At 58.4% G+C, this 43,653-nt stretch carries 39 protein-coding genes (1 of these 39 only partly in view); 20 read left to right on the forward strand and 19 right to left on the reverse strand.

Translation table 11 applies throughout. The features are described 5' to 3' along the window. The 14 genes from J3353_RS00870 to J3353_RS00935 all read right to left on the reverse strand — a co-directional run. On the reverse strand, positions 1-732 hold the 5' portion of the coding sequence (locus tag J3353_RS00870) for an RluA family pseudouridine synthase (protein ID WP_097771932.1). Its footprint begins 213 nt before the window's first position; 732 of the gene's 945 nt are visible here — the first part of the coding sequence; its start codon is at positions 730-732; its stop codon lies off the left edge, out of view. Between the two features lie 3 nt (positions 733-735). After that, a complete protein-coding gene (gene lspA, locus J3353_RS00875; protein ID WP_097771174.1) occupies positions 736-1,221 on the reverse strand; it encodes a signal peptidase II in 486 nt (161 codons plus the stop codon). A 101-nt stretch (positions 1,222-1,322) separates the two neighbouring features. Continuing rightward, entirely contained in the window at positions 1,323-4,115 is a 2,793-nt protein-coding gene (ileS, locus tag J3353_RS00880; RefSeq protein ID WP_117476153.1) for an isoleucine--tRNA ligase, read from the reverse strand. Between the two features lie 39 nt (positions 4,116-4,154). Next, positions 4,155-4,952: a DivIVA domain-containing protein gene (locus J3353_RS00885; protein ID WP_117504161.1), complete on the reverse strand. Its 798-nt coding sequence runs from the start codon at positions 4,950-4,952 to the stop codon at positions 4,155-4,157. Positions 4,953-4,973: 21 nt separating this feature from the next. After that, on the reverse strand, positions 4,974-5,795 hold the full coding sequence (locus tag J3353_RS00890) for an RNA-binding protein (RefSeq protein ID WP_154276089.1): 822 nt from the start codon (positions 5,793-5,795) through the stop codon (positions 4,974-4,976). After that, a complete protein-coding gene (locus tag J3353_RS00895; RefSeq protein WP_035394461.1) occupies positions 5,779-6,243 on the reverse strand; it encodes a cell division protein SepF in 465 nt (154 codons plus the stop codon). Before J3353_RS00895 ends, J3353_RS00890 begins: the two co-directional genes overlap by 17 nt. Before the next feature lie 107 nt (positions 6,244-6,350). Next, positions 6,351-7,658 carry an HlyD family efflux transporter periplasmic adaptor subunit gene (locus tag J3353_RS00900; RefSeq protein ID WP_242700792.1) on the reverse strand — a complete coding sequence of 436 codons (1,308 nt, stop codon included), beginning with the start codon at positions 7,656-7,658 and terminating at the stop codon, positions 6,351-6,353. A gap of 5 nt (positions 7,659-7,663) precedes the next feature. Next, complete coding sequence (gene miaA, locus J3353_RS00905) at positions 7,664-8,584, reverse strand: tRNA (adenosine(37)-N6)-dimethylallyltransferase MiaA (RefSeq protein WP_207683905.1); 921 nt, start codon at positions 8,582-8,584, stop codon at positions 7,664-7,666. Between the two features lie 13 nt (positions 8,585-8,597). Continuing rightward, positions 8,598-10,748, reverse strand: coding sequence for a DNA mismatch repair endonuclease MutL (gene mutL, locus J3353_RS00910; protein ID WP_207683884.1), 2,151 nt, complete (start codon positions 10,746-10,748; stop codon positions 8,598-8,600). Between the two features lie 29 nt (positions 10,749-10,777). After that, positions 10,778-13,393: a DNA mismatch repair protein MutS gene (gene mutS, locus J3353_RS00915; protein ID WP_207683885.1), complete on the reverse strand. Its 2,616-nt coding sequence runs from the start codon at positions 13,391-13,393 to the stop codon at positions 10,778-10,780. Positions 13,394-13,513: 120 nt separating this feature from the next. Continuing rightward, entirely contained in the window at positions 13,514-13,921 is a 408-nt protein-coding gene (locus tag J3353_RS00920; RefSeq protein ID WP_207683886.1) for a YlbF family regulator, read from the reverse strand. 69 nt (positions 13,922-13,990) lie between these two features. Beyond that, positions 13,991-15,373, reverse strand: a complete 1,383-nt coding sequence (gene miaB, locus J3353_RS00925) for a tRNA (N6-isopentenyl adenosine(37)-C2)-methylthiotransferase MiaB (RefSeq protein ID WP_005934386.1) — start codon at positions 15,371-15,373, stop codon at positions 13,991-13,993. A 100-nt stretch (positions 15,374-15,473) separates the two neighbouring features. After that, positions 15,474-15,860 carry a Fur family transcriptional regulator gene (locus J3353_RS00930; RefSeq protein ID WP_097771183.1) on the reverse strand — a complete coding sequence of 129 codons (387 nt, stop codon included), beginning with the start codon at positions 15,858-15,860 and terminating at the stop codon, positions 15,474-15,476. A 23-nt stretch (positions 15,861-15,883) separates the two neighbouring features. After that, positions 15,884-17,158, reverse strand: coding sequence for a replication-associated recombination protein A (locus J3353_RS00935; RefSeq protein WP_005934388.1), 1,275 nt, complete (start codon positions 17,156-17,158; stop codon positions 15,884-15,886). A 188-nt stretch (positions 17,159-17,346) separates the two neighbouring features. On the opposite strand from J3353_RS00935, the gene nth reads away from it, so the two are divergent. From nth to J3353_RS00985, 10 genes are all read left to right on the forward strand, one after another. Next, a complete protein-coding gene (gene nth, locus J3353_RS00940) occupies positions 17,347-18,048 on the forward strand; it encodes an endonuclease III (protein ID WP_207683887.1) in 702 nt (233 codons plus the stop codon). Continuing rightward, entirely contained in the window at positions 18,045-18,377 is a 333-nt protein-coding gene (locus J3353_RS00945) for a GlsB/YeaQ/YmgE family stress response membrane protein (RefSeq protein WP_005934393.1), read from the forward strand. The genes nth and J3353_RS00945 overlap by 4 nt, the downstream gene beginning before the upstream one ends. Positions 18,378-18,514: 137 nt before the next feature. Next, a complete protein-coding gene (locus J3353_RS00950) occupies positions 18,515-18,832 on the forward strand; it encodes a PadR family transcriptional regulator (RefSeq protein ID WP_117534147.1) in 318 nt (105 codons plus the stop codon). Then, positions 18,829-19,335 (forward strand): DUF2812 domain-containing protein, encoded by a 507-nt coding sequence (locus J3353_RS00955; protein WP_207683888.1) that lies wholly within the window; start codon positions 18,829-18,831, stop codon positions 19,333-19,335. Before J3353_RS00950 ends, J3353_RS00955 begins: the two co-directional genes overlap by 4 nt. A gap of 152 nt (positions 19,336-19,487) precedes the next feature. Then, positions 19,488-19,988: a MarR family winged helix-turn-helix transcriptional regulator gene (locus J3353_RS00960; protein WP_156065779.1), complete on the forward strand. Its 501-nt coding sequence runs from the start codon at positions 19,488-19,490 to the stop codon at positions 19,986-19,988. Continuing rightward, positions 19,981-22,230 carry an ABC transporter ATP-binding protein gene (locus J3353_RS00965; RefSeq protein ID WP_207683889.1) on the forward strand — a complete coding sequence of 750 codons (2,250 nt, stop codon included), beginning with the start codon at positions 19,981-19,983 and terminating at the stop codon, positions 22,228-22,230. The genes J3353_RS00960 and J3353_RS00965 overlap by 8 nt, the downstream gene beginning before the upstream one ends. Before the next feature lies 1 nt (position 22,231). Continuing rightward, on the forward strand, positions 22,232-24,043 hold the full coding sequence (locus J3353_RS00970) for an ABC transporter ATP-binding protein (protein ID WP_207683890.1): 1,812 nt from the start codon (positions 22,232-22,234) through the stop codon (positions 24,041-24,043). 127 nt (positions 24,044-24,170) lie between these two features. Continuing rightward, positions 24,171-24,932, forward strand: coding sequence for an AzlC family ABC transporter permease (locus tag J3353_RS00975; RefSeq protein ID WP_154276079.1), 762 nt, complete (start codon positions 24,171-24,173; stop codon positions 24,930-24,932). Then, positions 24,929-25,240 carry an AzlD domain-containing protein gene (locus J3353_RS00980; RefSeq protein WP_005934408.1) on the forward strand — a complete coding sequence of 104 codons (312 nt, stop codon included), beginning with the start codon at positions 24,929-24,931 and terminating at the stop codon, positions 25,238-25,240. The genes J3353_RS00975 and J3353_RS00980 overlap by 4 nt, the downstream gene beginning before the upstream one ends. A gap of 2 nt (positions 25,241-25,242) precedes the next feature. Then, a complete protein-coding gene (locus tag J3353_RS00985; RefSeq protein WP_207683891.1) occupies positions 25,243-26,073 on the forward strand; it encodes a sugar nucleotide-binding protein in 831 nt (276 codons plus the stop codon). A 170-nt stretch (positions 26,074-26,243) separates the two neighbouring features. On the opposite strand, the gene spoIVA is transcribed toward J3353_RS00985, so the two are convergent. Continuing rightward, positions 26,244-27,740: a stage IV sporulation protein A gene (spoIVA, locus tag J3353_RS00990; RefSeq protein WP_207683892.1), complete on the reverse strand. Its 1,497-nt coding sequence runs from the start codon at positions 27,738-27,740 to the stop codon at positions 26,244-26,246. Between the two features lie 184 nt (positions 27,741-27,924). On the opposite strand from spoIVA, the gene J3353_RS00995 reads away from it, so the two are divergent. Beyond that, on the forward strand, positions 27,925-28,938 hold the full coding sequence (locus tag J3353_RS00995; protein WP_207683893.1) for a hypothetical protein: 1,014 nt from the start codon (positions 27,925-27,927) through the stop codon (positions 28,936-28,938). Between the two features lie 50 nt (positions 28,939-28,988). Here J3353_RS00995 and J3353_RS01000 read toward each other — a convergent pair whose 3' ends face one another. Next, on the reverse strand, positions 28,989-29,840 hold the full coding sequence (locus J3353_RS01000) for a MurR/RpiR family transcriptional regulator (RefSeq protein WP_005934417.1): 852 nt from the start codon (positions 29,838-29,840) through the stop codon (positions 28,989-28,991). A gap of 506 nt (positions 29,841-30,346) precedes the next feature. On the opposite strand from J3353_RS01000, the gene J3353_RS01005 reads away from it, so the two are divergent. The 8 genes from J3353_RS01005 to J3353_RS01040 all read left to right on the forward strand — a co-directional run bounded on the left by J3353_RS01005 (position 30,347) and on the right by J3353_RS01040 (position 37,818). Further along, entirely contained in the window at positions 30,347-31,699 is a 1,353-nt protein-coding gene (locus J3353_RS01005) for an ABC transporter substrate-binding protein (RefSeq protein ID WP_097771197.1), read from the forward strand. Between the two features lie 134 nt (positions 31,700-31,833). Further along, positions 31,834-32,760: a carbohydrate ABC transporter permease gene (locus J3353_RS01010; protein ID WP_035394544.1), complete on the forward strand. Its 927-nt coding sequence runs from the start codon at positions 31,834-31,836 to the stop codon at positions 32,758-32,760. Positions 32,761-32,774: 14 nt separating this feature from the next. Then, on the forward strand, positions 32,775-33,752 hold the full coding sequence (locus J3353_RS01015; RefSeq protein WP_005934426.1) for a carbohydrate ABC transporter permease: 978 nt from the start codon (positions 32,775-32,777) through the stop codon (positions 33,750-33,752). Positions 33,753-34,044: 292 nt separating this feature from the next. Beyond that, entirely contained in the window at positions 34,045-34,974 is a 930-nt protein-coding gene (locus J3353_RS01020) for a dihydrodipicolinate synthase family protein (protein WP_207683894.1), read from the forward strand. A 71-nt stretch (positions 34,975-35,045) separates the two neighbouring features. Further along, positions 35,046-35,507, forward strand: a complete 462-nt coding sequence (locus J3353_RS01025) for a YhcH/YjgK/YiaL family protein (protein WP_117534139.1) — start codon at positions 35,046-35,048, stop codon at positions 35,505-35,507. Continuing rightward, positions 35,500-36,204, forward strand: a complete 705-nt coding sequence (locus tag J3353_RS01030; protein ID WP_005934431.1) for an N-acetylmannosamine-6-phosphate 2-epimerase — start codon at positions 35,500-35,502, stop codon at positions 36,202-36,204. The genes J3353_RS01025 and J3353_RS01030 overlap by 8 nt, the downstream gene beginning before the upstream one ends. A 15-nt stretch (positions 36,205-36,219) precedes the next feature. Beyond that, positions 36,220-37,149 (forward strand): ROK family protein, encoded by a 930-nt coding sequence (locus tag J3353_RS01035; RefSeq protein ID WP_156075740.1) that lies wholly within the window; start codon positions 36,220-36,222, stop codon positions 37,147-37,149. 30 nt (positions 37,150-37,179) lie between these two features. Then, positions 37,180-37,818, forward strand: a complete 639-nt coding sequence (locus J3353_RS01040; RefSeq protein ID WP_097771905.1) for a GDSL-type esterase/lipase family protein — start codon at positions 37,180-37,182, stop codon at positions 37,816-37,818. Between the two features lie 106 nt (positions 37,819-37,924). On the opposite strand, the gene eis is transcribed toward J3353_RS01040, so the two are convergent. From eis to J3353_RS01055, 3 genes are all read right to left on the reverse strand, one after another. Continuing rightward, complete coding sequence (eis, locus tag J3353_RS01045) at positions 37,925-39,133, reverse strand: enhanced intracellular survival protein Eis (protein WP_207683895.1); 1,209 nt, start codon at positions 39,131-39,133, stop codon at positions 37,925-37,927. A 16-nt stretch (positions 39,134-39,149) separates the two neighbouring features. Further along, entirely contained in the window at positions 39,150-40,484 is a 1,335-nt protein-coding gene (gene aspS / locus J3353_RS01050; protein ID WP_207683896.1) for an aspartate--tRNA(Asn) ligase, read from the reverse strand. An 80-nt stretch (positions 40,485-40,564) separates the two neighbouring features. Beyond that, the gene (locus J3353_RS01055; RefSeq protein WP_097771204.1) at positions 40,565-41,185 is read right to left on the reverse strand and encodes a sugar transferase; all 621 of its coding nucleotides are present in this window, start codon (positions 41,183-41,185) and stop codon (positions 40,565-40,567) included. A 240-nt stretch (positions 41,186-41,425) separates the two neighbouring features. On the opposite strand from J3353_RS01055, the gene J3353_RS01060 reads away from it, so the two are divergent. After that, positions 41,426-43,441 (forward strand): TIM-barrel domain-containing protein, encoded by a 2,016-nt coding sequence (locus J3353_RS01060; protein WP_207683897.1) that lies wholly within the window; start codon positions 41,426-41,428, stop codon positions 43,439-43,441. Positions 43,442-43,653: the final 212 nt, after the last annotated feature.

Below are 43,653 nucleotides of genomic sequence, written 5' to 3' on the forward strand. Positions count from 1 at the left end.
GTGAACGCGGATCTGGTGGGTACGGCCCGTTTTCAGGCGGCACTCCAGCATCGTGAACTCGCCCAGCCGTTCCAGCACCTTGTAGCCGGTATAGGCGTACTTTGTGTGGGGCTCACTGGCCGGATAGACCGCCATCTTCTTGCGGTCGGTCTTGCTGCGGCCCAGGTTGCTCTCCACAAAGCCTTCATCCTGGGCAAAGCCGCCATAGACGATGGTATTGTAGGCCCGCTCCACGCTGTGCACTGCCATCTGCTGGGAAAGGCCGATGTGGGTTGCATCATCCTTTGCCACCACCAGCAGGCCGCTGGTGTCCTTATCGATGCGGTGGACGATGCCGGGCCGGATCTCGCCGCCAATGCCGGAAAGGCTGCCCTTGCAGTGCCAGAGCAGAGCGTTGACCAGGGTGCCGTCCGGGTTGCCGGGAGCCGGGTGGACGACCATCCCTTTGGGCTTGTTGACCACCAGAAGGTGTGCATCCTCATAGATGATGTCCAGCGGGATCTCCTGCGGTACAGCCTCGATGGGCTTTGCGTCGGGGATCTCCAACAGGATGATATCCCCTGCCTTGAGCTTCAGGCTTTTGGCCGGGGCCTTGCCGTTGCAGAGCACATGGCCCTCAGCCACTAGGCCCTGCAGGGCACTGCGGGAAAGGCCGGTGTCCTCGCCGCTCAGAAAGCGGTCGATGCGCTGGCCTGCGCCCTCGGCTTCTACGATGTATTCACGCTGCTCCATGGCTTACTGCTCCTTCGGGCCCTTTTTCGTATCCTCGTGCAGCTCCTCCAGGAAAATGACCAGCACCCAGAGCGCCACACCAACGCAGACACAGATATCTGCAAAATTGAACACCGCAAACCGCATGAACAGCAGGTTGATGTAATCCACCACCTCGCCGTTCAGCACACGGTCGATCAGGTTGCCGATGCCGCCACCTAGCACCAGGATGAGTGCGGCCTGCTGCAGCCGGTTGTTCCGGCTGCGGAAGAACAGCCAATAAGCAACCAACAGCAGCGCTGCGCTGGTTGCAACGATCAAAAACAGCTGCTTGCCGCTGAGCAGGCTGAATGCCATGCCCTGATTGAGCACGAACCGCAGCTCCACCACATGGGGGATCAGCGGCATTGCGCCCACCGGCTGCAAAGCGCTGACAGCCCAGAACTTGATGGCCTGATCGAGGCCGACCAGCGCCGCAACGCACAGCAGATTGAAGATCACAAATGCCATAAAAATACTCCCAACGGCGGCACGCTGCCGCCTGTGTTCTGATACCAAAAAGCGGCGCTCCCTGCTCGAAAGGAGCGCCGCAGCGTTTATTTCAGGAAGGCTTATGCTTCCACCACGCTTGCGCAGCGTGCGCAGAGGGTGGGATGTGCAGCGTGGGTGCCGATGTCTGCGGAATACTTCCAGCAGCGTTCGCACTTTTCGCCGGTGGCATGTGCAGCAGCAACGCCCAGACCCTCAACAGCGGAGGCGGAGCCACCCTCGCCCTTGACCAGCTCCACATGGGAGACGATCATCAGGTCAGCCAGCTCATCCATGGGAATGCTGTTCAGCAGGTCATAGACGGCATCATTGCAGTACAGGGTAACGGAAGCTTCCAGAGAAGCACCGATGGTCTTTTCTGCACGGGCCTGCTCCAGCACCTTCTTGACCTCGTCACGGACAGCAATGAGCTGTGCCCACTTGGCCTTGAAGGCATCGTCTGCAGCGTACTGGCCTGCCTTGGGCATTGCCTCGAACACAACGTACTTGTTCATACCTTCGGTCTTGGGCAGGAAGTCCCAGATCTCCTGGCTGGTGAAGCAGAGGATGGGGGCAATGATCTTGTCCAGAGCGACCAAGATCTTGTACATGGTGGTCTGGGCAGCCTTGCGGCCCACACCGTTGGTGCAGTACAGGCGGTCCTTGGTCACATCCAGATAGAAGTTGGACATGGCAACAACGCAGAAGTTATAGACGGCGTGATAGACCTTGTTGAAGTCATACACATCGTAGCCGGCCTTGGCGTTCACGATCAGGTCATCCAGAGCAGCCAGTGCCCAGCGATCGATCTCCTGCAGCTGGTCATCTGCCACACAATCGGTGTTGGGGTCAAAGCCATCCAGATTGCCCAGAATGAAGCGGGCGGTGTTGCGGATCTTGCGGTATGCCTCGCTCAGCTGCTTGAAGATATTCTTACCGGCGCGCACATCCACAGTGTAGTCGGAAGAAGCGACCCACAGGCGGATGATATCCGCACCGTAGTCCTTGATGATCTCGCTGGGCTCCACGCCGTTGCCGGCGCTCTTGTGCATCTGCTTGCCCTGCTCGTCCACGACCCAGCCGTGGCACAGAACGGACTTATAAGGTGCGCAGCCCTTGGCAGCCACGCTGGTCAGCAGGCTGGACTGGAACCAGCCGCGGAACTGGTCGCCGCCCTCCATATACATGTCGGCCGGGAAGCTCAGCTCCGGGCGCTCCTCCAGCACGGCAGCGTGGGTGGAACCGGAATCGAACCAGACATCCATGATGTCGGTATCCTTGGTCCACTCGGAAGCGCCGCACTTCTCGCAGACTTCACCTGCGGGGATGATCTGCTCTGCCTCGTACTTGTACCAGGCATCGGAGCCCTCCTTGCGGAACAGCTCGCTGACAGCCTTGATGGTGGCATCGGTGATGTGGTAAGCGCCGCACTTCTTGCAGTAGAAAGCCGGGATGGGCACACCCCAGGTACGCTGACGGCTGATGCACCAGTCGTTGCGGTCACGGACCATGCCCTTCATGCGGTCGTGGCCCCAGTCAGGCATCCACTTCACGGTGTCGATGGCCTTGTAGACATCGTCACGGAACTTGGCAACAGAGCAGAACCACTGCTCGGTGGCACGGAAGATGATGGGGTTGTGGCAGCGCCAGCAGTGGGGGTACTGATGCTTGATGTGCACCTGACCCATGATGACACCGGCTTCGGTCAGGTCGGCCAGAATGGTCTTGTTGGCAGCCCAGACACGCTGACCTGCGTACTTACCGGCCAGCTCCGTCAGGCAGCCGCCGTCGTCCACAGGAACAGTGATGGGCACGTTGTACTTCTGAGAAACATTGAAGTCATCCACGCCGTGGCCGCCTGCGGTGTGGACGCAGCCGGAACCGCTTTCCAGCGTAACATGGTCACCCAGGATGACGATACCCTCCTTGGGCAGGTAGACGTGATGATAGCGCATCAGCTCGAACTCAGCGCCGGAAACAGGTTCGCCCACGATCTCGTAGTTCTCAATATGGCAGGCATCCATCACGCTCTTGACCAGCTCGGTGGCCATGATATGGTACTCCTCGCCGATCTTGACAAAGGAATACTCAAAGGCACCGTTCAGGCAGATGGCCTCGTTGGCGGGCAGGGTCCAGGTGGTGGTGGTCCAGATCACGAAGTAAGTCTTATCCATCGGAATGCCGTGCTTTGCCAGCACACCGTTGGGGTCCTGAGATACGTGGAAGCGGACGAAGATGGAATCGCAGTCGTCCTCGCCGTACTCGATCTCTGCCTCAGCCAGAGCGGTGCGGCAGTCGGGACACCAGTACACAGGCTTCAGGCCCTTGTAGATGTAGCCCTTCTTGGCCATCTCGCCAAAGATCTCGATCTGGCGGGCCTCGAACTCAGGCTTCAGGGTCAGGTAGGGGTGCTCAAAGTCACCGATAACGCCCAGACGCTTGAACTGGTCGCTCATAATGTCGATATGCTCGGTGGCAAACTTTTCGCAGATCTGGCGCAGCTCCAGCTTGGAGATGTCCTTCTTCTTCTCGCCCAGAGAGGACAGAGCCTTCAGTTCAATGGGCAGGCCGTGGGTATCAAAGCCAGGCACATAGGGAGCCTGGAAGCCCTCCATGTTCTTGTCGCGGATGATGATATCCTTGATGATCTTGTTCAGCGCGGTGCCCATGTGGATGTTGCCGTTTGCATACGGAGGGCCGTCGTGCAGGACAAACTTAGGCTTGCCGTCGTTGTGCTTGATCAGGTTGTTGTACAGGTCGTTCTTCTCCCAATCCTCCAGCATGGCGGGCTCCTTCTTGGGCAGACCGGCACGCATCTCAAACAGAGTCTTGGGCAGGTTCAGGGTACTATCGTACTGGGACTTATTCTTAGCCAATGGTTACACACTCCTCTAATTTACTAAAACGCTTTGGGATCACTCGCTGAACTTCACGCCCTTAAAAGCGGCGTAGTCCGGCGCTGCAGCCTCATCCTCGGCGGCAGGGGCCGGGGGCGGGTCGAGCTTGAGCTGGCTCTCGTCCTGTGCCCAGAACTCCTCGCTGGTCTTTTCATCCGCAGGGGTCTCGTCCTCAGCATCCACATCCGCTGCAGCGGGCTGTGCCTCGGCGATCTCCTCGGTCACAGCGGCGGCAGTGGTATCGGCGGCTGCAGCCTCATCCTCGGCAGGAGCATCCTCAGCGGGCTCCTCCTTCTGGAACTCAGGCAGGCGGCTCAGAGACTCAACATGGCTGCGGTACAGGTTCAGCACATCGGACTTGAAGCGGGTCACTTCCAGCCGGACGCGGTCATACTCGCGCTCCTGGGCAAGCTTTTTCTCGTTTGCCTCGTTGATGATCTCATCCGCGCGGTCACTGGCTTTTTGCAGCAGCTCGTTGGCATCACGGATAATATCATCACCGCGCAGATTTGCGCGATGCAGGATCTCTTCCGACTTCTGGTTTGCTTCCCGGATGACATTCTCACCCATCCGCTGGGCATTGATCAGCGCGCTCTTGAGCATATCGCCGTCAGCCTCGTAGCTCTCCATTTCCTTGTGCAGACGCTGATTCTCGGCGGTCAGCTCAGCAATCTGGCGGCGCAGCTCCTCAGCCTGATCTTCATCCTGCTTCAGCTGCTCCTCTACTTTATCCAGGAAACGGTCCACCTCTTCGGTCCGGTAGCCGCGGATGTTCTTTTCAAACTGTGCAGCACGCACATCCTGCGGGGTCAGCATAGTGGTTTCCTCCCTTTTCATTCAATATTGAAAAAACTCGATGATCGATCGGTCTTTTTTGCTTTTTCCGGGCAGGGCCGTCAGGCCAAAGCGTCCCTTTCCGCGCACCGTGAACACATCACCCTCATACACCGGGGCGTGGGCACTCTCTGCAGGCAGGTGGTTGATCTCCACCCGGCCCGCCGCGATCCACTCACACGCCTGCCCGCGGCTGCAATGGAGCATGGCCGCAAGCACAGCGTCCAGCCGCAAAGAGGACACGGTGGCTGTCTGCGTTTTGCGCTCTGCCTGCGGGAATTCAGGCACCTCATCCAGCGAAAGCAGCGTGGTGGTGACCTCTGTCCGGCCCACCTGCAGCAGTTCCCGGCAGATGAGCTCCCCCGCCGTTTCCAGCGCAAAGACATAGGCAGTGCCCGGTGTATCGGCCGGGAGCACGATGTCTCCCAGCGCTTCCCGACGCAGCTCCAGCCCCATCAGACTGCCCAGATAATCCTTGTGGCCCGGCAGTGCCGCCCCGGAAAGGGTACGGCAGGTCAGCTTCACGCAGCACAGCGGGCTTGCAGGGTAGCAGCCCTCCGGCTCCAGGCAGAGCAGCTTCCGCTCTGCCCCGGGCCAGCCGCCCTCAAAATGATGGTCGCTCTCCGGCACATCGGCACGATTCAGCGCCGCGCGGGCCAGATCCTGTTCCCTGTCGCTCAAAAAGCCGGAGTAGCGGGCAATGCCGCGTCCCTCGGCCGCGCGGGCCAGATCTTCTACATGCCGCATCAGAAAGCGCTCTTCATCGGTGCGGGCGGGCACAAAGCCCCGCACTGCCCTGGGAGCAGGATCAATAGAACGCGCCATTGTTCTCCAGCTCGTCCAGCAGATCGCCCATAATGTCCACATTGTACGGGGTAATGATGAAGGTGCTGTTGGCAACGCGCTTGATCTGGCCGTTGTTGGCGTAAGCCACGCCGGACAGGAAATCCACCAGACGGCGGGAAACTTCCTTGTTGGTAGACTCCAGATTCAGCACGACCGTGCGCTTGTTGTTCAGGTGGTCTGCAATGGTGCTGGCATCCTCAAAGCGCTCGGGCTTTACCAGAACGACCTTGAGCTGGGTGGTGGCGTGGATGTTGACCACCTTGTTCTTCTTCTGGGCACCCTCCACCGGCTCTTCCTCTGCATCGTCCATGCCAACGCCGAGACCGCTGTTGTTGTTCACCATCTGGGGGCCGTCGTCGATGTACTGATCGTCGTAATCGTCCTCACCGCCAAAAAGGCCCTTTTTGAGACTATCCACGAAAGACATAGTATCTGCTCCTTTCATTCAGGCAGCCGCAGCTGCCTGGCGCCTTTTGCAAAAGAGATGCAAATAGCTTTTACTATTATCGGATTTTTTGCCGCAGATGTCAATAACTACAAAAGTTTTCCATCATACAAATTTTGTCCGGAGACAATAATCTCGTCATAAAGCCGAACCTGACTGACAGAACCAGCCGTTCCGCTGGGCAAAACGATGAGGTCATCACCGTCTGTGATCTGCGGGTGGGCATCGTCCACAGGGTCGATGCGGCAGAAGCGGGCCAGGTTGCCGTACTTCACATACACGCCGGGGATGTAGTTCTCACCCTGACCCTCTGCCTCGGAGCCGTCCTCCTTGAGGTAGTGCACCGCGGCAGCAGGCACCCGCAGGCCGGTGTTGCGTCCCACGATGATCTGGGCATCGGCACAGTTCAGCCGGAGCACATCGCCGTTGATGATCTCGCAGGAGAGGACGAAACGTGCAATATCGTTTTCCGCATCAATGTTCACCTCGCTGACCTTTGCCTTGAGGGGCGTTTCCGCCTGACCGGGAAAGCGGATCTCAACGCTCTTGGTCAAGGGCTTGCCGTCCCTGCCCAGCAGCTTTTCCGCCTGTTTGGCCGAGCACACCCCGGCATAGTACCAGGTAAAGCCCGAAACGATCTTGCCTGCGCAGCCGTCCAGCGCGATCTCCGGGGAGGATTCGACGTAAGCTTTCAGGTTGGCTGCATCCAGCGCAAGGATATCGGCAGAACCTGCGTTCAGCCGCCCGGAACTGGAGCTGCGGATGAAATAGCCCGTCTGCGGGGCCGTGATCTGGGACGGATTGCCCAGCTGGGACTGCACCGTGGCGGCCTGCTGGGTCAGCGCGGTGATCTGGTCGGAGAAGCTGGCCACCTCGCCGGTGATAACCCAGAGCTTGTTCTGGGCCAGAATGTAGTTTTCCTTCTCCGCATCGGTATCCTCGTAGTCCCCTGCATCCAGCGAATCCATCAGGTCGTACAGAGCAGCAGAACGGTTCTTGCGCAGGGATTCCAGCTGCACCGAAGTGGTGTTCTGGGAGCGCTGCAGCAGGTCGATCTGATCATTGATCTGGGTCAGCTGCTGGCGCAGAGAAGCCTGCGCTGCATCGCTGTAGATCTCAGCCACCGCTGTGCCTGCCGAAACACGCTCGCCGTCTGCCACCAGATACCCCAGCGTGCCGCCGCCCGCAACGTAGCTTTCCTCAAACAGGAGCACGCCCTCGGCATCCACAGTGTCCTCCACCGTAGCCAGCAGGGCGGTCTCGTAGGTATTGGGCGGAAACAGCACCTGCATTGCCTGATAGCCCACATACAATGCCGCCAGCAGCAAAAACACGATGACGACAGCGGCCAGCGTTTTCAGTGCGCCGGAGATGCCCTCGCGGTTTTCTTCCTGCATATCGCTCATCCTTTCGCTAAAAATTCATTTGTGAGATGTACGGCCTGTTCCCGGACATCCGGGGCCGAGGCATCCAGCCAGCAGATACCCTCCATGTGGCGGAACCAGGTCAGCTGGCGCTTGGCATAGTTGCGGGAAGCCTGTTTCAGCTTCTCCACACAAGGGGCAAGCGCGCTCTCCCCCGCAAAGTAGGGGAAGAATTCTTTGTATCCGATGGCCTGGGCCGCCGTCTTATAAGTGTCCCGGTGTTCCCACACACGTTTTGCCTCGTTCAACAGATCCTGCTCCATCATCTGATCCACCCGCAGGTCGATGCGGCGGTAGAGCTGGGCTCGCTCCGGGAAATCCAGCCCAAGGATCAGAGAACGGTAGGGCTTTTCGGGCGGGAGTGAGTCTGCTTTCTGCTCACTGAGCTTTTTGCCGGTGGCGCGGTAATGTTCCAGCGCCCGCAGCACCCGGACATGGTTGTTCGGATGGATGGCCGCCGCCGCTTCGGGGTCCACTGCCTGCAGCTCCGCATACATGGCCTCCGGACCCTTTTGGGTCAGTTCTGCGGCCAGCTGTTCCCGCAAACCGTCCGGCGTTTTCTCAGCGGCAAAGCGGACACCATACAAAAAACTCTGGACATAGAGCCCGGTACCGCCCACGAGGATGGTCAGATGCTCTCTGCTGGAGATCTCATGCTCCAGCGCTCCGGCCAGCGCGGTGAAATCTGCCACGCTGAACGGTTCATCAGGCTGCAGGATATCCACTCCATGGTGCGGAATGCCGCAGGTCTCCTCGGGGGTCACCTTGGCAGTGCCCACATCAAGCCCTTTGTAGATCTGCATCGAATCGGCGCTGATGATCTCCCCGCAGAACTGCTCGGCCAGCGCAACGCCCAGCGCGGTCTTGCCGGAAGCCGTGGGGCCGACCACGGCCAGCACCGGGTGCTTTTTGTTACACGATCCGTCCAAACTGCTTTTCCAGCTCCTTCCGGGTCAATTTAAGGACACAAGGCCGACCATGGGGGCAGAAGGGCGGCACCTCGCCCGAGAGGATCTTTTCGGCCAGTGCCATCAGCTCCTGCGGGGAGGTCTTATCCCCCGCCTTGATGGCCGCGCGGCAGGAGATGGAATGGAGCACCCACTCGGTCTTTTCGCTCAGGGCATCGCGGCTGCCCTTGGAGAGCTTATCCGCCAGCTCCACCAGCAGATCCTCGGCACTGCCCTGTTCCACATCCGCGGGCACAGAGCGCAGAAATACGCTGTTGCCGCCAAAGTCATCGATCTCCAGTCCTGCGCTTTCCAGCAGCTCAAGGTTGGAGAGGAGTGCAGTCTTTTCCTCCGCCGACAGCTCCACCACCAGCGGCTCCAGCAGCAGCTGGGCCGGAACATCTCCATAGTTTGCCGCCAGCTTCTCGAAAAGCTGGCGCTCGTGGGCGGCGTGCTTATCAATGATGCAGATTTCCTCCCCGCGCTCAGCGAGGATGTAGGTCTTGAAGATCTCACCCACATAGCGCAGAGGGGCAGGGCCTTCCTGCACGTCAAAGCCCAGCTGTTCCGGCGTATCCTCGGCAGCAGAGGTCTGCTGCGGAGCTGGGGCGGCAGGCATTTCCTCCTTGGGGGCAGGATCCCATGCCGCCATGTGGTCCTGATGTTCGGGCAGATCTGCACTGTCCGGTTCAATGTCCAATGCACCTTCTCCCAGCGCTGCGGCAAAGGCGGGTGCTTCAGGCTCACTCTCCGTGGGAGCTGGTGCCGGGCTGTGCAGGGTGGCATCCTGCCGGATGGGCAGGCCCGATGCAACCGTTGTCCAGCTGTGCTCTGTCGGCTTATCCTCGGCAGTGCCCGGCACAGGCAGGATATCCGGGTGGCTTGCAGGTGCCGGACGGGACAGCGGTACTGCTGCCGGTGCCGGAGTGAAGCTCCGGAAGCTCCGCTGGGGCTGAGGGGTATGCTCATGGAGCGTTCCCGGCTCAGCCTGGCCCGGAATGATGGCAGAAAGTCCTGTAAAGTTGTTCTTCTTTACATCATTTTCTATCGTGTTATCGCTTATTTCATATTTGTTGGATTCTTCATCTTTTTTATCCTCTTCAAAGGCGAAGCGCCGCTCTCCGGTGCCCGGTTGGGCCAGTGCCAGCTTGACAGCGTGATAAACGAGATCAAAGATATCGTTTTCCCGGGCAAAGCGCACCTCAGTCTTGGCCGGGTGGACATTGACGTCCACAAGGTCAGCAGGCATTTCCAGAAGCAAGATTCCTCCAGGGAACTTGCCCTGCATCGTGGTGCCTTTGAACGCTGTTTCCATGGCCGCCATCATGGTGCGGTTGCGAACATAGCGCCCATTGATGTAGAAATACTGCATACTGCGGCTGGCGCGGCAGCTCCTGGGCTGGGTGATGAGGCCCCACACCCGGTAGACCCCTTCCTGATTGTCCAGCTCCATGAGGTCACGGCTGAATTCCCGGCCCAGCACCGCGTAGGCGGCACTGCGCAGCTTGCCGTCACCGGGGGTGACATACTGCAGCTTGCCTTCCCGGACAAACTTGAAGCTGACCTCGGGGTGGCTCAGGGCCACATGGGCCACGATATCCGCCACAAAGGTACCCTCGCTGGAATCCTTTTTGAGGAACTTCATCCGGGCCGGGGTGTTGTAGAACAGATCCTGCACTCGGATGGTAGTGCCCACGCCGCGTGCACCGGGCTCCAGCGGATAATCCTCGCCGCCCTCGATGCGGTAGACAGAGGCGCACTCGTCGTTCTCAGTACGGGTCAGTACTTCTACCCGCGCCACGCTGGCAATGGAAGCCAGCGCTTCTCCACGGAAGCCCAGGGTGTGGATATGGTTCAGATCATCCTCCGTCCGGATCTTACTGGTGGCGTGGCGGATGAATGCCGTGGGGATATACTCTGCTTCAATGCCCGAGCCGTTGTCGCTGATCTCGATCAGCTTCACGCCGCCTGATTCAATGGTCACGGTGATCTGGCTTGCCCCGGCATCAATGGCGTTTTCCAGCAGCTCCTTTACCACGGAAGCAGGCCGCTCCACCACCTCACCGGCTGCAATGAGCTCCGCCGTGTGCTTGTCCAGAACATGGATGACTGCCATATTCGTTCCCTCCCCTGTTTTTTAGGAAATCAGCCGTTCAGGCTGCCCTTCAAGGTCTTTTTCAGCTCGTACAGGAAATTCAGCGCTTCAATGGGGGTCAGCGTTTCCACATCCAGCGCATCCAGTTTTTCCAGCACCTCGCTGGGCACTGCGGGAGAGTTATACTCCTGCAGCGCGTCAAAGTCCATCTGCTCCACCTTGTTCTTGGGGGCAGTGGCTTCCAGTGCGCGCAGCACCTCGTGGGCGCGGCGGGTCACAGTGCCGGGCAGACCGGCCAGCTTTGCCACCTCGATGCCATAGCTGTCATCGGCAGGGCCGCGAACGATGCGGCGCAGGAAGGTGATGTCCTCACCCCGCTTTTTCACCGCAATGTTGTAATTTTTCACGCCGCTGATGGTGCCCTCAAGGTCCGTCAGCTCGTGGTAATGGGTGGCAAAGAGGGTTTTGCAGCCCAGTCCCTTGGCAGGGTCGCTGATGTGCTCCACCACGGCGCGGGCAATGCTCATGCCGTCAAAGGTGGACGTGCCGCGCCCGATCTCATCCAGCACCACCAGACTGCGGGAGGTAGCGTTCTTCAGGATCTCTGCCACCTCGGTCATCTCCACCATAAAGGTAGACTGACCTGCCGAAAGGTCATCCGACGCGCCGATACGGGTAAAGATGGCATCCACTACACCCACATGACACTCTCTGGCCGGAACAAAGGAACCGATCTGTGCCATCAGGGCAATCAGCGCATTCTGGCGCATATAGGTCGATTTGCCTGCCATGTTAGGGCCGGTGATGATGAGGCAGCGATCCTCACCGCAATTCAGGGTGGTATCGTTGGGTACGAACAGACTGCCCTTGAGCATCTGCTCCACCACAGGGTGGCGGCCCTCCACGATGGTCAGCTGGTCGCTCTCATCCACAGTGGGGCGGCAGTAGTTGTTTTCTGCTGCCACCTGAGCCAGAGCAGCCAGTACGTCCAGCTCTGCCACGGCGTTGGCTGTACGCTGGATGCGGTCGAGCTGGGCACCAATGCTTTCCAGCAGCTCATTGAACAGCCGGTGTTCCAGAGCGATCAGCCGCTCGTGGGCACCCAGGATCTTATTTTCCAGCTCCTTGAGCTCCTGTGTGATGTAGCGTTCGCCGGTGGTCAGAGTCTGCTTGCGGATGTAGCTCTCCGGCACCTGTGCCTTATAAGAGTTGCTGACCTCGATGAAATAGCCAAACACGTGGTTATAGCCGATCTTCAGCTTGGGGATGCCGGTCTCCTGCCGCAGGCGGGTCTCGAGCTGAGCCAGCACGCCCTTGGTGTTATCGCGGATGGAACGCAGCTCGTCCACCTCGGGGTGGTAGCCCTTGGCAATGACACCACCATCCTTCAAGGTAGAAGGTGCGTCAGGGTCCACAGCGGCATAGATCTTGTCCTTGATATCGCTCAGCGGGTCGATCCTGGAGACGATTTCGCTGAGTTCGGCGCAGCCGCAGCTTTCGGCCTGCTGGCGCAGGCTGGGCAGGCGCTCACAGGTCTGTGCCATGGCATAGATCTCTTTGGGCGTGGCTGAACCGTAGACCGTGCGGGTCATCATACGCTCCAGATCGGCGATGTAATGCAGTTCTTCGATCAGATCGCCGCGCTGTACGGTCTGGTTGACCAGGCTTTCCACAGCATCCAGACGGCGGTTGATGGCATCGCTGGAAAGCAGCGGCTGCTCGATCCAGGTGCGGAGCAGCCGCTTGCCCATGGCAGTGCTGGTCTTGTCCAGCACCCAGAGCAGGGTCCCCCGCTTCTCGCGGCCCCGCAGGGTCTCGGTGAGTTCAAGGTTGGCCCGCGTCACAGGCGAAAGCTGCATATACTGGGCTTCATTGTAGCTGATGACGGTCTTCAGGCGCTCCACACCTTTGATCTGGGTGGTGTGCAGGTATTCCAGAAGCGCGGCCATGGCAAACCGCACCAGACCTTTTTTATCAATAGAGGTCGTCTCATCCCAATTGCGGCCAAACTGATTTTCCAACGAGATGGCCACCAGACCCGGAGCGTAGCGCTCCTCTTCCACCAGCTCCACAGAGCAGGTCATGTTCTTTTTGATATAGCCGGTCAGCTCACGGCAGTCCAGCATTCCGGGATTCATCAGCACCTCGCTGGGATGGTAGCGGCAGAGCTCCGCGATCACGGCAGGCACGATCTTCTCTCGTTTCAGCTCGGTGATGTGGGCCGTACCGGTGGAAACATCGGCAAAACAGATGCCCGCCGCATTCCCTTTCAGAAAAATGCTTGCAATGTAGTTGTTTTTGTCATCCTGCAGCATACTGCTCTCAATGACAGTGCCCGGCGTGACCACCCGGATGATATCGCGCTTGACCAGTCCCTTTGCCTTGGACGGGTCCTCCATCTGCTCACAGATCGCCACCTTGTATCCCTTGGCGATCAGGCGGGCCACATAGCCCTCGTAGCTGTGGAAGGGCACGCCGCACATGGGGGCACGCTCTTCCATACCGCACTGCTTGCCCGTCAGGGTCAGGTCCAGCTCCCGGGAGGCGGTCAGCGCATCGTCAAAGAACATCTCGTAAAAGTCGCCAATGCGGTAAAACAGGATCTCGTCCTTATACTGCTTCTTGATGTCCATATACTGCTGCATCATGGGCGACAGTTCTGCCATAATCGTTCACCTTTCCTGCGGGCTATGCCGCTTTGCTTCTTTCCGTCGGTTTGCAGTAAGTAACTGCGAATGGAAGGAAAACGCGGCCTGCGATTTGCAGCCGCGTTCTCATTTTACCTGTTAGTGGCAGCCTCCGCAGGTGGAGCAGCTGCCGGTGCAGGATTCGCTGGGCTCCTGCACGGTCATGGGGTCGCCGCCGTTCATTGCGGTGTTGATGATGGCATCAATGTAGTTGACCAGGTTCTCGCAGTCGCGCTTTGCCTCGTTGTAAGCAGTCATACCCTCGTCAGCCATGATCTTGCCATACAGGTCGTTGACCTTGGTGTTCAGCTCGGCGATGCGCTCATCACTGCGCTCGTTCTTGCTGATCTCGTTGTTCAGATCCATGCGGGCCAGATTGAATTCCCCGATGAGATTCTGCAGCTCCTCATCCTTGTCGTTTGCCTTGCGGGCCTGATCCAGAGCCAGGTAACGGGGGTCAGTCTGCAGTGCCATGGCGGCGCGCTTGAACAGATCGATGCAATCCATAATCAAAAATCTCCTTTGATGTGTTTGTTTTTATAGTTACATTATCATTGGGGCCGGTGTGCCCCGGGATCACGTTTCCAGTTCGCCCAGCAGGACGGTGGCGCGGGCACCGGTCAGGTGCACCTGTGCGTAGCTGCCCATCAGGGCGGGGTCTGCGGCAAACTCCACGGTCAGGTTGTTGTCCAACCGGCCGGAGAGGGTTCCGTCGCTGCGGCCATAGCCTTCCACCAGCACCCGGACAGTCTGGCCCACCTGCTGCCGGACCAGATCCATTGCGATCTCGTCCTGCACCTTGAGCAGACGGGTCATCCGGTCGGTTTTCTCCGCGCGGGGGGTGGGGTCGGGCATTTCCGCTGCCTTGGTGCCGGTGCGCTTGGAGTAGATGAAGGTGAACAACTGCATGTAGCCGACTTTCTTCACAAGTTCCAGCGTGTCCTGGAAATCCTCCTCCGTTTCCCCGGGGAAGCCCACGATGATATCGCTGGAGAAGGTAATGCCGGGCACCTTTTTGCGGGCGTACTCGATCAGCTCCATGTACTGCCCGATGGTGTAATGGCGGTTCATCTTTTTCAGCAATTCATCCGAGCCGCACTGCACCGGCAGGTGCAGGTGCTTGCACAGGTGGGGCTGGGCCGCAATGGTGTCGATCAGCTTGTGGCTGGCATCCTTCGGGTGGCTGGTCATAAAGCGGATCTGGTAATCGCCGGGCACAGCGCAGAGCAGATTGAGCAGGTCAGCAAAATCCACCTGTTCTTCCAGGCCCTTGCCGTAGCTGTTCACGTTCTGGCCCAGCAGAGTGATCTCCTTGTATCCCGCTTCCACCAGCCCCCGGAACTCCGCCAGGATATCGCCGGGCTTGCGGCTCTTCTCACGGCCCCGCACATAAGGTACGATGCAGTAGGTGCAGAAATTGTCGCAGCCATACATGATGGGCAGCCAGGCGCGGAACTCACTTTCGCGCCGGATGGGGATGTTCTCCACGATGACCGGGCGCTGGGCAGGCTCCATCAGCACGCGCTTATGCTTCTGCAGCTTCTGAGCAATGAGCTGGGGCAGCGTATCGATGCCATCCACGCCAAAGACCAGATCGACATAGGGATAGCTCTTGCGCAGCTTTTCCACCACATGTTTCTGGTTGGCCATGCAGCCGCACAGGCCGATCATCAGGCCGCGCTTTTTCTCCTTCAGGCCCTTCAATGCACCCACATTGCCGAACACGCGCTGCTCGGCGTGCTCCCGCACAGCGCAGGTGTTGAAGAGGATGAGGTCTGCATCCTCGGGCTTATCGCACAGGCCGTAGCCGATATCCACCAGCACGCCCTTGATGCGCTCGCCATCGTTGACATTCTGCTGACAGCCATAGCTGTGTACAAAGGCCAGCGGCGGGGTGTCGTAAGCCGCACGCACCAGCTCCGCAGCCGTCTCGTTGTGTTCAAAGTTAATGTATTCCAATAAAAACCATCCTTATTTTTCAAAAGCTCTTTTTAGTATACCCTCTTTCTGCCATAAGGGCAAGTGGGAAACCGCAAATTTCAGAATCCTTCGGGGTAATTCAGCCTTCTGCCTGCTTTTTGGCACATGCTTCACACAGGCCGAACAGCACCACAGCGCAGTCCTGCACCACAACATCCTTCTGGCGGCGCACCAGCCTCATCACCTGTTTCTCGTCCACATCGGCATCCACTACGCCGCCGCAGGCTGTACAGTAGAGGTGGCTGTGCCAGCACAGGGTGTGATCAAAACGATCCGCCCTGCCCGGAATGGACACCCGGCGCACCATGCCTGCCTCCACCAGACTGTTCAGGTTGCGGTAGACAGTGCCCAGGCTCAGGCCCGGGCACTCCGGGGCCGCCTTATCAAAGATCTCTTCGGCGGTGGGGTGGTCGCAAAGCTGCTCCACGGTGTGCAGCACCAGCTCCCGCTGTTTGGAATAACGCATCTTCCTCTCTCCTTCTCTTCCCTTTATACGTTCTCTTCGCCCTTGATCCGCGCCCAATATGCGCGGGAGGCCTGCTCGTTCTTGTTTTCCCCAAAGGTGTAGTATTTTGTATTCTTGAGCACATCCGGCAGATACTGCTGCTCGACCCAGTGGTTGGGGTAATCGTGGGCATACTTGTAATTCTGGCCCTTTACCAGCGCATCCTCGCCGTCATAGTGCTTGTTCTGCAGCTGGCGGGGAATGGGCCCGGTACGCCCGGCCTGCACATCCGCAATGGCGGCGTTGATGGCATCATGGGCGCTGTTGGATTTGGGGCTGGTCGCCACCAGCACAACTGCATCCGCCAGGGCCAGCCGCGCTTCAGGCAGGCCCACCGCGTTGGCGATATCCACCGCCGCCTTGACGATGGGGATGATCTGCGGGTAGGCAAGGCCCACATCCTCGCAGGCGCACACCATGAGCCGACGGCAGGCAGAGGGCAGATCCCCGGCTTCCAGCAGCCGGGCCAGATAGTGGAGCGCTGCATCCGGGTCGGAGCCGCGCATGGATTTCTGGTAAGCCGACACGATATCATAGTGGTCATCGCCGTCCCGGTCGTACCGCATGGCAGTGCGGCGGGTGACCTGCTGGATCATATCCAGCGTGATGTGTTTTCCCTCCGGTTCGGGAGCCGCCGCCGTCACTGCAAAATCAAGGCAACCCAGTGCCTTGCGCAGATCGCCGCCCGCGCTCTCAGCAAGATAGGCACAGGCATCGTCCTCCATCCGGATGGGCGTACCCTCGCTCTCCGAAAGCTTTTTCAGGGCGTTCCGCAGCCCCTGCTCCACATCCGCAGCTGTCAGCGATTTGAACTCGAACACAGTGCAGCGGGAAAGCAGTGCATTATAGATGTAAAAATAGGGGTTCTCGGTGGTGGAGGCGATTAAGGTCACAGTTCCGTCCTCAATGCACTCCAGCAGGCTTTGCTGCTGCTTCTTGTTCAGATACTGGATCTCATCGAGGTACAGCAGGATCCCCCCCGCCCCGGCCAGTGTGCCGATATCCTTGAGCACTGCCTTGATATCCCCCGTGCCGCAGGAAGTGCCGTTGAGCTTGTGGAGCGTCATGCCGCTGTTCTCGGCAATGATCCGGGCCACGGTGGTCTTGCCTGTGCCGGATGGGCCGTAAAAGATCATATTGGGGATACGCCCGCTCTCGATGGTGCGGCGGAACACCCGCCCCGGGGCCAGCAGATGCTGCTGGCCGCAGACTTCGGCCAGCGTTTTGGGGCGCATACGCTGCGCCAGCGGTTCATTCATCGGGCGTTCCCTCCTGTACTGCCCTGCTGTTCTGCATGGGCCTTATATAGAAATAGTATACCTCATTTTTACACGAACAGCAAGAGCAATAATGAAAATCATTCTCAGATGGATGCTGCAAATCCCATTTACAAAAAGGTCGAAACATGCTATTATCATAGTACATTTACGAGAAACGAGGGGTACAGATGAAGATAGCCGCTGCGGCAGAAGATCTCTCTGCCAAAAAGGAGCTGGCGCTCCAGGTCATCGACCGGCTGAAAACAGAATATCCGGATGCAGCCTGCACGCTGGATTACGACCACGCCTGGCAGCTGCTGGTCAGCGTCAGGCTGGCGGCTCAGTGCACTGATGCCCGGGTGAACATTGTGGTACAGGACTTGTTTGCAAAATACCCCAATGTAGCAGCGTTGGCTGCGGCAGAGCCCGAGGAAATCGAGGCCATCGTCAAGCCCTGTGGGCTGGGCCGCAGCAAGGCCCGGGATATCTCGGCCTGTATGCGGGTACTGCGGGATAAATACAACTGCAAAGTGCCCACCACCTTTGAAGCGCTGCTGGCATTGCCCGGCGTGGGCCGCAAGAGCGCCAACCTGATCATGGGTGATGTGTTCTGCAAGCCCGCCATCGTCACAGATACCCACTGCATCCGGCTGTGCAATAAAATCGGGCTGGTGGATGGCATCAAGGAGCCGCAGAAGGTGGAGATGGCCCTGTGGAAGATCATCCCGCCGGAGGAAGGCAGCGACCTGTGCCACCGCTTTGTGATGCATGGCCGGGCTGTCTGCAATGCCCGCAAACCCGAATGTGAAAAGTGCTGTTTGAACGATATCTGCCGGTACGCGGCAGAAAACGCCGTTCTTACAAAAGAAACCAAGGAGGCTTCTGTATGATTACATTGTCTATCCTGATCGTCCTTGCCCTGATCTGCGCTCTGGTGGGCGTGCTGATGGGCCTGTTCTCTCTGATCGGCCTGCTGGCTTCCCTGCTCGTGGGCGTGCTGGTAGGCGCTCTGGCCGGTCACATCGCCAACCGCTTTATGGGCACCCAGACCTCCACCGGCCGCAACATTGTGTTGGGCATTCTGGGCAGCTTTGTGGGCGAGTTCCTGTTCGGCCTCATCGGCATCCATGCCACCGGCAGCATCAGCTCCTTTGTTATCTCGGTGCTGGGTGCCTGCGTCTGCATCTGGGTGGATAACCGACTGTTCCACGATCGTTGACCGGTTTTCTCTGGTTGTTTGTCTTTGCTCTCCCCTCCGGGAGAGCTTTTTTATTTTCAGCCCCTTGACAGTTATATCGAGAAGCGATATAATTCATCCATGATATATCGTATAGCGATACAAAGTGAGGTGATATAATGGAAAATCCGGCACTGACGGAAACCACCTACTACATCCTGCTTTCCCTCTATCATCCGCGGCATGGCTACGGCATCATGCAGGAGACCCAGCAGCTCTCCGGCGGAAGGGTACGGCTGGCTGCCGGAACCCTGTACGGTGCCCTGAATGCCCTGTGCGAAAAGGGCTGGATCTCTCCCCTGCCCATGGAAAGCGGGAGCCGCAAAAAAGAATACCAATTGACCTCCGCCGGGCTGAAGGTGCTCAAACAGGAGCTGGTCCGGCTGGAGGAGCTTGCTGCCAATGGCCGCGCCATTTTACAGGAGGAACAGGTATGAGTGAAACAAAAACGCTGCATCGGAATTTCTGGGTCTGGGAATTTGAAAAAGAAGAACGCTGGCTCAACGAAATGGCGCAGGAGGGCTGGGCCCTGCAGAATGCCGGGTTCTGCACCTACACCTTTGAAAAGACGGAACCCGGCCAGTACATCATCCGGCTTGCCATGCTGGACAGTTCCCCGGATTTTGAAAGTTTCATGGGAGAGTTGGAAGCACAGAGCGTTGGGCATTGCTTCAGTTGGGGATATTTCCGCCGCAGCGCCCAGCTAGGTCCCTTTGATATGTTTTCGGATGTGGATTCCCGTATCTCCCACCTGAACAAAATTGGACAGATGGTGAGGCTGCTCTGTCTGGCAAACCTTCTCATAGGCGTTACCAACACCTTCAGCGGTGCATCACTGGCATGGCTAAACCTGCTTTGCGCCACGTTTTTGGCCTACGGGCTGGGACGTATCAGCAGCAAACGAGAGAGTCTGGTGGAAGAACGTCAGCTCCACGAGTGATTTTTTCTCCTTGATGTGCAGGATCTTCAGAGTTTTCAAAAAGTTCATTTTTACCCGCTTGCATTCCGATGCAGGCGGGTATATTATTGTCATTAGCAAATAGTTATCATGTGTTAAGTATTTGCATCCGTCAAGTGATAAGGAGGATTCGTATGCCGCAGAAGAGCGCACCGGAACTGTTCGCCGTGGTCCATTATCTGCATCGGCTGAGCACAGAAGGCAAACGCGGTGCCAAAATGGCACTGGAAAGCTGCCCCAAGTGTCATTTCATCATGCTGGAAGGCGTGCTGATGACCATTGAAGAGCATGGCCAGAATGGCACCATCTATGTTTCCGATCTGGCTGCCGCCGTCAAACAGCCCCTGCCCGCTGTTTCCCGCGCGCTGCGCCAGCTGGAGCAGGATGGACTCATTGAGCGGATCACAGACCCCAATGACCGCCGCAAAACGCTGGTGCGCCCCACGGAAAAGGGGTTGGATGCCAGCCGCCAGGTCGAAACTGCCATCAGCCGTTACTTTGAGCGGGTCATCTGCCGCATCCCGGAAGAGCAGCGGGAGCAGCTGTTCTCCCTGACCGGTGTACTGCTGGAGGCTGTGGAAGCGGAAAATGCGGAGCAACAAGCAAAATTGAAGGGAGAAAACGAAAATGGGTAAAATTTTCAAGCAGCTGGCCCGCCACTGGGCCGCCTGCCTTGCCGTGGTGGCTCTGCTGTTCGTGCAAGCCTACTGCGACCTTTCCCTGCCGGATTACACGAGCAGGATCGTGGACACCGGCATCCAGCAGGGCGGCATTGAAAGCCCCCTGCCGGAGACTGTGCGCCAAAGCACACTGGATACCCTCTCGCTTTTGATGAGCGAAGAGGATGCGGATGCACTGCAGAATGCCTACGGATATTATCTTCAGGACGATGGTGTTCTGAAGCTCCGCAGTGACCTGACCGATGCTGAGCGTACCGCTCTGGAGGAGGCCGTTACCACACCGGATATCGTGCTGTATATGGCGGCGGCGCAGAATGCCAACGCCCCTGCCGGGGATGAAGCAGAAGCCATGACCGCTGCTCCTACGGCAGAAGATCTGGATGCCGTTTGTGCCCAGTTCGCAGCCATGGCCCAGATGCCCGGCTTTTCACGGGAAATGATCCAGCAGCAGCTGGCCAGCGCCATGGAACAGGTGGACGAGACCACCCTTTCCAGCATGGCAAGTCAGGCTACTCTGCTGGTCAGCCTGGAATATGAGGCACAGGGCGTTTCCCATGATGTACAGATGGCCTACCTCTTCCGTGTGGGCGGCCAGATGCTGGCCCTGACCCTGCTGATGGTGGTCGTTGCCATTCTGGTGGGCCTGATTGCCTCCCGCGTCTCGGCTTCCATCGGCCGGGAGCTGCGCAGAGAGACCTTCTCCTCGGTCATCCACTTTTCCAACGCGGAGATCGAGAATTTCTCCACCGCTTCCCTGATCACCCGCACCACCAACGATATCCAGCAGGTGCAGTTCACCTGTGTCATCCTGCTGCGCATGGTGGCCTACGCTCCCATTCTGGGCATCGGCGGCGTGATGCACGTCACCCAGGGCAACACCGGCCTTGCCTGGATCATCGTGCTGGACGTGGCCGCTCTGCTTCTGCTCATCACGGTTCTGATGAGCGTCGCCATGCCCAAGTTCAAGATCATGCAGACCCTGGTGGACAAGCTGAACCTCGTCAGCCGCGAGATCCTGACCGGCGTGATGCCGGTGCGTGCATTCAGCCGCGAATCCTTCGAGGAAAAGCGTTTTGATGCTGCCAGCCGGGAGCTGATGGGCACCCAGCTGTTCACCAACCGCGCCATGGTGGCCATGATGCCCTTTATGACCCTGATCATGAACGGCACCAGCCTGCTCATCGTCTGGTTCGGCGGCAAGGCCATGGATGCCGGAAATATGCAGGTGGGCGAGATGATCGCATTCATCACCTACACCATGCAGATCGTCATGTCTTTCCTGATGCTGGCCATGGTGGCCGTGATGCTTCCCCGTGCCGGTGTGGCTGCTGACCGTATCGACGAGGTCTGCCGCACCAAGGCTTCCATCCATGATCCCGACGCTGCCACCGCAAAGCCCGCCCTTGAAAAGAAGGACTGGGATGGCGTGGTCCGGTTCGAGGATGTCAGCTTCCGCTTCCCCGGTGCCGACAGCGACGCGCTGGAGCACATCAGCTTTACTGCAAACCCCGGCGAGACCACAGCCATCATCGGCTCCACCGGCTGCGGCAAATCCAGCCTGCTCAACCTCATCCCCCGCTTTTATGATGTCACTGGCGGCCGCGTGACCATCGACGGCATCGATGTGCGGGAGATGCCGCAGGAGCAGCTCCACAGCCTTTTGGGCTATGTTCCCCAGAAGGGCGTTCTGTTCAGCGGCACCATCGAGAGCAACCTGAAATTCGGCGGTGCGCAGATCACCGATGCGGGCATGAAGAAGGCGGCTTCCATCGCACAGGCCACCGAGTTCATCGACGCAAAACCCGAGGGCTATGCAAGCCCCATTGCACAGGGCGGCTCCAACGTATCCGGCGGCCAGAAGCAGCGGCTCTCCATCGCCCGCGCCATTGCCAAGGAGCCGAAGATCTATCTGTTCGACGACAGCTTCTCTGCCCTTGACTACAAGACGGATGTCACCCTGCGCCGTGCGCTGAAGGAAGAGACCGACAATGCCACTGTGATCATCGTGGCACAGCGCATTTCCACCGTCCTCCACGCCAATCAGATCCTGGTGCTGGATGATGGCAGGCTGGTGGGCAAGGGCACTCATGCTCAGCTCATGGCCACCTGCCCTGAATATCAGGAGATTGCCAGGAGCCAGCTGAGCCAGAAGGAGCTCAACCTGCAAGACCTGAACACCGGAAAGGAGGATGAGTGATATGCCGAGACCCGGAAAACAGACCACCGAGCGCGCCAAGGATTTCAAGGGCACTCTGCGGCAGCTCCTCAGCGCATTGCGCCAGTATAAGCTCTCCCTCATCGTTGTGATGGTCTTTGCCATCCTTTCCACCATCTTCAATATCGCAGGCCCCAAAATTCTGGCCAAGGCCACCACGGCCCTTGCCACCGGCTGGATCGCCAAGCTGCGGGGGACCGGCAGCATCGACTTTGCCTACATCGGCAAGATCCTGCTCATCCTGCTGGCCATGTACCTCTGCTCTGCGGCATTCAGCTTCATTCAGGGCTGGCTGATGACCGGCCTTTCCCAGAAGGTCTGCTATGATTTCCGCCGCCAGATCAGCGAAAAGATCAACCGCCTGCCTCTGGCCTACTTTGAAAAGCGGACGGTCGGCGAGGTGCTCTCCCGCATCACCAACGATGTGGACACCCTGGGCCAGAGCCTGAACCAGAGCGTGACCCAGCTCATCACCAGCATTACCACCATGATCGGCGTGCTGATCATGATGCTGTCCATCAGCCCCAAAATGACCCTGATCGCACTGCTCATCCTGCCCGTCTCTCTGGTCCTGGTGATGCTGGTAGTCAGGTTCAGCCAGAAATACTTCAAGGCCCAGCAGGCCACCCTGGGCGTTGTGAACGGTCAGGTGGAGGAGGTCTACTCCGGTCACAACGTCATCAAGGCCTTCAACCGGGAGGCCGCCGTGCTGGAGGACTTCAACGCCGCCAACGACAAGCTGTTTGAATCCGCCTGGAAGAGCCAGTTCCTTTCCGGCCTGATGCAGCCCATTATGAACTTTGTGGGCAACCTGGGCTATGTGGCCGTTGCCATCGTCGGCAGCATCTTTGCCGCCAACGGCATCATCACCATCGGCGATATCCAGGCTTTTATCCAGTATGTCCGCAATTTCACCCAGCCCATCCAGCAGCTGGCACAGGTGTCCAACATGCTGCAGAGCATGGCCGCCGCTGCCGAGCGCGTGTTCGAGTTCCTGAACGAGCCCGAAGAGGATCAGCTGGCCGACCCTGCCCGCCGGGCAGACCCTGCCTGCATCGATGGCCAGGTCACCTTTGACCATGTCCGGTTCGGTTATGTGCCCGAAAAGACCATCATCCACGATTTCAGCTGTAAGGTGCAGCCCGGCCAGAAGGTCGCCATCGTTGGCCCCACCGGTGCCGGTAAGACCACCATGGTCAAGCTGCTCATGCGGTTCTACGATGTAGATTCCGGCTCCATCACCCTGAACGGCCACGACATCCGCAACTTTGACCGCAGTGCCCTGCGCGAGGGCTTTGGCATGGTGCTGCAGGACACCTGGCTGTTCAAGGGCACCATCATGGAGAATATCCGCTATGGCCGTCTGGATGCCACCGACGAAGAGGTCATTGCCGCCGCCAAGGCCGCCAATGCCGACCACTTCATCCGCACCCTGCCCGGCGGCTACCAGATGGAGCTGAACGAGGACGCTTCCAACGTCAGTCAGGGCCAGAAGCAGCTGCTGACGATCGCCCGGGCCATTCTGGCCGACAACCGCATCCTGATCCTGGACGAGGCCACCAGCAGTGTGGACACCCGCACCGAACAGCGCATCCAGACTGCTATGGACAACCTGATGCGGGGCCGTACCAGCTTTGTCATCGCCCACCGCCTGTCCACCATCAGGGATGCAGACCTCATCCTTGTCATGCGGGACGGCGACATTGTGGAGCAGGGCACCCACGACCAGCTCATTGAGGCCGGCGGTTTCTACGCTGACCTGTACAACAGCCAGTTTGAGGATGTTGTGGATTAAGCCACGCTCCCTTCTTTGAAAAAGGCTCAGGTTTCGATCAAAAACCTGAGCCTTTTTCTTTTGTCAATTCCTACCGGATGTGCTATACTTATTTTTGTGTCTTGAAGTAGGAAAGGAGTAACCACTCATGGAAACCACTCAAAAGCCCTACGCATTCAGCCGCAAGGTATTCTGCGAGGGGATGCGGGATGGCGTGCCCATTGCGCTGGGCTATTTTGCTGTCTCGTTCTCATTGGGCATTGCAGCCCGCAATGCGGGGCTGACCCCCATTCAGGGCTTTTTTGCAAGCCTGTTCAACAATGCTTCTGCCGGTGAGTATGCAGCCTTTTCGCTGATCGCTGCCGGTGCCACCTATCTGGAAGTTGCCATCATCACCCTGATCGCCAACGCGCGCTACCTGCTGATGAGCTGCGCTCTGGCCCAGAAATTTGCCCCAGGCACGCCGTTCTTCCACCGGCTCATCATCGGCTACGATGTCACCGACGAGCTGTTTGGCATCACGATCGCACGGCCAGGCTATCTGAACCCGTTCTACACCTACGGTGCCATAGCACTGGCGGCCCCCGCCTGGGCCATGGGCACAGCGCTGGGCATCATTGCGGGCAATCTGCTGCCGGTGCGTGTGGTCAGCGCCCTGAGCGTGGCCCTGTACGGCATGTTCCTGGCCATCATCATTCCCCCCGCCCGGAAGAACAGGGTCGTTGCCGTGCTGGTGATGCTGAGCTTTGCCCTGAGCTTTGCCTGCGGCTGCCTGCCCGGCATCGCTTCCCTTTCGGACGGCACCCGCACCATCCTGCTGACGGTGCTGATCTCCTGCGGGGCAGCCATCCTGTTCCCTGTTACACCCGAAGCACCGGAAACTGCCGGAACTGAGGAGGTGCAGGCATGACCTACAATAATTGGGTCTATATCGCCGTGATGGCCGCCGTTTCTTACGCTATCCGTGTGCTGCCGCTGACCCTTATCCGCAAACCCATCAAAAACCAGTTCATCCAGTCCTTCCTCTACTATGTGCCCTATGTGACGCTGGCCGTAATGACCTTCCCGGCCATCATCAACGCCACCCAGAGCCCCATTGCCGGTGCAGCCGCGCTGGTAGTGGGCATCGCCGCCGCATGGTTCGGAGCCAGTCTGTTTCAGGTGTCCGTCTCCTGCTGTGCCGTGGTGCTTGTGCTGGAACTGTTTTTGGTGCACTGAGCATGAAGATCTTAATTTCCGGATCCTCCGGCTTTGTGGGTTCCCGAGTACTGCACCAGTGGCAGGGCCGTGCAGAGCTTATTACCTTCCCGCGTGGATCTCTGGCCGCTGCCGATGAATCCGCCATTCGCCGTTTTGTGGAAACCGTGCAGCCGGATGTCATCCTGCATCTGGCGGCATTGTCCGATACCGGCTACTGCCAGCAGCACCCGGAGGAATCCCAGCGTGCCAACGTCGAACTGCCTGTCTGGATGGCAAAAGCTGCACGGGACACCGGGGCCAAACTGATCTCATTCAGCTCGGATCAGGTGTACGCAGGTGTAACCCAGCCCGGCCCCCTGCCCGAAACGCTGCCGCTCTCCCCCGCCAACACCTATGGTCAGCACAAGTTGGAGGCCGAGGAGCGGGTCCTTGCGCTCTGCCCGGAGGCGGTGCTTCTGCGGGCTCCGTGGATGTACGATCTGCCCGGCGATGGCCTGCCCCTCCGGGGCAATCTGCCGCTGAACCTGCTGCAGGCCGCACAAAACGGTACTCCCGTTCGCTTTTCACCGAACGACCACCGGGGTGTCAGCTGGGTGCGGGAGGTGGTGGAACAGCTCTTCCCCGCCTTGCAGCTGCCCGGCGGTGTATACAATTTTGGCAGCGGGAACGATGCCGACATGGTCACAACGGCCCGGCAGTTTGCCGAAGTGCTGGGCGTGCAGGTGCAGATCGAGCCTGCTGATTTCTCCCGCAACCTTGTGATGGACAGCTCAAAGCTGGCCGCACAGGGGATTCGATTCCATGATACATTGAGCAGTTTTGAAGGCTGTTTGAGGTTTTATCAAAAATAAGAACGACCCTCTCCGCCAATGCTCCGCATTGCCACCTCTCCCAAAGGGAGAGGCAATTGCAGCTTCGAGGTAAGATTCTGCAAATCAGCAGTTTTCTTCCTGTCAGATGCGTTGGCTCCCCCTTCGGGGGAGCTGGCACGCGTCAGCGTGACTGAGAGGGTCGTTTTATGTTACAGCAGAATACAGATCAATCCGGTGCAGCCATCGTTGATGACCTGTTCCAGCGTTTCCTGCAGGCGGGTGCGGGCTTCCTGCGGCATGTGGAGGAGCTTGTTCTGCAATCCCTCATTCACCAGTTCATGCAGGCTCTTGCCAAAGATGTTTGATTCCCACAGCCTCTCCGGGTCGGCTTCAAAATCGCCCAGCAGGCTCTGCACCAGATCCTCGCTCTGCTTCTCGGTGCCCACAATGGGGCTGATTTCGGTATGGATGACGGCTTTCATCATATGGATGGAGGGTGCGCTGGCTTCCAGTCGGACACCGTACCGCCCGCCCTGCCGGACGATCTCCGGTTCCTCCAGCGAGAGCTCCTCGATGCTTGGCATCACGATGCCGTAGCCGGTGGCTTCCACCTGTTCCAGTGCACTGCGGATCTTCTCGTACTCCCGCTTTGCCCGGGAAAGCTCAATGATGCAGGGCATCAGGCCCGCTTCGTCGCCAATTTCCAGCCCCGTCTGCTCACTGAGAACGCGGTAGAACACCTCTGGCTTCAACAGAACGGTCACCCGCACCACGCCGTCGGAAAGGTTCATGCCGCTCAGGGCAGACTCCTGCACCGAATCCCCGGCCAGCGCCCCGGCACTGTTCTGGGCCGGAACATCCTTCATCCGGCTGATCTTCTCTGAAAACTGGAGCGCCGCCGTGTAGATCTCGTTCTGGAGCCAGTGGCCCTTTTCCAGCATCGTCACCCAGCGGGGAATGGCAAAATCCAGCTCCCGCACCGGAAATTCGTAGAGGACACGCTGCAGGATGGACAGCAGGTCATCTTTTTGCAGATCCAGACAGCTCACCGGCAGGACCGTGCGTCCGTAGTCCTGTTCCAGCTCTGCAGCCAGAGCCTTTGTCTCCGGAGCATCCGGGCGGGTGCTGTTGAGCAGGATGACAAAGGGTTTGCCCAGCGCTTCCAGCTCTTCCACCACCCGCTTTTCGGCGGGCAGGTAGTTTTCCCGGGGGATCTCGCTGATGGAGCCATCGGTGGTGACCACGATGCCGATGGTGGAGTGATCCCGGATGACCTTGCGGGTGCCGGTCTCAGCGGCAAGGTCAAAGGGGATCTCTTCCTCGAACCAGGGGCTTTTGACCATGCGGGGCTTCTCGTCCTCCTCGTGACCCATGGCTCCCTCCACCATATAGCCCACACAGTCGATGAGCCGGATACGGCATTCCCCGCCGCCCTCCAGTTGGAGCGGCACGGCCTGCTCCGGGATGAACTTCGGCTCTGTGGTCATAATCGTTCGCCCTGCCGCCGACTGCGGCAGCTCATCCCGGGCCCGGAGCTTTGCGTCCGCCGGGCCGATGGCGGGCAGCACCAGCTGCTCCATAAACTGCTTGATGAGGGTGCTCTTGCCGGTACGCACCGGCCCCACCACGCCAATCAGGATCTCCCCGCCGGTGCGTGCCCCGATCTCCCGGCAGACAGTGGCTTCCAAACACTCCTGTTTTTCCAAATTGCTCTCTCCTCTCTCCCGTCCGCACCGGGCGGCAAGGCCGCACCTTCTGCGTCTGCTTCTCGGAAACAGTCTATTCGGACAGGCGGCAGGATATGAGCGGCACCTAGCGAAAAAGCGTCGGTTGACAGAAAATCTTTCCTACGCTACAATAGAGAAAAATGTATGGAAAGGTGGAACGCAGATGGAGTGGAAGGTTTATTTTGAGGACAATCCGGGCTGTCACCGCCCGCATCGGGGCCGCCCCGGGCAGGAAGTGTCCTGCGGGGCACACTCGGTGTGGGGCGGGCAGCATTTCATCATCCCGGCGATTTACCTTTGTGGAAAAGGGCTGGTTGTAGACATCTGCCGCCGGGTGGAGCGTGAAGCGATCGAAGCGCATTACCAGAAGTTGGCCGCTTACGAAGGGATGGATATTGACGAATGCCCGCCGGAAGTTGTCGAACTGGCCGAAGCCGCGGACCCGTTTGGTTCTTTTGACTATCTGCCAAGTGTAGCCATCAACGGCAAAACCGTGGAGTACAGCCGCGGTGCCGGGGAATATTATAACCCCCTCCGCTCCGAAGAGGAGATCGTTTGCAGCGGTGAACAGGCCGCGCGGGACATCGTGAAGCACTACGGGCTTGACCTGGAACAAGGCTGGGATCTCCGGCAGTGGAGCTTTCCCTGGGCGACAAAGCGCAGGCCGGCCCACATCACCAGCCTGACACTGACCCTCACCCAGCGGGAACAGCCTGCCGAAGCGGTGCAGTTCACGGCAGCGCCCGGAAAGGCCGTGGAGTTTGCCCACCCCGTCACCGGTGTGCCCTGCGTGCTGACGGTCAAAGACCTGAAACCGGCCCGGCTGCCGGAGAATGACCTCCCCCACATGGGGCCGCCCATGGAATGGCCCCGGGAATTTGTGGAAATGACTTACACCCTGACCCCCGCCGTGACCACCGGCTGGGTGCAGGTGAACGACTGCGCCTCTAGTGATAAGCCCATCCGGAAAAGCGACGCACCCACGGAAGATGGAGCCATTGGCATCATCGGCGGGGCAGACGGCCCAACGGCGATCTTTGTGAGCGGAAAGCAGCAGGGTGATACCCGCACCGCCTGTTCCTCGCTCCACTTTGCGCCGGTGGAACCGGAAAATATCCGGTGGAAGGTGACCTACTACCAGAAGCAGTTCCCGGATGAAACTATAGCGCTCTTATAACGAAAAGACAGGCGGCTCCAACCAAAGTTGGATGCCGCCTGTTTTACTGTTCAGATCAACTTGATGGCCACTGCCTCGCTGGTGCGGTCCTGGGCTTCGTTGGTATGCTCTGGGTCATCCAGCATATAGCGGAGCAGAAGCACCTCGCCCACATAAAGCACCGCCACCTTGATGGGGATGCTGCCGGAATCCAGCGGGCTTTCCTGCGCGCCGCACCGCAGCACCACATCTGCCATGGCTGCGCCGGGCGAATCCTCATAATGGGTGAGCAGAATGATCTTTGCGCCGGATGCCTTGGCCGTGCGCAGCGTTTCCAGCATATCGCGGGTCGCGCCGGAATAGGAGATGAAGAGCACCACATCCTCCGGGCCCATCAGGCTGGCAGCCAGGATCTGCAGATGACTGTCCCCTGCGGTGCGGAACTTATTGGACAGGCTGGAAAAGCGGGCGCAGATATCGTTTGCCAGCAGCATGCTGCCGCCTTGACCCAGGCAGAACACCTGCCGCGCCGCACGCATCAGATCCACGGCCTGTTCCACAGCTTCGGGCGAAAGAGAATTCTGGGTGCCGTTGATGGCCGTGAGAAACAGGCCGCTGGCGTGCTCACACAGGCTGGCGGTGGTAGCGCCCGGCTCCGGCTCATGCTGGTTGACCAGCGCACCGGTGGCGTTGGCCTGCGCCAGCGAAATGCGCATCTCATGGTAGCCCTCAAAGCCCAATGCCCGGCAGAAGCGGAACACCGTTGCCTCTGCTACCTTGCATTCCCGCGCAAGGGAGGAAATGGAAAGGTACTGTGCCTCGTCGGCATGGTGGACAAGGTAATCTGCCACAGCACGGCCGGATTTTGTCAGTTCGTCCTGCCTTTGCTGCAGCAGCTCCCAGAAGTTTGTGGTCGTAGACATGATGGTCTCCTTTTTCCTGCTCCGTTTCCCGCCGGAAGGGCCGGCCGCACACGCCAACACCATTGTCGGGAAGTTTTCCTTTGAGAAAAGTATAAAAGAATCCCTGCCGCTTGGCAAGAGGGGCTTTGACTACAAATTCAGGTTCGTTTCTGTGCAGAGCGCCCAAATTTGTCGCATTAGTATGACTTATTTGTGAAAATCCTTTTCAATTTACCGGATTTTCCACTCTTTTTTGAGTGAAAACTATTTTCACTGGCAAAAAGTGTGGTTTTTCTATAATGGTTACAAAATAGCTACAACTTTCAAAATTTCCGTGAATCCTGCCCAAAAGGCCAGTCTTTTCGCTAAAATTGTGCGACATCCACAAGAAAATCCTTTCATTATTGGGCAGACAGCCGATAGACAAAATGAAAATATTTTTCTATAATAAGGCCAATAGAAGCGGTTCCCACACGAGGGCCGCAGAGCAGAATCGCACTACATCAATGAGTAAGGAGAAGTTTCTTATGAAAAACAGTATCTCTCGCCGCTCTTTCCTGAAGGCCGTGGGTGCCCTGAGTGCAGCCGGTGCACTGGCCGCATGCGGCGGCAGCTCCTCCAGCAGCACTGCTGCTTCCTCCACTGCAGCTTCTGCAGCGGCAAGCACCGCAGCTGGCGCAAACATCAAGCTGTGGACATACCCCATCGGCGGTTGGGGCAAGGACGAGACTGTGCAGGAGCTGATCTCCAGCTTCAACGCAAAATATCCCGACATCAAGGTCACCGTTGAGTACCTGGATTACACCAATGGTGATGACCAGGTCAACACCGCCATTGAGGGCGGCAGCGCACCCGACCTGATCATGGAAGGTCCCGAGCGTCTGGTTGCCAACTGGGGCAAGAAGGGCGTTATGGCTCCCCTGAATGACCTGTGGACCGACGATGCCAAGAAGGACATCTACGCTTCCGTTGAGTCTGCCTGCAGGAACGATGCCGGCGACTACTATGAGTATCCCCTGTGCATGACCGCACACTGCATGGCCGTGAACATGACCAAGGTCAAGGAAGTGGGCGCAGACCAGTACATTGATACTGATAAGCACACCTGGAGCACCGACGGCTTCCTCAAGACCGTTGACGCACTGTACAATGGCGGTTATGAGAATGTTGCAGCCATCTACTGCAGCGGTCAGGGCGGCGACCAGGGCACCCGCGCGATCATCAACAACATGTATGGCGGCACCTTCACCGATGCCGAGCACACCAAGTACACCGCTGACTCCCCCGAGAACATCAAGGCCATCCAGGCTCTGTACGATGCCAAGGGCGTGAACTTTGATGCTTCCATCAACGGCGGCGAGGAGATCACCCTGTTCCGCAACGGCACTCTGCAGATGGCATTCTGCTGGAACATTGCACAGCAGCTGAACTCCGACAACAACGATGCCGGCCTGACCAACAGCGGCGACGAGATCTTCCCCATGGCCTTCCCCACCGAGAGCGGCGATCCCAAGCTGTGCGGCGGCATCTGGGGCTTCGGCATCTTCGACAACGGCGACGAGGCCAAGATCGAAGCCGCTAAGACCTTTATCGACTTCATCGCTGCTGACCCCGACCAGGTTGGCGCAAGCGTTCTGGCTTCCACCTACTTCCCCGTTCGTGAGAGCGTTGGCGACATCTACGCCGGCAACGACATTATGAGCGAGTACACCAAGTTCATGGGCTTCCTGGGCGATTACTACCAGATCACCCCGGGCTGGGCAACCGCTCGTACCGAGTGGTGGAACATGCTGCAGCGCGTTGGCACCGGCGAGCCCGTTGAGCAGGCCGTTGCTACCTTTGTTGAGAACGCAAATGCTGCCGCTACTGCCGAGGCATAAGCGCACCACCTGAGTTTTTCATCGTAACGTTATAAACCTTGCCCCTTCCTCGATAATCCCGGCGAGGGAGGGGCATTCTTTTTGCAAGTTCCGTCGGGAGCCGGTCATTTTACCGGAGCTAAACGAAAGGTTTGGTGATTTTCTTGGCTGCTACCACCGTAAAAGTCAAAGAGCCAAAGCGCAGCCGCGCACTGGTCCGGCAGGAGACCATCGCATCCTATCTCTTCCTTCTGCCCAGCCTGATCTTCTTTCTGGGGTTCGTCATCTACCCCATGATCCTCTGCGTGGTCACGAGCTTCTTTGATTCCACCATGAACCGCGCCGATGTCTTTGTCGGCCTTGCAAACTACAAAGAGCTGTTCGCCGATAAGATCTTCCTGGGTGCTCTGAAGAACACCTTCATCATCGTTATCGTGTCGGTGCCTGTGACCTGCGCCTTCTCGCTGTGGGTCAGCTCCGCCATCGTGGATCTGCCCGAGTGGGCCACCAGCCTTTTCCGCTGCGTGTTCTACTTGCCCGTTGTCACCGGTTCCGTTGCCGTTACCGTTGTCTGGAAGTGGATGTACAACAATTACTACGGCATCTTCAACTATCTGGGCAAGACGCTGGGGCTGATCGACAAGAACATCAACTGGCTGGGCGATGAGCGGTTCGCTCTGGGCTGCATCATCCTCATCCTGCTGACCACCTCTGTGGGCCAGCCCATCGTTCTGTATGTTTCCGCCCTAGGCAACGTGGACCAGTCCATCGTAGAAGCTGCCGAAGTGGACGGCGCGACCGATTTCCAGTGCTTCTGGAAGATCAAGTGGCCCGCCATCATGCCCACCACCCTGTACATCCTGGTCATCACCACCATCAACTCCTTCCAGTGCTTTGCGCTGATCCAGCTGCTGACTTCCGGCGGCCCCAACCACAGCACCGATACCATCATGTACTACATCTACTACACCGCGTTCAAGCTGTACCGCTACGGCTACGGCAACGCCATGGGTGTTGTGCTTGCCATCATCATTGCCATCCTGTCTGCTATCCAGTTCAAGGCTGGCAACCAGAATAATTGAGGAGGTGCGTAACAATGAGTGCAACTGCTGCAACCGCAAAAAAGCAAAAGCCCTTGAAGCGTCACCCCAGCAAGCTCAAGCAGGCCAGCGCCTATACCATCCTGACCCTGATCCTGATCAGCATCGTGGCCGTGACCTTTGCGTTCCCGCTGTACTGGATCATCACCGGTTCCTTCAAAACCGGTGCAGCCATCAACTCCACCACCCCCGAGTGGTGGCCCCATGAGTGGGTGCTGACCAACTACCAGAAGCTGTTTGCCGGAAAGAGCGCTCCGCTGTGGCAGCTGGCCATCCCCTTCAGTGCACGCTTCAGCGCCGACGGCGATCCCATCTACTTCTCGGTCGGACCCACTGCTCCTGCTGCCCTGCGCTGGATGATCAACACCGTGTTCATGGCTGTTGTCTCCATGATCCTGACCTGCATCACTGCCGCCATGGCCGGTTATGCACTGGCCAAGAAGCGCTTTGTGGGCCGTCAGCTCCTGTTCACCCTGATCGTGTGCGCAATGGCTCTGCCCAAGCAGGTCATTCTGATCCCCCTGCTGCGTGAGATGAGTGCCCTGAACCTCTACAACACCATCTGGGCTGTCATCTTCCCCATCGTCGGCTGGCCATTCGGTGTGTTCCTGATGAAACAGTTCAGCGAGGGCATCCCCACTGAAATGCTGGAAGCCGCCCGCATTGACGGCGCAAGTGAAGCCAAGACCTTTATCAGCATCGTGCTGCCCATGGTCAAGCCGGGCATCGGTGCTCTGGCCATCTTCACCTTTATCAACAGCTGGAACGATTACTTCATGCAGTTGATCATGCTGTCCAGCACCAGCAACCTGACCATTTCTCTGGGCATTGCAAAGCTGCAGGCGGAAAACAGCACCGACTTCGGTCTGATCATGGCAGGTGCTGCACTGGCTGCTGTGCCTATCATCATCATCTTCCTCATCTTCCAGAAGTACTTCACCAAAGGCATCGCAATGGGTGCCGTTAAGGGCTAAAATCCCGACCGCCGCCTGCGGCGGGAACAGGGAGGGATTTTTGGCGCAGCGGTCAGCAGGATGCGAGGCCCGCCCAAGGGCCGAAGCAGACGCTGGGCACCGCAAGAGGGCGCTGATCCCGTTGACCGAACGAAAAGCGTTGGAGCTTGATGTTCAGGAAGCAATTTTTGGCGCAGCGGTCTGCAAGACGCAAGGCCCGCACCAAGGGCCGAAGCGGATGCAGGGCACCGCAAGAGGGCGCTGATGCAGTGAACAGAACAAATAAGCATATAGGAGCTTAAGGAGACAAACCATGAAAGATATCACTAAGTACCAGGGCGTTATCCCCGCTTTCTACGCCTGCTACGACGCAGAGGGCAATATTTCCACTGAGGGTGTCAAGGCCCTCACCCGCCACCTGATCGCCAAGGGCGTTAAGGGCGTGTATGTCGGCGGTTCCTCCGGTGAGTGCATCTACCAGCATGTGGACGAGCGCAAGGCCGTGCTGGAGGCAGTGATGAGCGAAGCCAAAGGCAAGCTGACCGTCATTGCACATGTTGGCTGCAACAACACCGCCGACAGCGTGGAGCTGGCCCGCCATGCCGAGAGCGTAGGTGTGGATGCCATCGCCTCCATCCCCCCCATCTACTTCCACCTGCCCGAGTATGCCATTGCAAAATACTGGAATGACATGTCCGCTGCTGCTCCCAATACCGAATTCGTCATCTACAACATTCCCCAGCTGGCTGGCACCGGCCTGACCATGAGCCTGCTGAAGGAGATGCTCAAGAATCCCAATGTAGTGGCTGTCAAGAACAGCTCCATGCCCACCCAGGACATCCAGATGTTCAAGGATGCCGGTATCGCTGCCCGCGGCGAAGGCAACTTTGTGGTCTTTAACGGCCCCGATGAGCAGTTCGTCTCCGGCCGCGTCATTGGCGCAGACGGCGGCATCGGCGGCACCTACGCCGTGATGCCTGAGCTGTATCTGGCCATGAACGAGCATATCAACAAGGGAGAGGTCAAGGAAGCTCAGGCCCTCCAGTACGAGGCCGACCGCATCATCTACAAGATGTGTGAGGCCCACGGCAACCTGTACGCCGTGCAGAAAGAGATCCTGCGCCGGATGTACGGTCTGGAGCTGGGCGGCGTGCGTGAGCCCATGCCCAGCCTGGTCCCCGAGGATGAGGCCATCGTGGCCGAAGCACAGGCCATGATCGAAGCCGCCATCGCAAAACTGTAAGCTGAACAAGCGCCCCCTCTCCGTCTCTTTTCAGAGGGGAGGCGGGCGCTTCTTTTTTGGAGGGAAAGCGTATGATCTGCGATACCCTGGATCAACTGCATCTGTACAAGGGGTTCCACAAAAACCTCGACACGGCCATTGAGTTTCTGGCCGCACACCCGCTGGATACCCTGCCGCTGGGCCGTACCGAAGTGGACGGCGACGAGGTGTTCATCAATGTGATGGATGCCGACCTCAAACCTCACACCGGTTCCCACGCCGAATATCACCGTCTCTACGCCGATCTGCAGATCGACCTGACCGGCGGCGAGGGCTGGGGCTACGAGACCGCCCCCGGCACCGAGGTGGAGCCCTACCAGCCGGATATCGGCAAAAAGGACAGCGAGGATGCCGTTTTCGGCGCTCTGGGCGAGGGGCGGTTCGTCCTCTTCTTCCCCGGTGAGCTGCACCGCCCCGGCGTGGAAATGCCCGGCTGCGATCGTGTCCGCAAAGCTGTTGTCAAGATCAAGATGGAGGATAAGTATCATGGATAAGGAAAAACTGTTTGCTCAGATCAAGGGCGGGCTGATCGTCTCCTGCCAGGCATTGGAGCACGAGCCCCTGTACACCAAGGAGGGCGGCGTGATGCCCCTGATGGCCAAGGCTGCCGCCATGAGCGGCGCGGTGGGCATCCGTGCCAACACCGTGCGGGACATCACCCAGATCAAGGAGGTCGTGGACCTGCCCGTGATCGGCATCATCAAAAAGGACTACCCCGGCACCCCCATGTACATCACTGTGACCATGAAAGAAGTGGACGAGCTGGTGGCCTGCGGCGTGGATATTCTGGCGGTGCAGGGCACGGGAGCTCTCCGCCCGGACGGCTCCACCTCCGCTGAGTTCATCCGCGCCATCAAGGCAAAGTACCCGGATCAGCTGGTGATGGCCGACTGCGACAACTTTGAGAACGCCATGGCCTGCGCCGAGGCCGGTGCCGACTTTGTGGGCACCACCATGCGCGGCTACACCCCTGAGACCCAGGGCATTGACGACATCGATTTTGATTTCGTCCACAAGCTGGCCACCGAGTGCCCCGCCAAAGTCATTGCCGAGGGCCACATCCACTACCCCGAGCAGGCCGTCAAGGCACTGGAAGCCGGTGCTTTTGCACTAGTGGTAGGCGGTGCCATCACCCGCCCTGCCGAGATTACGGCCCGCTTCACCGGAGCCATCAACGCCATGAACAAGTAAAACGGGGACACTGAGATGAAACAGTATCTTGCGATCGATATCGGCGGCACTGCCGTCAAGCTGGGCATCGTGGATGAGACCGGCGCGGTAGGCTCCAAGGCCGAGGAGAGCGTCAACTTTGACGGCTACCAGACCCCGGTGCTGACCACCGTGCTCAAAGCCGCCAAAGCCTTTGTGGAGACCCAGAACATCGACGTGAACACACTGGAAGGCGTGGGCGTTTCGGCCACCGGCCAGATTGACAGCCGCAAAGGCATCGTGGCCGGTACCTGCGGCAACTTTCCCAACTACATCAACAGCCCCATCCAGGCCGAACTGGAACGGCTCTTCGGCCTACCCGTCACCGTCGCCAACGATGCCAACTGCATGACGCTGGGCGAGGTCTGGGTCGGCGGCGCAAAGGGTTATACCGATGTCATCGGCGTGACCCTGGGCACTGGCGTTGGCGGCGGCATCCTGACCGGCGGCCGCCTTTTGGAAGGTGCCCGCGGACTGGGCGGTGAGCTGGGCCACTACCGCACCCATGCACTGGACGGTATCCCCTGCACCTGCGGTGCCACCGGCTGCTGGGAGCGCTACGCCGCCACCACGGCTCTGGTACGGGCCGCACAGGAAAAGGACCCGGCCTGGAAAGACGGCCGCGCCATTTTTGCTGCCGCAGAGGCTGGCAACGAGACCGTTCTGGCCCTGCTGGATGCCTGGACGGATGAGATCGCACAGGGCCTTGCAGGTATGGTGCACATCTTCAACCCGCAGCTCATTCTCATCGGCGGCGGCGTGAGCGCCCAGCAGAAGCTGCTCATCGAGCCCATTGCTGCCAAAGTCAGGGCCTCCGTTATGCCCGCCTTTGCCGAGGGGCTGGAGATCCGCGCCGCCCAGCTGCACAATGATGCCGGTATGGTAGGCGCAGTCTATTACTTCCGCCAGCAGCACGGCGAAGCCTGATCATCTGAACGATCAAAGGAGTGTATTGAGATGAAAACGCATATTCTCTGCCTGGGCGATTCCAACACCCACGGTTATTGTGCCGACCCCAAGGATAACGCCGACGGCGGCATCCGCTTCAACGAGGACGAGCGGTGGACCTGCCGCCTGCAGACTGCTCTGGGCGACAAGTATCTGGTAACCGAAGAGGGCCTTTCCGGCCGCACCACCGTTTTTGTAGACCCCATCCACGAGTCCATGGATGCTCTGAGCGTGGCCTATCCCCTGCTCAAGAGTCATGAAGTCATCGACCTGCTCATCATCATGCTGGGCACCAACGATGTGAAAGAGCGCTTCAACGCAAACGCCGCCTGCATTGGCGCTGGCATGGAGCGCCTGATCCAGAAGTGCAAGACCGTGGACTGCTGGGGCGGCAAGGAACCCAACATTCTTGTAGTTGCTCCCCCGCGCATCAAGGAGGGCTTCCACGATGAGGTCATGGGCGACGGCTGTGTGGAGAAGTCCAAGGGCGTTGCCGGCTGGTACAAGATCATCACAGAGCGCAACAACGTCCATTTCCTGGACGCTGAAGGCTGCGAGTTCAACCAGATCGACTTCATGCACCTGACCCGTAAGGGCCATGCACAGCTGGCCGAAAAGCTGGCCGAACTGGTGCCGACGCTGCTCTGAGTCAAAAAGAACAACCCTCTCCGTCATTGCCTCGCAATGCCACCTCGCCCTTTCGGGGGAAGCAGACAAAGCAAAAGGCTTTGACGGAGAGGGTTGTTTTCTTTTGTCAGATGTAATCCGAAATATATGGGATCTTATGGAAAAGCACGTCATCCAGCCGTTCCACAGCCTCTTCCCTGCCCTCGATGCGCTCCAGTTCATACAGACGCTCTGCAGTCTTGTAGCCCAGCAGCAGGGTGGTAAAGGTACCGATGCCCATTTTCAGGTGATACTCAGCGGGTTCATGGGTCATGGTGCAGTGCCCATCCGCAAAGCGAACGTTGAACGTCCGGTCGTTCCATGGCAGAAGCGAGTCCTCGATCTCCAGCTCGATACACAGGGTGCCGCCGTCCGGGTCACATGGGTAATCGGCGAGGAAATCCTCCACGTCGATAATGCGTCCCATGGCATAGGGGCGGATGCTCTCCTTGATGTCGCCATCGTCCATCTCAAAGGCAATGGGTTCGCTGAAATAGGTGCTGCCGTGCACCTCATCGATCATGGAATCATGGGCATGGATATACTCCCACAGGCCTTTCTGGGCCTCGCGGTTGAGGTAGACCATCTCCTTGATGTGCATGATGTCGTTTTTGATGAGGTAGACCATGTAGCCGCAGGGCTTATCCTTGACGTTGTAGTAGACCGCAACATTGGTATCGTCCTCGTCCCAGCGCCAGTATTCCTCCCAGGCCAGACTGTTGCGGAACAGACAGCCGTGGGTGATGGACGCAAAGTGGGAGTGCAGCTCATGGAACTCGGTGTTATCCCAGCTGACACGCCGGACATAGCCGGGGGCCTTGACCTTGGTGGGGATCTGCCGGTCCTTGATGTTGAACGAGATCTTGTTGGAAACGATCTCCCAGCCCAGATGATGGTACAGCGGAATACTGTACGGGTAGAGCAGGGCGAAGGATTTGCCTTCCTCGTGCATCTGGGTCAGGCCCTTGATCATCAGGTGCTTCATAATGCCCTGCCCGGTGTACTCCGGGTAGGTGCAGACACTGGTGACAAAGCCCACATGGTAGACCGTATCGTAGATGTTCATTTTCAGCGGATAGACGGCAAACTGGGACACCAGCGTGTCTCCATCAAAGCAGCCCAGGACATCGGCACGTTCCAGCACCGGGAACTTGGACTGCTTGATCTCATCGTCCTTCCAGCCTGTGGCAGTCAGCTCTTCTTCCGTGACCTGAAAGGTGTAGCGGAGCAGTGCGTTGTACTGATCCAGATCCTTCGCTTCCAGATAACGGGTCAGATAATGGTCTGCGGCGTTCATACGAACACCCCCGTTCTTACGGGGTCAGACGGTTGGGGCCGCGGAACAGGAACTCCGCGTCCTTGATGCTCTCACCCACCAGCAGCATGGTCAGGCGGTCAATGCCCAGACCGAAGCCGCCGTGCGGGGGGCAGCCATACTGGAAGAACTCCAGATAGAACTTGACATCCTCAGCCAGACCCTTTTCCTCAGCCTGCTTCTTCAGCACCTCATAGCGGTGCTCGCGCTGGGCACCGGTGGTGATCTCCACACCGCGCCAGATCAGGTCATAGCCCTGAGGCACACCGTTCTCGTCGCGCATGTGGTAGAAAGCGCGCTTCTCAGCATCGTAATCCGTGACGAAGAGGAACTCGTGGTTATAGTGCTTCTTCACCCAGTCATAGCTCAGGCGCTCAGCCTCGGTGGTCAGGTCGCCCTTCTCGGAATCGTCCACCACATAGCCGAAGTCCTCTTCCAGACCCTTGTACAGGTCAGCCAGCTTGACCACGGGGAACGGGGTCTCGGGCACAATGACTTCCTTGCCGAACAGTTCCTGGATCTGGTCGCCGTAAGCGTCCTTCACAGCCCGCAGGCCAGCCTTGAGCAGCTGCTCCTCCATGGCCATGACATCCTTGTAAGAGGTGATGTAGCTGAACTCCAGATCAAAGCCGGAGAACTCCGTGGCGTGCTTGTTGGTATAGCTCTTCTCGGCGCGGAACACAGGGCCGGTCTCGAAAATGCGCTCAAAGCCTGCAGCCATTGCCATCTGCTTGTAGAACTGGGGGCTCTGTGCCAGATAGGCATTGCGGTCGAAGTAATCCACCTTGAACACCTCAGAGCCGCTCTCGCTGGCAGCAGCGATCAGCTTGGGGGTGTGGATCTCGATGAAGTTCTGGTCCAGCAGGAACTTGCGCATGGCGTTGACCATGCAGCTCTGGGCCTTGAACATCAGCTGGTTCTCGTCGGTGCGCAGATCGACCCAGCGGTAATCAATGCGCTGGTCGATGCTGGAACGCTCCACCGCCTTTTTCTTCTTGGTAGCGGCAATGGCCTTGCGGGCAATGGGCAGTGCATCCGCAATGCTCTCCACCTCAATGGCCTCGGGGATCATCTCGATGCCGCCCATCTTGACGTAGTCGTTCTCGACCACCTTACCGGTGACAGTGATGACCGAATCAGGGGTCAGCTGATCGATGGTGTCCACCAGATCAGGATGATCCTCTTTTTCAACCGTGATCTGCAGCTTGCCGGTGATATCCTTCAGTACGATAAAGGCCATATACTTGCTGTTGCGCAGGTTTTCAATAAAGCCCTGTACCTTGACCGTATTGCCAATTTCCTTTTGTACCTCGTTGATGTAGGTGCGATTCATGGAAATCCTCCTTTGATGTCTTATACCGTTTTATTATACGCTTTTCAGGGGATAAATCAAGTATTCTGCCCGGGCCAGTCTTACTTCTTGTGGTTTTCCTCTTCGTGCAAAGTGCCGGTGCCGCCCTCGACCACACCGTCGTGGTCGAGCACCGCCCTGATGGTGCCAAAGAAGCACTTTACGTCCATGCCAAAGCTCAGGTGCTCCACATAGTAGCCATCCAGCCGGGCCTTGTCTACGATCTCCAGCTCATCCCGCCCATGGATCTGGGCCCAGCCGGTCAGGCCGGGGCGGACATCGTTGGCACCGTACTTGTCCCGCTCGGCCAGAAGGTCATACTGGTTCCACAGCGCCGGGCGCGGGCCGATGACTGCCATATCGCCCACAAAGATGTTCCAGAGCTGGGGCAGCTCGTCCAGACTGGTCTTGCGCAGGAAGTGCCCCACCCGGGTGATATACTGATCCGGGTCCTTGAGCATGTGGGTGGGCATATCGTGGGGGGTGTCAATGCGCATGGTGCGGAACTTGAGGATATTGAAATGCTGTTTGTGGATGCCCACCCGCTTCTGCCTGAAAAAGATCGGCCCCGGGGAATCGATCTTGATGGCAAGGCAGAGGATGAGCAGCAGCGGCGAGAGCACGATCATGCCGCAGAGGGACAAAATGACCGCCAGCAGCCGCTTGATGCCGTTTCGATACATGGAAGATCCTCCCTTTTCAGAGTACTTTTTATTATAGCAAGCCATTCGACAGTTTGCAATCCATTCCGTGCAGTTTCTCGCCCGAGAGGCTCAGGCAGGTGCAGCAGAAGTATTGGCTGTTGCGCATGCCACAAAACGCCTGTTTTGTTGTATTATTCATCCTGTTTTCTCTCTTGTTCCGGAACGATTTCTGCCGTATCATTATAGTAACAACTCTATCTGAAACAGGAGGTCTTTTCTGTGATCCAACGTTTTTCTTTCGGGCATCCTTTTCCCACCCAGAGCGTTGTGCTGTCTCTTCCCGCGGAAAGCGGCCCCATCCCCTTTCTGACTCCCGATGGCAGCGGCTGGCAGCTCACCCTCAGTGAGCAGGCTGCCGTCTACGGTCTGGGTGAAATGCCCCGCGGCATCAACAAACGCGGCTGGCACTACATCGCCAACAACACCGATGAATCCCGCCACAGCGAGGACAAGCTTTCCTTCTATGGTGCGCACAATTTCCTGCTGGTGCGGGACGGCAGCACCTGCTTTGGCCTGTTCGTGGATTTCCCGGGCAAGGTTTATTACGACATCGGTTATTCCCGCCACGATCTTCTCTCTTTCCACACCGAGACCCCAGACTACGATCTGTATCTCCTCTCCGGCGGGAACGAAAATGCGATCTGCAGGGAGTTCCGTACCCTCATCGGCCGCAGCTACATCCCGCCCAGGTGGGCATTCGGTCTGGCACAGAGCCGCTGGGGCTACAAGACTGAGGAGGACGTACGGGAAGTTGCACGCCAGTACAAGGAGCACGACCTGCCGCTGGACATGATCTGTATGGACATCGAGTATATGCAGGACTATGCCGATTTCACCGTAAACAAGGAACGTTTTCCAGACCTTACAAAGCTCTCCGCAGACCTGAAAGCGCAGGGCATCCGGCTGGTGCCCATCATCGATGCCGGCGTGCGCGTTGACCCCAACGACTCCACTTGCACTGAGGGGCTGGAAAAGGGATACTTCTGCAAAAAGGCCGACGGAACTCCCTTTGTGGCGGCAGTCTGGCCCGGCAAGGCCTATTTTGCCGACTTCCTGCGCCCTGAGGTGCGGGAGTGGTTCGGCCACAAATACAAGGCCCTGACCGACTGCGGCATCGAGGGCTTTTGGAACGATATGAATGAGCCCTCCCTCTTCTACTCACCCGAGCGGCTGCGCGCTTTTCTGAACGACATGGCCGCCCTGCGGGAGAAGGACAACATTGAGCAGGAGGAGTTTTTCCCGCGCGTGGTAGGCGGTGCCATGGGACTGATGAACAGCCCGGCAGACTACGCCAGCTTCTACCATGAGGTGGACGGCCAGAAGGTGCGCCACGATCAGGTCCACAACCTCTACGGCGGCAGCATGACCCGCGCCGCTGGCGAGGCCTTTGCCGACCTGCGCCCGGGCCAGCGCACCCTGCTTTACAGCCGCTCCAGCTTCATTGGCAGCCACCGCTATGGCGGCATCTGGCTGGGCGACAACAATTCCAGTTGGGCCCAGCTGCTGGCCAACATCCAGATGATGCCCAGTGTCCAGATGTGCGGTTTCCTGTACAGCGGTGCCGACCTCTGCGGCTTCTCCTCCGATACCACGCCGGATCTTGCCCTGCGCTGGCTTGAGTTCGGTCTGCTCACCCCGCTGATGCGCAACCACTCCGCAGTTGGCACCCGGATGCAGGAATACTACCGCTTCCCCGAGGTGCTGCCCGCTGTGCGCAATATGATCCGTCTGCGCTACGCCCTGCTGCCCTACCTGTACAGCGAATTTATGAAAGCCGCGCTGGAAAACACCAGCTACTTCCGGCCGTTGGCCTTCGACTACCCGGATGACCCCGATGCCCGGGAGGTGGAAGATCAGCTTCTGCTGGGCGAGGGCCTGATGGCAGCGCCTGTCTATGTCCAGAATGCCCACGGGCGGCATGTCTACCTGCCCGAATCCATGAAGCTCCTGCGCCTGCGGGCTGTGGACGACTACGACGAAGAGATCCTGCCCGCCGGACACCACTATATCCGCTGTGCGCTGGACGAAATGCTGTTGTTCCTCCGTCCGGGTCACATCGTTCCCGTGGCACAGCCCGCCAACAGCACCTCTGAGCTGGATGATGCCAGCCTGACCCTGTGGAGCTTCCTGCCCGACGGCGAATCTGCGGAGTACCGGATGTACCGAGATGACGGTGTGACAACAGAATATGAGAAGAAAGAGCACTGGAAAACGCTGCAGATCCATCATTCCTGATCGAAGTGTCCCGGAAAGGCAGGATCTCCCCTGCGCAGCATCTTGTATTTTACAGAAAACTGTATTATAATATAGATTTTTTTTACAAATTGCGTTGTGCCGCAAAACGGCACGGCGCATTTTTTACGCTTCAATTTTGGTGCAAGAGTATGAGAGAAGTTTCAAAGGAGGCGGAGCTTTCATGGCACAAATGTCCCAGGCCGGTGATCTGA

Origin of the sequence: Faecalibacterium sp. Marseille-Q4137, assembly GCF_017377535.1 — a bacterium.
In the GTDB taxonomy this organism is placed as follows: Bacteria; Bacillota; Clostridia; order Oscillospirales; family Ruminococcaceae; genus Faecalibacterium; species Faecalibacterium duncaniae.

Coding starts and splice junctions, on each gene's coding strand:
- J3353_RS01040 (WP_097771905.1), top strand. CDS start 37,180: ATGAAAACGCATATTCTCTGCCTGGGCGATTCCAACACCCACGGTTAT.
- J3353_RS00965 (WP_207683889.1), top strand. CDS start 19,981: ATGGGTAAAATTTTCAAGCAGCTGGCCCGCCACTGGGCCGCCTGCCTT.
- J3353_RS00890 (WP_154276089.1), bottom strand. CDS start 5,795: ATGGCGCGTTCTATTGATCCTGCTCCCAGGGCAGTGCGGGGCTTTGTG.
- J3353_RS01030 (WP_005934431.1), top strand. CDS start 35,500: ATGGATAAGGAAAAACTGTTTGCTCAGATCAAGGGCGGGCTGATCGTC.
- J3353_RS00970 (WP_207683890.1), top strand. CDS start 22,232: ATGCCGAGACCCGGAAAACAGACCACCGAGCGCGCCAAGGATTTCAAG.
- J3353_RS01035 (WP_156075740.1), top strand. CDS start 36,220: ATGAAACAGTATCTTGCGATCGATATCGGCGGCACTGCCGTCAAGCTG.
- J3353_RS00985 (WP_207683891.1), top strand. CDS start 25,243: ATGAAGATCTTAATTTCCGGATCCTCCGGCTTTGTGGGTTCCCGAGTA.
- J3353_RS00945 (WP_005934393.1), top strand. CDS start 18,045: ATGATTACATTGTCTATCCTGATCGTCCTTGCCCTGATCTGCGCTCTG.
- J3353_RS00885 (WP_117504161.1), bottom strand. CDS start 4,952: ATGCTGACCCCGCAGGATGTGCGTGCTGCACAGTTTGAAAAGAACATC.
- mutS (WP_207683885.1), bottom strand. CDS start 13,393: ATGGCAGAACTGTCGCCCATGATGCAGCAGTATATGGACATCAAGAAG.
- J3353_RS00930 (WP_097771183.1), bottom strand. CDS start 15,860: ATGCGTTATTCCAAACAGCGGGAGCTGGTGCTGCACACCGTGGAGCAG.
- aspS (WP_207683896.1), bottom strand. CDS start 40,484: ATGAATCGCACCTACATCAACGAGGTACAAAAGGAAATTGGCAATACG.
- mutL (WP_207683884.1), bottom strand. CDS start 10,748: ATGGCAGTCATCCATGTTCTGGACAAGCACACGGCGGAGCTCATTGCA.
- J3353_RS01025 (WP_117534139.1), top strand. CDS start 35,046: ATGATCTGCGATACCCTGGATCAACTGCATCTGTACAAGGGGTTCCAC.
- J3353_RS00895 (WP_035394461.1), bottom strand. CDS start 6,243: ATGTCTTTCGTGGATAGTCTCAAAAAGGGCCTTTTTGGCGGTGAGGAC.
- J3353_RS01020 (WP_207683894.1), top strand. CDS start 34,045: ATGAAAGATATCACTAAGTACCAGGGCGTTATCCCCGCTTTCTACGCC.
- J3353_RS00955 (WP_207683888.1), top strand. CDS start 18,829: ATGAGTGAAACAAAAACGCTGCATCGGAATTTCTGGGTCTGGGAATTT.
- J3353_RS00900 (WP_242700792.1), bottom strand. CDS start 7,658: ATGCAGGAAGAAAACCGCGAGGGCATCTCCGGCGCACTGAAAACGCTG.
- J3353_RS00950 (WP_117534147.1), top strand. CDS start 18,515: ATGGAAAATCCGGCACTGACGGAAACCACCTACTACATCCTGCTTTCC.
- eis (WP_207683895.1), bottom strand. CDS start 39,133: ATGAACGCCGCAGACCATTATCTGACCCGTTATCTGGAAGCGAAGGAT.
- J3353_RS00975 (WP_154276079.1), top strand. CDS start 24,171: ATGGAAACCACTCAAAAGCCCTACGCATTCAGCCGCAAGGTATTCTGC.
- J3353_RS01000 (WP_005934417.1), bottom strand. CDS start 29,840: ATGTCTACGACCACAAACTTCTGGGAGCTGCTGCAGCAAAGGCAGGAC.
- J3353_RS00995 (WP_207683893.1), top strand. CDS start 27,925: ATGGAGTGGAAGGTTTATTTTGAGGACAATCCGGGCTGTCACCGCCCG.
- J3353_RS01055 (WP_097771204.1), bottom strand. CDS start 41,185: ATGTATCGAAACGGCATCAAGCGGCTGCTGGCGGTCATTTTGTCCCTC.
- J3353_RS00935 (WP_005934388.1), bottom strand. CDS start 17,158: ATGAATGAACCGCTGGCGCAGCGTATGCGCCCCAAAACGCTGGCCGAA.
- J3353_RS00960 (WP_156065779.1), top strand. CDS start 19,488: ATGCCGCAGAAGAGCGCACCGGAACTGTTCGCCGTGGTCCATTATCTG.
- J3353_RS00920 (WP_207683886.1), bottom strand. CDS start 13,921: ATGGATTGCATCGATCTGTTCAAGCGCGCCGCCATGGCACTGCAGACT.
- J3353_RS00980 (WP_005934408.1), top strand. CDS start 24,929: ATGACCTACAATAATTGGGTCTATATCGCCGTGATGGCCGCCGTTTCT.
- nth (WP_207683887.1), top strand. CDS start 17,347: ATGAAGATAGCCGCTGCGGCAGAAGATCTCTCTGCCAAAAAGGAGCTG.
- J3353_RS01015 (WP_005934426.1), top strand. CDS start 32,775: ATGAGTGCAACTGCTGCAACCGCAAAAAAGCAAAAGCCCTTGAAGCGT.
- J3353_RS01005 (WP_097771197.1), top strand. CDS start 30,347: ATGAAAAACAGTATCTCTCGCCGCTCTTTCCTGAAGGCCGTGGGTGCC.
- lspA (WP_097771174.1), bottom strand. CDS start 1,221: ATGGCATTTGTGATCTTCAATCTGCTGTGCGTTGCGGCGCTGGTCGGC.